30 protein-coding genes and 1 pseudogene (1 of these 31 running past the window's edge) are annotated in these 45,559 nt (G+C 38.0%); 26 read left to right on the forward strand and 5 right to left on the reverse strand.

All coding sequences use genetic code 11. The annotated features are described in order from the left end of the window. A protein-coding gene (locus XM47_RS14290; protein ID WP_048693895.1) for a tyrosine-protein phosphatase crosses the window boundary here: on the forward strand, nucleotides 1-694 show its 3' portion. It extends 74 nt beyond the left edge of the window; only the last 694 of its 768 coding nucleotides appear in the window; the start codon falls outside the window, past its left edge; the stop codon is at nucleotides 692-694. A 389-nt stretch (nucleotides 695-1,083) separates the two neighbouring features. Here XM47_RS14290 and XM47_RS14295 read toward each other — a convergent pair whose 3' ends face one another. Continuing rightward, the gene (locus tag XM47_RS14295; RefSeq protein ID WP_048693898.1) at nucleotides 1,084-1,479 is read right to left on the reverse strand and encodes a hypothetical protein; all 396 of its coding nucleotides are present in this window, start codon (nucleotides 1,477-1,479) and stop codon (nucleotides 1,084-1,086) included. A 209-nt stretch (nucleotides 1,480-1,688) separates the two neighbouring features. Between XM47_RS14295 and XM47_RS14300 the strand changes: the two genes are divergently transcribed. The 4 genes from XM47_RS14300 to XM47_RS14315 all read left to right on the forward strand — a co-directional run bounded on the left by XM47_RS14300 (nucleotide 1,689) and on the right by XM47_RS14315 (nucleotide 5,291). Further along, a complete protein-coding gene (locus XM47_RS14300; RefSeq protein WP_048693901.1) occupies nucleotides 1,689-2,168 on the forward strand; it encodes an AAA family ATPase in 480 nt (159 codons plus the stop codon). A 183-nt stretch (nucleotides 2,169-2,351) separates the two neighbouring features. Further along, nucleotides 2,352-3,509 (forward strand): cytochrome P450, encoded by a 1,158-nt coding sequence (locus XM47_RS14305; RefSeq protein WP_048693977.1) that lies wholly within the window; start codon nucleotides 2,352-2,354, stop codon nucleotides 3,507-3,509. Between the two features lie 56 nt (nucleotides 3,510-3,565). Beyond that, nucleotides 3,566-3,874: a 2Fe-2S iron-sulfur cluster-binding protein gene (locus tag XM47_RS14310; RefSeq protein ID WP_048693904.1), complete on the forward strand. Its 309-nt coding sequence runs from the start codon at nucleotides 3,566-3,568 to the stop codon at nucleotides 3,872-3,874. Nucleotides 3,875-4,034: 160 nt separating this feature from the next. Then, nucleotides 4,035-5,291, forward strand: a complete 1,257-nt coding sequence (locus XM47_RS14315; protein ID WP_048693907.1) for an NAD(P)/FAD-dependent oxidoreductase — start codon at nucleotides 4,035-4,037, stop codon at nucleotides 5,289-5,291. Between the two features lie 36 nt (nucleotides 5,292-5,327). On the opposite strand, the gene XM47_RS14320 is transcribed toward XM47_RS14315, so the two are convergent. Beyond that, the gene (locus XM47_RS14320) at nucleotides 5,328-5,867 is read right to left on the reverse strand and encodes a DUF924 family protein (RefSeq protein ID WP_048693909.1); all 540 of its coding nucleotides are present in this window, start codon (nucleotides 5,865-5,867) and stop codon (nucleotides 5,328-5,330) included. 232 nt (nucleotides 5,868-6,099) lie between these two features. Further along, nucleotides 6,100-6,768: a putative glycoside hydrolase gene (locus XM47_RS14325; protein WP_053084576.1), complete on the reverse strand. Its 669-nt coding sequence runs from the start codon at nucleotides 6,766-6,768 to the stop codon at nucleotides 6,100-6,102. A gap of 153 nt (nucleotides 6,769-6,921) precedes the next feature. Here XM47_RS14325 and XM47_RS14330 point away from each other — a divergent pair, with 153 nt between their 5' ends. From XM47_RS14330 to XM47_RS14425, 20 genes are all read left to right on the forward strand, one after another. Next, nucleotides 6,922-7,449: a M23 family metallopeptidase gene (locus XM47_RS14330; RefSeq protein ID WP_149865521.1), complete on the forward strand. Its 528-nt coding sequence runs from the start codon at nucleotides 6,922-6,924 to the stop codon at nucleotides 7,447-7,449. 234 nt (nucleotides 7,450-7,683) lie between these two features. After that, complete coding sequence (locus tag XM47_RS14335) at nucleotides 7,684-8,391, forward strand: 3-keto-alpha-glucoside-1,2-lyase-like domain-containing protein (RefSeq protein WP_048693913.1); 708 nt, start codon at nucleotides 7,684-7,686, stop codon at nucleotides 8,389-8,391. Between the two features lie 323 nt (nucleotides 8,392-8,714). Further along, a complete protein-coding gene (locus XM47_RS14340; RefSeq protein ID WP_048693916.1) occupies nucleotides 8,715-10,247 on the forward strand; it encodes a sulfatase-like hydrolase/transferase in 1,533 nt (510 codons plus the stop codon). A 73-nt stretch (nucleotides 10,248-10,320) separates the two neighbouring features. Next, entirely contained in the window at nucleotides 10,321-11,472 is a 1,152-nt protein-coding gene (locus XM47_RS14345; RefSeq protein ID WP_048693918.1) for a mandelate racemase/muconate lactonizing enzyme family protein, read from the forward strand. Continuing rightward, a complete protein-coding gene (locus XM47_RS14350; RefSeq protein ID WP_048693921.1) occupies nucleotides 11,469-12,902 on the forward strand; it encodes an aldehyde dehydrogenase family protein in 1,434 nt (477 codons plus the stop codon). Before XM47_RS14345 ends, XM47_RS14350 begins: the two co-directional genes overlap by 4 nt. A gap of 74 nt (nucleotides 12,903-12,976) precedes the next feature. Further along, nucleotides 12,977-14,422, forward strand: a complete 1,446-nt coding sequence (locus tag XM47_RS14355) for a sulfatase-like hydrolase/transferase (protein ID WP_048693924.1) — start codon at nucleotides 12,977-12,979, stop codon at nucleotides 14,420-14,422. Between the two features lie 169 nt (nucleotides 14,423-14,591). After that, a complete protein-coding gene (locus XM47_RS14360; protein WP_048693928.1) occupies nucleotides 14,592-16,643 on the forward strand; it encodes a methyl-accepting chemotaxis protein in 2,052 nt (683 codons plus the stop codon). Between the two features lie 243 nt (nucleotides 16,644-16,886). Continuing rightward, on the forward strand, nucleotides 16,887-17,621 hold the full coding sequence (locus XM47_RS14365) for a FadR/GntR family transcriptional regulator (protein ID WP_048693930.1): 735 nt from the start codon (nucleotides 16,887-16,889) through the stop codon (nucleotides 17,619-17,621). A gap of 70 nt (nucleotides 17,622-17,691) precedes the next feature. Next, the gene (locus XM47_RS14370) at nucleotides 17,692-17,937 is read left to right on the forward strand and encodes an Imm32 family immunity protein (RefSeq protein ID WP_048693933.1); all 246 of its coding nucleotides are present in this window, start codon (nucleotides 17,692-17,694) and stop codon (nucleotides 17,935-17,937) included. A 754-nt stretch (nucleotides 17,938-18,691) separates the two neighbouring features. Further along, on the forward strand, nucleotides 18,692-22,039 hold the full coding sequence (locus XM47_RS14375) for a TonB-dependent receptor (protein ID WP_048693936.1): 3,348 nt from the start codon (nucleotides 18,692-18,694) through the stop codon (nucleotides 22,037-22,039). Between the two features lie 116 nt (nucleotides 22,040-22,155). Next, on the forward strand, nucleotides 22,156-23,667 hold the full coding sequence (locus tag XM47_RS14380) for a VCBS domain-containing protein (RefSeq protein ID WP_048693938.1): 1,512 nt from the start codon (nucleotides 22,156-22,158) through the stop codon (nucleotides 23,665-23,667). Nucleotides 23,668-23,752: 85 nt separating this feature from the next. Then, the gene (locus XM47_RS14385; protein ID WP_048693941.1) at nucleotides 23,753-25,474 is read left to right on the forward strand and encodes a VCBS domain-containing protein; all 1,722 of its coding nucleotides are present in this window, start codon (nucleotides 23,753-23,755) and stop codon (nucleotides 25,472-25,474) included. Nucleotides 25,475-25,773: 299 nt separating this feature from the next. Then, nucleotides 25,774-26,517 (forward strand): FadR/GntR family transcriptional regulator, encoded by a 744-nt coding sequence (locus tag XM47_RS14390; protein WP_048693944.1) that lies wholly within the window; start codon nucleotides 25,774-25,776, stop codon nucleotides 26,515-26,517. A 187-nt stretch (nucleotides 26,518-26,704) separates the two neighbouring features. Next, complete coding sequence (locus XM47_RS14395) at nucleotides 26,705-28,294, forward strand: MFS transporter (RefSeq protein WP_048693946.1); 1,590 nt, start codon at nucleotides 26,705-26,707, stop codon at nucleotides 28,292-28,294. A gap of 17 nt (nucleotides 28,295-28,311) precedes the next feature. Beyond that, a complete protein-coding gene (locus tag XM47_RS14400; RefSeq protein WP_048693949.1) occupies nucleotides 28,312-29,229 on the forward strand; it encodes a 2-dehydro-3-deoxygalactonokinase in 918 nt (305 codons plus the stop codon). Further along, the gene (locus tag XM47_RS14405) at nucleotides 29,219-29,857 is read left to right on the forward strand and encodes a 2-dehydro-3-deoxy-6-phosphogalactonate aldolase (RefSeq protein WP_048693952.1); all 639 of its coding nucleotides are present in this window, start codon (nucleotides 29,219-29,221) and stop codon (nucleotides 29,855-29,857) included. Before XM47_RS14400 ends, XM47_RS14405 begins: the two co-directional genes overlap by 11 nt. A gap of 59 nt (nucleotides 29,858-29,916) precedes the next feature. Further along, entirely contained in the window at nucleotides 29,917-31,911 is a 1,995-nt protein-coding gene (locus XM47_RS14410) for a glycoside hydrolase family 127 protein (RefSeq protein ID WP_048693954.1), read from the forward strand. A gap of 286 nt (nucleotides 31,912-32,197) precedes the next feature. After that, nucleotides 32,198-34,927 (forward strand): response regulator, encoded by a 2,730-nt coding sequence (locus XM47_RS14415; RefSeq protein WP_048693957.1) that lies wholly within the window; start codon nucleotides 32,198-32,200, stop codon nucleotides 34,925-34,927. Between the two features lie 10 nt (nucleotides 34,928-34,937). Beyond that, nucleotides 34,938-37,325, forward strand: a complete 2,388-nt coding sequence (locus tag XM47_RS14420) for a TonB-dependent receptor (protein ID WP_048693959.1) — start codon at nucleotides 34,938-34,940, stop codon at nucleotides 37,323-37,325. A gap of 602 nt (nucleotides 37,326-37,927) precedes the next feature. Next, nucleotides 37,928-40,921, forward strand: coding sequence for a TonB-dependent receptor (locus XM47_RS14425; protein ID WP_048693961.1), 2,994 nt, complete (start codon nucleotides 37,928-37,930; stop codon nucleotides 40,919-40,921). A 193-nt stretch (nucleotides 40,922-41,114) separates the two neighbouring features. Here XM47_RS14425 and XM47_RS14430 read toward each other — a convergent pair whose 3' ends face one another. Continuing rightward, nucleotides 41,115-41,831 (reverse strand): FadR/GntR family transcriptional regulator, encoded by a 717-nt coding sequence (locus XM47_RS14430; RefSeq protein WP_048693965.1) that lies wholly within the window; start codon nucleotides 41,829-41,831, stop codon nucleotides 41,115-41,117. Between the two features lie 369 nt (nucleotides 41,832-42,200). Between XM47_RS14430 and XM47_RS14435 the strand changes: the two genes are divergently transcribed. Beyond that, complete coding sequence (locus XM47_RS14435; RefSeq protein ID WP_048693968.1) at nucleotides 42,201-45,086, forward strand: TonB-dependent receptor; 2,886 nt, start codon at nucleotides 42,201-42,203, stop codon at nucleotides 45,084-45,086. 322 nt (nucleotides 45,087-45,408) lie between these two features. Here XM47_RS14435 and XM47_RS18890 read toward each other — a convergent pair. Beyond that, nucleotides 45,409-45,559: pseudogene (locus tag XM47_RS18890) on the reverse strand (NADP-dependent phosphogluconate dehydrogenase); the annotation flags it as partial.

Raw genomic sequence — 45,559 nt, forward strand, 5'->3', positions numbered from 1 at the left:
GCTACGCTGTGCTGCATCGCAGGGCGTCAGCCATGTGTTAGCGACACCGCATATCCACCCTGGAATATATGATAACAATATCAATACTATACAGACTGCCTTTGTTGAGCTGTGTAACAAAATAGCAGATTCAGATATCAATATTACGCTTGGTTATGCAGCAGAGGTGAGAATTTGTCCTGAAATTCTCTTTTGGGTGAAAACAGGGGCACTACCTTTTATTGGCCGAGACGGACAATATAACTTACTGCTATTAGAGTTTCCTCACAGCCATATTCCGTCAGGCAGCTTGAAACTCATTGATTACCTGTTAGAACATAAGATTAAGCCCATTATTGCGCACCCTGAAAGAAATAGAGAGATAAGAAAAACGCCAAGGCTGCTACAGACTTTTGTTGATAAAGGTTGTTATTTTCAAATCACCTCAGCTTCTTTATTGGGTGATTTTGGGGAATCTTCAAAACAATTAGCTTGGCAATTGCTGCACGACAAATTAACCGTATACGTTGCGTCTGACATGCATAATCTAACGGGTAGGAGTTGTAAAATGGCTGAGGCTTATTTTGCGGTATCACAAAAATTAGGTTTAGCCTTTGCTAAAAAAGTGTTTTACACCACGGCTTTAAATTTAATCACAGAAAACCTAAGTTTTGCTCTGCAACAAAGAAAAACAGAGGTTAGTTGCTTACCTTAGAAGCTTTGATTTCAGATATTATTAAACATATGAGTCTGGTGATAAACCAAGCCAAAAACATACCTGCAGTGCCAGTTAAGAAATCCTCAATCTCGAATGCTCGAGAGGGGATAAAGTAGTGGCTAATTTCTTCAATCGCAATCATTAGAGTGAGTACGCTAAATAGGGCCAAACCATAGCCGACTTGTGTTATTTTTCGTGGTAACAGTAGATAAAAGCTGAGGAATAGTAAGGAGGCTAAGATGAAGTGGACATTTCTATTGTCGCCTAAAATCGATTCCACAAAAGTATACGCAGAGGGAAATATAGAGATGTCTTTAGACAAGGAAAGAAACACCAAAAAAACGATGTAACACGCCGCTAAACATTGACTAAGCCTTTGCATTAAACTAGCTCCAGAGTCCAAGTGAATAGTCTTCAAATATATTAATCCCAAGCGCGGATTTGATTACGTAAAGGAAACATAATCCGAGCATAAGAGATAAGCTGATAGTTGCTAATAAAATGAGGGCTTTAATTGCGCGAGACATCTGCGCCTCCGCTCTGCTCAGTTCTCTTATGTTTTTACCACATAGTAGGACATAGTAATAATGAGTCGAGCTAAAAGGTAAGCCAAATGTGCCTCTTAAATCTAATTTATGTCGACTCCATTTCCGTGCGCCAAGTGCAATTTTTAGGTGGAGTAGCTGCTCATCGGTAAAAGATTCTGCAACCTCATTTGGCATACGTTGCAAAATCTGCTGCATGGCTGCTTCTTGTCTAACCGTGCTGGTTTGTTGTTTCATTTTGGCCTCCAGCCTAAATCAATTTCTCAATTGATTTACACACTTTAACTGCACATAATGAATACAAATATCATGTGTAAGCTTTTTAATCAAGTGTCTGAGCTAACGAGAATTTTTATGTAATTAAAGTGTTTTTTATATGCTTAAATAGTGTAGAAATTTTAAAGACAATTGGTTGTTTATCAAGCAATAATTCAAAGGGATATCTAATGATTAAAACAATTATATTTGGCAACTCTGGCTCTGGTAAATCTACTCTAGCGGGTAAGTTAAGCACTAAGCACAAAGCTGCACATCTTGATTTAGATACCCTAGCTTGGCAAGCTGTTAATCCGCCGCAGCGAATGCAGATTGATGAATCAGCTAACCTGATTCAAGATTTTTTAGCGCAAAATGACAACTGGGTTATAGAGGGGTGTTACTCGGACTTACTAACTCTGATCGCCCCTTTTGCTACTCAGGCTATTTTTATGAACCTGCCTGTAGCTGCTTGCGTTGAGAATGCTAAAATGCGCCCTTGGGAGCCACACAAATATAAAAGTAAAGCAGATCAAGATGCCAATCTAGACATGCTTATCGCTTGGATTTCGCAATACACTGAACGTACTGACACTTTTTCTCAAATTGCTCACCAAAAATTATTTGATGAATTTAACGGCGATAAACTTATGTACACTAAGAATACCTAATAAAACTTACCAGATTTTCGTATTTTTTAGGAATTGAGGCTAAATAAAAGCGATTTAGCACAAGATTCTGCTATTTTATCACAGGCATCTTTGTATTTTTTATTACCCCTGCTACATATAATGTTGTTAACAATGTGTTGTAGATTACCACTTGGTAATAACAAATTTAGTGAGATGAATCTGATGAAAAAGAGTAAATTAGCCGATCCTTTTGAACAAGCAAGACTTGAATCAGGCATAGGTAAAATGGATGACCAAAATGATCCAGTGACTATGCTGTTAAGGTTAAAAGACGTACGTAAAACAGCGCATAATTGGAAAGTTTTTCAGTCAGGCGCTAAGCCTGGTCGTATCGTTGTGCCTTCTGAGGTTAATATACGAGATACTCGTCAGATCCCATTTGAAGTTGATCCGCCTGAACACGGTGACTATCGAAAACTGGTTGAACCTTGGTTTAAGCGACCGCTAGAAGCAGATTATCAAGCCGCATTGACTAAGCAGATTAATGAAATTGTTGACGAAGCTTTATCTTTAGACGATATCGAAGTCGTTAGTGATTTTTCATTACGTTTACAGTCACGAGCATTGACCTTATTACTCAATACGCCATACAGCGAAGCCGACACTTGGATTGGTTGGGGTACGCATGTATTCAGAAGTGAAGGCGATTCGTTAGATGGTGATAAAGCCAATATTCTATATGACTATATAGATGAACAAATCGAACGAGCAAGTGAAAACCCAAGCGACGACTTATATTCAGTTTTATTAAATTCTGAGCTAAATGGCAGAAAACTGACCAAAGAAGAAGTTAAAGGCGTGATGATTTTAACTTTTGCAGGTGGTAGAGACACAGTTATCAATGCAGTGACGAATTCAATTGCTTATTTTGCTGAGCATCCAGAGTCGCTCGCTCGTTTAAATGACGAACCTGAAATAACAGGCAAAGCGGTTGAAGAGTTAATTCGCTATTTTTCGCCATTAACGCATATGGGTCGTGTTGTTACTGAAGATACGCAAGTTTGTGAACATGCAGCAAAAGCAGATTCTAGAGTTTCACTTTGCTGGGCTTCAGCTAACCGTGATGCATCTGTATTTGAAAATCCAAATGAAGTCGTATTGGACAGAAAATTAAATCCACATGTTGGTTTTGGTTTTAGTCATCACAACTGTTTGGGTGCAACGCATGCACGTCAAATTATGCAGATATTACTGACTAGCTTAGCGCAGAAAGTTAAATCAATTGATATTTTAGATTATGAAGAAAATATTGAAGATTTAGACCAATTTAAGCGCAAAGTTGGTTATGAAAAAATCAAAGTTAAATTTAATCCAAAATAAAGCCATAGTTTTGGCGTTATACATTCAGTTATTTACAAAGTTTTAAGAGGTTTACTATGGCTAAAATTACATTTATTACAACCGATGAATCATCAATCACACTAGAAGCGACTTCAGGGTCAGTTATGGAGTTAGCAGTACAAAACAATGTTGCTGGCATTGATGGAGATTGTGGCGGGGTTTGTTCTTGCGCGACTTGTCACGTACATGTAGATCCTGCTCACTTAGATAAAACGGGTGATGCGAGCGAAATTGAAAAAGACATGCTTGAGCTTGACGATAATGCAAACGAATACAGCAGACTATGTTGTCAGTTAGAAGTATCAGATCAATTAGACGGTGTCATTTTGAGAGTTGCTCAATAACCTAAGTAACCTGAATTCAGAATAAAGTTTTAAGTCTTTGTTAATGATTTCAATTTCTTAGCTAACTTCTTATCCGAGTTCAGGTTAAATTTCTTCTTTATTGCTTCTAGGTAACTAGGGGCAGTCTTCTTATTCGTGCTTCATTTGTTCAGGTTTTGTTATGTCAGATAAATCATCGTTAGATCAAACATGTATCATCATTGGTGCAAGCCATGCTGGGGTTAATTTAGCTTTCTCTTTAAGAAAGGAAGGTTGGCAAGGTGAAATTAAGCTCTTTGATGCGGATCCAATTTTACCTTATCACAGACCACCTTTATCAAAAGCGTATTTAACCAGTGATGACGAGATTGATAAAAATGCACTGAAATCAGCTGAAAGTTATGACAAAGAAAATATCAACCTAAACCTAGGCGTTTCAGTAACTAAAATTGACGCTGAATCTGAACAGATTACCTTATCTGATAACACAGTACATGGTTACGATAAGCTTGTGATAGCGACAGGTGCAAGACCATTAATTCCACCTATCACTGGAATTGAAACTGCCACTCATTTATACCCATTACGTACGGCACTAGATGTGAGTAATATTCGTAAAGCTTTTAACCAAAGCAAGCAAAAAAGAGTGGTTATTATAGGTGGTGGATATATAGGATTAGAAACCGCAGCATCACTTAAAAAATTAGGTGCCAAAGTCACAGTATTAGAGCGCGAAGATAGAATACTGGCGCGTGTTACAGCACCGGAAATGTCAGCGTTTTTCGCTAAGCTACATGCCGATAATGACGTTGACGTTTTTACGGGTAAAAATGTAACCCAAATACAAAATTGTCAAAATGAGAACACAATTATTTGTGCTGATGGCAGTTCATACCAAGCTGATATCATTATTGTGGGCGTCGGCATTCGGGTCAATACAGAGTTAGCTGCTGATGCAGGTATTGAATTAGAAAACGGCATTAAAGTGGATGAAACAACCGCAACTTCGGCTGCTAACATATACGCCATTGGTGACTGTAGTTACCACTACAACCCTCATTACGATCGATTTATTCGTTTAGAGTCGGTGCAAAATGCTGTTGACCAAGCCAAAACCGCAGCTGCTGCGATTAATGGTAAACAAGTCAAGTATGATACTTTACCTTGGTTTTGGTCAGATCAGCATGATGTAAAATTACAAATGGTGGGTTTGTCACAAGGCTATAATCAAATAGTGGTGCGACAGGAGCTAGACGCTGAAAATAAATTCTCTGTTTGGTATTTTGATAACGATACCTTGCTATCTGTAGATGCCGTCAATAATGCTAAGGCTTATGTTTTGGGCACTAAATTTATTAAATCATCGAGCAAACTAGATAAAGCAAAATTAGCTGATGCTAATGTCGAACTTAAACCAGCTAATTTGATTCAAGATTAATCCCCAGCTAGCAAATTTACCCTAGGCTTAAATTTGCTAGAAAGATGAACCGGGCTGTTGTAAAAAGGCTAACTCTTCGGCCGTTGACTCACGACCTAAAATATTATTTCTGTGTGGGTAGCGGCCAAACTTATCGATAATCTCTTTATGCTTTAACTCAAACTCATAATTTGAAGCTAAATTATTATCTTTAAATAATTTAACCGCAACTTGATGGATAGTTGCAGATTCGCTATGCATGAAAGGCATATACAGAAAAGATTTTTGCTCCGGATTGAGTGACTGGTCTAAACCTAATGATATTGCTTCTTGGGATAAAACTAGCGCTATGCTGTCAGCTGAAAACGAATCCGGCTGGCCTCTATATATATTTCTAGAGAATTGATCTAACACTATAATTTCGGCTAATCTGCCTTGAATTGAAGTTCGCCAATGGTAGAGTTCGCCTCTTTTAGCTTGGTTTAAAGTCGCTAAAAATTGTGATTTTATTAACGAATCTAGCGCTTCATCTTTCACCCACCATTGTTTTGGCTCTAATTGAGTAAACCAAAAATTGATTACGTCATCTGCTCGCATGATTATCTCTTGTCTTTGATGTGTCTACTTTCTCGCTAACGTTATTAAGAAAATTAGCTAGGATGTGTATATTGACTTCGCTTGAATAATAGCAGTGCGGGGATAAATTGTTAGAGGAAATGATGAATTTTGAGATTAGGTTCGAATGATGAAGTGCCACGATAAAACTGGCACTTCAATATTCGATGCTATGCTTGTGACGCTAATGGCGTTTTCGCTTAGTCTGTTAAACTTATTTTTTACAACCTTTATTGCCTGCAGGTAAAGAAACTAGGTTAACGTTAGCTATCTCTAATTCCATTTTCCCCTGAGTTGAAATGGCAAAAATATCGGTTAAATTAGCAAAATCAAATTTACCATTTTGGTTAAAACAATTAAGAGGTAAAACAAGAGCTGTCCACTCTGAAGTTGGTAATTGATCAAGTAATGGATTTAACGGCATATCGTTTTCACATTTATTTGACCAATTACACCTCATTGCAATTTTAGCAATGGAAGTTGGCTTACGATGGATTTTAAGCTCAATATTCAAAGCAGCTTTATCTTCAATGCTAGAAAGATCGATTTTACGACCATTTAAAGTCACATTTGAGAACCAAGCTGATTTCGAATTACGGCCACGCCATTTAAAGATTAAAGTATCGTTATCCGCATAGCGTTTTGACGGACTAACCGTTAAATTACCGCGCTGGGTTTTACCTTTTTGTTCTGTGACTGGTTCACCCCAGGCAAAAGCGTTGCCTACTGTTAATTTCCATGGTGATAAAGGCTTCCCTGACTCTATATAGTTTGTTAACGAATTATCTGCATGACTATTAAATGTAATAAAATTTAAAGCTACTACAAGAAATAGTAAAGCAGATTTAGTCATAGTGAGTTTTGTCAGTTGATATGAAAACATTTACAGCTCCAAAATTTTTAATCTTTATTAGTATGTTTTCTATATGAGTAAAAGTAAAGTCAATTGTTAACAATTTATCGTTTTTTTGATATGAACTTTTAAACATAAGTGATCTCATATACTTTTATCTTTTACAATAATTTAAAAACAAATATGAAATTCTTTATCACGCTGCGACGTACCTTATTAGCGTCTGGCGCCAGCCTATTTCTGCTTGGATTTTTAATACCTGAAGCTAAATTGATACCGGTAGATGCCGCAACCCCCAATGACTGGAATAAAGATTCCTTTTGGTATGAGCCGTGGGGGACTTCTGGTGTTCATAAAGGAATTGATATTTTCGCTAACAAAGGAACGAGTGTCATTGCACCTGTTGATATGCTTGTTTTGTATACTGGGGAAAGTAGCAAAGGAGGAAAAATTATTGTGGGATTAGGGCCAAAATGGCGGATCCATTATTTTGCCCATTTAGATCAAATTTCAGCTAACTTGGCATTTGCTATGTTATCGGGTTCAAAATTGGGGACTGTCGGTGATACAGGGAATGCAACAGGCAAGCAAGCGCATCTTCATTATTCTATTTTGAGTTTAGTCCCATTACCTTGGCGCATTGATAATTCAACTCAAGGATATAAAAAAGCTATTTACATAAATCCGATAGAGTATTTTGAAGCGCAATAATCTGATAAAAAAGGGCGGAATTACGGCATGACGCATAATCCGCCCAACAGACCTAACTCTTGGTTTAATTTGAAATCGAATTTAAATTGTATTCTATCCGTGTAAGCAAATTTGCCAATATATACATATTATGTTTACATATTAACTATCAATTTTTGGCAAGTTGAATTTGATGAATCGTCCAGAGCGGTTTTATCTATCCTAAATTTTCATGTCCATTTCAAAGGTATCTAAATGCAGTTGACCATTGTTTTTCGAGTATTAGTTATATTTACTGGCATACTTTTTTGTCAATCTATTTTCGCTCAAGTGGAACCAACTAAATTTTTTGAAGATAAATTTGAACGCAACGAATCTCAGGAACTGACAGAAGAAATTGGCCAAGGTTGGTTTAGTAATAGTGCTAATAGAGCTGGGGGCTATAAGCAGGTAGATCTAAACAAAGGTGTTCTGCATATACAAAAAAAGCCAAAAGGAAAGTATGCCGTTAACTTGAAACATGCGCTCAATGTGAAAGACGCTCGAATTCAGTTTAACTTTGAATTTGCGAGTAAAAAGGGAGCTCGTTTTAATTTTTATGACACACAAGCTAAAGATAAAGCGATTTCAGGGCATGTATGCCAAGTGCGACTAGATAAAAACAAAATTATCTTACTCGATCAAATGGGTGGTAAATTCAATGTCGGTTTTAATAATTTAGATAAACAGGCCCAAAAGAAGTTATTAGCTGAAACGACAGCTTCAGTGCCTTACCAATTTGTCATTGGCCAGTGGTATGAAATGATCATTGAAATCCAAGATAGTCAATTAACTGCTTTTATTAATGGCGAAAAAATCGCAACGCTTGAATCTATAGGGATCAATCACACTAACAAGACTGAATTTGGTTTCTCAGTTGTTGATGAACTTAAGATTAAAGATATTAGTTTTTGGCAGTTATAAGCCAATTTAGCAGGCAAAGAAAATAGCTAGGGTCTTATGTAAAACCTTTGTAAATCCTTCCATAAATTTATATTTTTAAATCAATTCATATTGACTAATCAAACATCACATGTTTATATTGTAATTATGATGTGTTAATTTGTTGTAAACAATAAGCCTAGTGTTTCAAATAAACTGAATGTTTTTTTAACCTGTCGGTTTTATCTATGTAGTACAAGGTGAACTAGATATACATCATCATTTTTGGGTCAGGCTTGGGTTATCAGTCTGCTTATACAACAACCCACAAAACATAACGTGGAACGAATTTATAAGAGTTTTTTATGTTTAGTAAATTAACGAGTTCAATAGTGGTGGCGCTGAGTGTACTTACTGCTGGCTGTGCGTTACAGCCAGAGTCAGACACTTTAGCCCAAGAAACCAATGGCGCTAAAAAGCCAAATGTACTGATTATCTTTTTTGATGATATGCGATTTGATACCTTTTCTTATCGTGGCGGTCCAGTTAATACACCTAACATAGATGCTTTAGCAAGTGAAGGTACAAGATTTGACTATGCAATGACAACCACAGGTCTTTGTTCACCCTCTCGTGCTGCCTTATTCACTGGGCGTTGGGGCCACAAAAATGGTTTAGATGATAATGTTGAATTATACCATTCACGCCTAGCAGAGCTGGATCCAAAAGAAGGTGGTTTACTTAGAAGAGCTTCAGAAGCTGGTTACTTAGTCGGACATGTTGGTAAGTGGCACTTAGGGGCTAGAGGTACAGAGTTACGTGGTGCTGAAATTGACTTGGCGCATGGCCATGAACCTCGCGAACGCTTTACTCGCCAATGGACGCCATATGTAAAAGTGCCTCAAGTAAAAGGTTATTACGAAGGTAAATTAGATGCAAATAATGAAAAGCATGAGTACTGGATGACTTTACCTGGTACTTATGAAGATACAGCGGCCTACAAGAAACTTGTCCATGGTCAAAACATGATTAGACAAGCAGCTAAAGATGATCGTCCTTTCTTTGGTGTCATAAGCTTTAATCAGCCTCATCCTGCATATCGAGTACCTGAGCCATATGCAAGCATGTTTGATCCTGCAACTTTAGAGTTGCCAGAAAATCATTTAGCTGAAAGAAAAAATAAACCGCTTGCGCAAGATGGTATTTGGTGGCCTTGGCACGATGTTGGCCATATGAGCGATATGGATTGGCGCAAATCTAGAGCTTATTACTATGGCGCTATCGCTATGGTTGACCGAATTATCGGTGACATTATTAAAACGGCTAAAGAAGAAGGCATGTATGAAGATCTGCATATCGTTTTATTGGGTGACCAAGGCAGTATGTTAGGTGAACATGGCTTATATGATAAAGGCCCTTACGCTTATGACGAATTAATGCGTATGCCACTTATTATTAAAAAACCAACAGCAGAGCCTAAGATCATTAACCGCCAAGTTTCCATGCTAGACATAACGCCAACATTAGCAGAATGGATGGGCTTAGAAAATGACGGCGATGTTGACGGCGAATCTTTAAACCCATTAATTGAGAAAGGTGATGCAGCTAAGCAAGGTGAACCGGATACGGCTTTATATGCTTATGAGTGGTACAACGGCTCTTGGTTTGGCATACGCGCCATTAGAACGCCTGAAATGAAATTTGTCTGGAATCCAGGCGATACACGAGATGAATTGTATGATCTGAAAAATGATCCTATTGAAGTTAACAACCTGATTAAAGACAAAAAGTATCAGAGTCAATTAGCTGAGATGGCCAAAATGTTGGAGCAAGAATTAACCCGTATTGAAGATCCATCGGTGAAAATGTTTCGTCACCATTACAAAAAGTATCTTTGATAACTAATCGATTTGTCTGAGATAAAAGCTAGCAAGAAAAGCTTTTGTCTCATTTTTAAGAAGTGAATAAACCATGAAAATTAAATGTATCCGAACCCATCATTTACGTTGCCATCTAGATAATCCTTTTGGTTTTTCTCAATGGTCTTACGCACAGCGAAACGTATTAGTTATTGAAGTTATAACAGATACAGGCGTGTCAGGTTGGGGCGAATGTTATGGTCCTGCGGATGTCATTCAAGGTGCGGTCGAAAAATTCTATGCACCAAGAGTGATTGGTATGGATGCTATATCAACAGATAAAATTTGGTCACATATGTGGCGTTCATCATTAGATTTTGCCCGTGGTGGTGTCATGATGGCCGCTATGTCTGGTATTGACATGGCGCTTTGGGACTTAAAAGGTAAGGCGCTAGGTCTAAGCGTTAGCGAACTAATGGGCGGCAGAAATCGTGATATCGTTCCTTGTTATGCAACGGGCATGTATTACCTAGACTTACCAGAAGAAGAGCTTTTACCTAAGTTAGTTGAAGAAGGTGTTGGTTACGCTAAAGAAGGTTTCCAAGCGATGAAAATCAAAGTCGGTAAAAATATCGATTTTGATTCAAAATTCATTGTTGCATTGAGAGAAGCCTTACCAAATACGCAATTAATGGCAGACTCTAATCATGCTTTTGACCTACCTGAAGCGATCAAAATCGGTCGACTACTTGATGAAAATGATTACGGCTGGTTTGAAGAGCCGTTATCGCCAGAGCATTACAAGCAATTTAGACAATTACAAGACAAGCTAGATTTACCAATCGCAACTGGTGAATGCGAGCAAACGCGTTTTGGCTTCCAAAAATTAATCGAAACTGGTGGCGTTCAAATAGTGCAAGCTGACTTAGCTTACTGCGGTGGGCCAAGTGAAGCACTGAAGATTAGAACTTTAGCGTCAGCAAATGGTTTGAATATGTTGCCACATGTTTGGGGAACTCAACTAAACTTAGCTGCTGCAACTCACTTTTTAGCGACGGCATATCATGAACCAGGTAGAGCCGAAGAAAAACAATTACTACTTGAATATGATAGAACTGAAAACCCATTAAGAGATGATATCTACGAGGTTTCCGTTCAAGTAGAAAGGGGTAACGCAATTGTGCCGACAGCACCTGGTTTAGGTGTAACAATTAATAAATCAGCAATGAAAGAATTTGAAGTTAATGGGACAGAAACACTATGAAGACGAATGAATACAGAATGCTAATTAATGGTGAGTTAGTCTCTTCACCTAAAACATTTTCAGTTGTTAATCCAGCAACAGGCGAAGTCATTGCTGAAGTTCCTGATGCTCGCCCAGAACATATTACACAAGCATTAGAAAGCTCAAAAGAAGGCTTTAAAATATGGTCTGCTATGCCATTAAGCCAAAGAGAGCCAATTATCCTAGCTTATGCTGATTTACTTGAGCAGCACAAAGATGAAATCATTGATATCTTAATCGCTGAAACAGGTAAGCCTGCGGATAACGCAGAATACGATTTTGGTATGCTGACAACTTGTTTACGTTTCTTTGTTGAAGAAATGAAACGTATTGACCAGCCTGTTATTCCAGATCCAGATGGACGCATCTTAAACTACATTCGTCGTCAACCTTTAGGCGTTGTGGTTGGTTATCTTGCTTGGAATTTCCCACTACTAAATGTTGGTTATAAAATTGGCCCATCTTTAGCGGCTGGTTGCGCAGCAATCATCAAACCGTCACAAGCGACGCCTTTAGCGTCATTAAAATGTGCTGAGTTAGCGATTGAAGCGGGTATCCCTGCTGGTGTGGTTAATATGATCACAAGTGATGATTATGATATTACTGACCCGTTATTAACGAGTGATGATGTTTCATTATTTACCATGATAGGTTCCACTCGTGCGGGTGTTGGCGCGATGAAGACAGCTTGTACCAGTGTTAAGCACTTCTCTGTTGAGTTAGGCGGTAATGCACCAGTGATCGTTTATGACGATGCAGATGTTAAAAAAGCAGCGCAAAGCATAGTGGATCTTAAATTCGCTAATTCAGGTCAAGTTTGTGTGTCGCCAAATCGTTGTATGGTGCACGAATCTATCTACGATGAATTTGTTGCTGAAGCAACTGCACATGCGCAAGGGATTTCACTTGCTGCAGGCCGAGTTGAAGGTCGCATTATGGGACCTTTAATCAATGAGAAAGAACGTACTCGAATTGTTGGTTTAGTTAAAAATGCGGTTGAAAATGGCGCTGAAGTTGTACTAGGCGGCAACATACCTGAAGGTAACCCAGGTTATTACTTAGAACCGACTATATTAAAAAATGTCGATTTATCAATGTCATTAGTGAAAGACGAAATATTTGGCCCTGTATTACCTATCATTAAGTATACAGACGCTGATGATGTCATCGCCCTAGCTAACGACAATGAATATGGCTTATCGGCTTATGTTTACACAACTAATTTACAACGTGGTTTACAAGCTGCAGATCAAATCAAAGCCGGCAGCGTTTGTGTAAATGAAGTTCACTATGGTGTTCACTTACCTCATGGTGGCTTAAAACAAAGTGGTGTAGGTAAAGATTGTTCACAATATAGCTTAACTGAATACTTAACGCTTAAACGTGTTTCAGTTCAAATTAGCGAATAATCAGATTCTTTAATATATTTATGGTTATCGAATGATTCGGTAGCCATAAAATCTCAACATATTGGACGCTTACAATGCAATTGCTAAATAAAAAACATCTAATATTCGTTTTACTCACTCTAGTCCTTGGTTGTGAATCAGTAGCAACGCCGGTTGATGACTCTAGGCCGAACATTTTATTTATTTTAACTGATGATATGGGCTACGCTGATGTCAGTTTTAATGGTTCAAAAGACATACAAACTCCGTCATTAGATGAATTAGCTGAAGGTGGCATTACTTTTAGTGCTGCGTATATGGCTCACCCTTTCTGCGGCCCAAGCCGAACAGCGTTAATGACAGGTCGTTACCCACATAAAATTGGTTCACAATTTAATTTGCCAAATACTATGCCTAATTTAGGTGTACCTAAAGATGAAACTTTCATTAGCACAGTGTTGCAAAAATCAGGCTATTTTACGGGTGTAGTTGGCAAGTGGCATATAGGTGAAGGTAAGGAATTCCATCCTAATCAACGTGGTTTCGATGAATTTTATGGTTTTACTGGGGGCGGTCATGACTATTTCCCTGAGCGCTTTAATAAAGCTTATAACAATTTAAAAGCGAGAAATGCTAAGTTCATTCCAGAGTATTTAAGACCATTAGAGCACAATGGTGTTGAAGTTGAAGAGCAAGAATATATTACCGATGCTTTATCTAGAGAAGCGGTTAACTTTATTAATAAAGCGGCTAAAAAAGATGATCCTTTCTTTTTATACTTAGCTTATAACGCACCACATACACCGATGCAAGCCTTGCAAAAAGATATGGATATGTTCCCACATATCACAGATCAAAAACGTAAAGTTTATGCAGGTATGGTTTATGCGGTTGATCGCGGTGTTGCTCGAATTGTTGAAGCATTAAAGCAAAATAAGCAGTTTGAAAATACACTAATCGTATTTGCAAGCGACAATGGTGGTAAGCCAAACACTGGTGCGAATAACTACCCATTAAAAGGTCGTAAAGGCGATGTCCATGAAGGTGGCTATCGTACGCCTATGTTTTTCCATTGGCCGAAGCAAATTAAGCCTAATCAAAAGAATGATTTTAGATTGTTATCACTTGATTTATACCCGACGTTTGCTGCTTTAGGCGAAGCCAAAATTCCTGAGGGTAAAAAACTGGATGGTAAAAATGTTTTTCCTCACTTAATGAATGGCACAGATCCTCACGCAGGTGAAGCTAGCTACACTCTACGTCATAGAGGTTATTCAAGTGATGCATCAGCGAGAAGAGATAACTGGAAAGCGGTTAAAACCGGAGATAATAATTGGGTCCTTTACGATATTGAGAAAGATATTGCGGAAACAACCGATGTCAGTGCGCAGCACCCAGACATTTTACGTGACCTAGTATTAGAAATGGAAGGTTGGAGCTGGTCTAACCAAGAACCACTTTGGTTCCATAATACTGAAGAAGGGTATTTATGGCGTAAAGAAGGTATGCCTAAATTCCATGAGACTTTTAAGCTTAAGTAATAAGTTTGTGTGAGATAAAGCTCAGTTGACTCCTTTGGGCTTTATCTTTTTTATATAAATCAAGTATTTCAATGAACAAATATGGATTTTTTCGCCAAAATGAAAGATTGATACTAAGCTAATATCATTGTAAATAGTGATATTAGCCACAATTTCACGGGAACAGTAAATGGGAATATTAAGTCATTTAAATATTCGCAGCCGTATTATTATACTCGCTGTGTTACCTATGCTTATTATAGGTTTATTTTCGTTAAATCAGTATCGAACGGCTAAAAAAGAGCAGCTCATATTTGAAAATTTAAAGTTTGTTATGGCTTTATCCTACGAAGCCGGTAAGTTGATGGATCAAGTTCAAAATGAACGAGATTTATCCAACGGTTTTTTAGCGAAAGAAAATAACTTTGTTGGCCCCCTAGGTGAGTATTTTGGTAGTCAGGGGAATGAATTCGAAAGCTCTCTCAAACAAAGCCGCCAGGCAGTTGATACCCAGCTCGGACTATTTAACCAATATATTCAAAATCATCAAACTGAAATTGCTTTGGTGCCTGAAGTTGCTGAAGAGCTAACGTCACTAAAAAATAGCATAGAGGCTATGTTGGAAGCGAGATCGTTAGTTGACCAATATATTATTAAAGACGGTAATAAGTGGGTTTTGGTAACCTATGATGCGACCTCACAAAGATTTTATAAATTATTTGAAGCGATTGTTCGTATTGCGTCGAACAACCGAGAATTATCTCTGCTAAGCAATGCATATAATGCTTTAGTTAATTTAGGTGAAAGATACTCTGTTGAGCGAGGTGTTGTGCTCAGAGCTATCTATATGAAAAATCTAGATTATAATTTATATGCCAGAGAAAAAACCACACGACAAGAATTGTCAAACGCAGTAGAGCGTTTTAACGCATTTGCTTCAAGAGCGTTAAGAATCGAATTTAGGCAACAACATTTAGAGTCTGAGTTATACAAAAAAGTTAATTCATCTTGGATTAAATTTAGAGGTTCTGCGGGCAAAAAATTAGATCTAGATGCTAACCAATGGTACAGAGATTCGAGCCAAAATATAGATAGCCTTAATGATTTCAAAAGAGACTTAGCAAAAAGAATCGAAACTAAAGCCGATGAATTATACGACCAAGCTGTATCACGCGTTTGGGTGAGTTTAGCTATCATAATTGGTGGTGTGCTATTTATGGCGGTCTTCTCGTTCGTTATTATCCGTTCCATCGTCAAACCGCTTAAAAATATGGTTAAAGAATTGAGCTATGTTGCTAAAAATAAAGATTTAGTTTATCCAGTCACAGTAACAGGCACAGATGAGCTTTCTGAAGTAGCAAGCGCATTCCAGTTATTATTAAGTAGCTTTAATAAAACTTTAGCTGGAGTTAGAGACGTCGAAGCTAAAATGATTAAGTTAACTGAGAATGTTTCTAACTCAATGACGATAATTCAGACAAGGGCTAACAATCAAAATAAAAACACAGATGGCGTTTCAGTTGCAATGAATGAAATGACGGCCTCGGTTAAAGAAGTTTCTAACAGTGCTATTTACACTTCTGATGCTGTTTTGAGGTTGTTCGAAATGTCAGATAAAAGCGCTAAAGGTGCAACAACTAGTAAAGAAATTATGGAAACCTTAACTGGTGAGTTAGATACCGCGACCTTACTGGTTGAACAACTAAATACCGAAAGCAATGCGATTGGCGATGTTATCAATGTGATTCAAGGTATTGCTGAACAAACAAATTTACTGGCACTCAATGCAGCAATTGAAGCGGCAAGGGCAGGTGAGCAGGGTAGAGGTTTTGCTGTGGTTGCAGATGAGGTTAGAAGCTTAGCAAGTAGAACTCAAGAATCGACAGGGCATATTAAGCATCAAATTGAAGCGCTGCAAAAGGGAACTCATACCGTCACTTCTAATATGGAGCAGTTGAAGGCTCAAGGTATTAAAGCTGTTGATGTTGTAGTGGAAAGCTTAGGGGCGTTTAGCGTATTACATCAAGAGCTTGATGATATCGCTAAAATGTCGACCCAAATTGCCACGGCTGCCGAAGAGCAAACGGTTGTATCTGATGATATCAATAAGCAAATTCACGAAATTAAAGAAGATTCTGAAGAGATGTCGCATCATGTACAGCAAACGCAGATGGCGAGCCAAGAATTGAATGAAACTTCTGAAGTTTTAGATTCTTACATAGATGAGTTTAAATGCGGCTAATACAAATAATTAGCACGTAACCTTACATATACTTTTCAAGTCACAAAGCTGGGGTTTAGGTCCCAGCTTTTTAAGTTAAACCCTGTAGCTATTCTGACAACTCCATCCTCATTCCACTTAATTAATCTAAACAAGTTATAAAAATTGATTTTATATTTGACTAGATTAGATTAAAGTTGAAACTTAAAGGTAAAATGTTTATATTAAAGTCAAGTTTAAAAGTATGATAATTGTGAAAGTATTATGAGTGAATTTGTATATTACGATTTAAAAAGTGCAGCTAAGATGACCCCTAGCTTGCCAATTCAAGTAGCTCGAGAGTTAGGTAGACGTATTGTTGCTGGTACTTTTGAACCAGGTTCATTAATTGATGACGAAAATAAATTAGCTGATCGATATCAAGTTAGTCGAGTGGTTATTCGTGATGCGGTTAAAATTCTTGTCGGCAAAGGCTTACTTGATGTTCGTCGTGGCATTGGTACTAAAGTAAGGCCAAGAGATCAATGGGTTTTATGGGATGACGATGTTTTAGCTTGGCATATATCAGCTCCGCCTTGTCCTGCATTTTTAAAACAATTGATGGATATTCGCTTAGCGTTTGAGCCCAAAGCAGCGAGATGGGCAGCAGAAAGAGCATCCGATCAAGATATCTCAGCAATAGAAGCGGCCATTTTATCTATGGAAGCCAACAAAAACTCTATTGATAAGTTTATTGTTGCCGATGCACATTTTCATAAAGCAGTATTAAGAGCGGCTCATAACGAATTTTTAAGTTCAATGGAAGGCGTTATCTACTCTGCGTTATTGGTTAGTGTTCAAATTACGAACCAAGATGCTGCTCAAAATGAAGCGTCAATTCCGTTTCATCGTGAAGTTTATCAGGCTATTTTAGATAAAGACGCTGCACTGGCGGAATCTTTAACTGAAAAACTACTGGGTGATGCATCTACTCGATTAAGAAAAGAATTTAACGTTTAGTTTGTTAATATTTAATTATTTTTAACAATGCCGCTCTTTAGCGGCATTGTTATAAGTCAAAAGGAAATTCATGCTAACAGTTGAGAAAGACAAGGATGCTGAACAGGTTTATATCCATGGTTCTCCAGAACAGTTGCGCTGGCTATCACGCAGATTAGACGCTATTGCTATGCAAGCTGAAAAGTCCGGTCATGCTCATGATCATTTTATGACAGAAGACTGGGGGGGAAATGAACTAACCAATGAACTTATTGGCAACCCAAAATCTCACGCAATAGTGAACCACTTGATTGTGTATGGTCATGCTTCAAAGTAAATTGTCTTATAACAAACCACTTAAGGCTCTCGCTCCGCTCCTAATTTTAGCCTACGTGTTACTGCCCCTTAGTGGGGTGTTGTTTAGACCTACCCAAAGCCTTGTTAATTTAGTGTCAAAACCCCCCATAAAATTTAATATAGATTATTGATATTGTTTTAAACTTAAATTTTGTAATGTTTAGTTTACAAATATTAAGTTTATCCTATATGCTATAAAATTTTTATCTATATTTATCAGTATGTTAAATATAGATAAATTCTTCTTACCTTAGGTTTTCTAGCCTTTATTCTTGTTTAAGTATCTGTTTTTATGAGGTTTTTATCTATTCTCATGTCATGCTTCTTCAATTTCATATTGGTTTTTTATACTACTTATTCTTGTTGTTGGTAGGGGAGATCAAGACTAAACCTCAATCTTCCCATCTCTCATCTGAAACGTTTTCATTTTCTTTAAACCTGTCCTATATATCTAAAAGTTTAATTTAAGCGCCTATTAAGCCGCATATAGACACCATATAGAATGAAATCAGGTACTTTACACAGGCTTGTTAATAATCTTGATATATATTGATTATTAATGATTCTTGTTGGAAATATGTGAAATTTGATTGATTGTGAGTGAAATTAGTTGGAATCATGTGAGCGGTCTTGACTAATTGTGAATTTTCTGGTGTTATACTTGTGTTGGGAATGTTAGCGCTAAGTTAACACTACAAAATACAAGAATAGATCCAAATATAGGCGAGATGCTCATGGGTAATACCAAAGAAAATTCAAGAAACGAAAGTTTACAAAGGTCGCTACTACTTGGTGGCTCTGCAAGCATATTGATGACATTATTTTCCCCATCAGTATTAGCTGCTGAAGTAAAATCTGCAATTGATGGCCAGAAGGCACAAGAAGAAGTTGAAACAATAGAAGTTACAGGTGTACGTAGCTCATTAGAATCAGCGTTATTAACTAAACGAGATGCGCCTTCTATTGTTGACGCTATCTCAGCAAAAGATATGGATTCACTTCCAGCTCTAGACTTAGGTGAAGCGTTACAAGCTATTCCGGGTATTCAGTTAAATACTGACGATGGTTCACGTAACTCAGAAATTAACTTACGTGGTCTAGCTGGTGGTTATGTTAAAACAACTGCGGAAGGTCAATCATTTGCAACCCCTAGCCGAAGTATGGGGGATGTTGGTGATGCAAATCCGTTCGGTTCATTTGAAGCAAGTGTATTTGACGGTGTTACAGTTATTAAAGCGCCAACTGCCGATATACAAGAAGGTGGTATTGCTGGTGTGGTTGATAAAAAACTACAGCGTGCACTTGGTACTAAAGATGGCAAGTATTCAATCAATATTGGTGGTCGTTACGAAGAGTTGTCTGAAGCTTGGGATAAGCAAATCAGAATTTCTGCTTCTAAGCATTTAATTAAAGATAAGTTAGGCGTTGCATTCAAAATTGCGGCCTCTGATCAAAACTTCCGTCGTGATACCGCAAATTTCACCCAATACACAGCACTTAACAATGTTGTAAATCATTCTATCGAATACACTCCTTTTATTAGTCCTGCAGATTTAAATGCTTATAAGGCTGAGCACGGTATAACTGAACCTTTAGCGATTATGAAGGTAATAGGTAAAGCGGGTCAGGTAACAGAAAACTCTCGTGGTAAGCGTTTTTCTGCAACGGGTAATATTGAATACCGTCCAATAGACTCATTAAAAATTGGTGCTAATTTCCTCTACACTAAGCGTGATTTAAGCGACAGTAATATGGAAGATGTTCAGTTTTCAATCGGTCGTGATGATGATAAAGGCAGATTAGATACGCAAAAAGTGACTCTGCTTGGTGACCCAATTCGTTTGAGTAACAATGCTAATGATGAATATAATCCAGATATTCACCACCCAGATCTTGCAACTATCCCTGTATATGCCGTGACACATGCAGCTATGACCAATGTCAGTTGGACACCTTCAAATCGTTTATCTTCTCAAATAGAAGAAGCTAAAGGTGTGTTCTTATATGCGGATTACACTATTGGTGATTGGGCGATAGACGGTACTGTGAGTAAGTCTAAATCAATCAACGAATTTCACATGTCTGGTTTAGATTTACGTCATACTAATAAAACCAATAAAACCTATAGTGATTTGGATGATGGCGAAAAATACTATTATGCCCCAACAGGCATAGATGGTGTTATCAATACGGGAAATGGCGATCTTTCTAAAGCATTTGCAAGCATAGATGGCTACAACGATTGGAATTATTCTGATGTAAATGGTGTCCTGCTTCAGCGTGATCCTGAAAATCCTGATGAGCTTCTATATGACTTAGGTGATAATTCTTGGAAGCGAGATCAAAATGGTTGGAAAACCGTTCCTTTAACCAGTTTTGGAAGTACGCTCGATCCAAAAATTAATCCTCTATCATTGAGTGACTTCCCTGAGGGGTATTTTGAAGAAGGTCATGTTAATAAAGGTACATATGCATTAGATGATTTTGGTGGTAAGTCACTAGATTATTATGTTAATGGCCGCGTTCAACGCCCAGAGCGTGAATTTGAATCTGGCGAGTTAAACTTTGAGCGCTATACAGATTTAGGCAATGATACTTTCCGAGTCACCAGTGTTAAATTTGGTGGTCGTCACTCGCGTGAAATTCTTGAAACCTACGACCAACGTGTTGGTGGTGGTGCGATGAATTTATCTCAAATTAATGGCGATGTTTTATACAAAGATAGCTTGTCATCAGATAATCAAACTCCATACTTTAATGGTGAATATCCAGGCCATTATGGCTCTGATGCGGGCTGGAAAGTATTGGATTCTAGATATTTAGCAGACCTAGTTCAGCAAGATATGGTTGCTTATGACACTGATACAGGTGAAATCATTGAAGATTGGGCGAAGGCTGATCCAACAGGTTTTGCGGTTAAACTACAAGGAAGCCAAACTTCTGATGAGTATGGCTTGAATGAATTCTATCGTTTTAACTTTACTGCAGACCAAGCGATTAATGCTGTTTACCTTATGAGTAACTATGAAGGTGAATTAGGTGATATGACTTTCACCGGTAACTTTGGTGTGCGTTATGTTGAAACGACCAATGATGTAATCGGCCAAGGTTTTGATGATGAAGGTAAGGGCATAGCTGTATTAACTGAAACAGATTATGACAACACCTTACCGTCATTTAATATCGCGCTTGATTTAACAGACGATGTTGTATTACGTGGCGCTTATTCAGAAGCGCTAGTGCGTCCAAACTTAATGGCGCAAAACCCAAGTCCAGTTAATACAAATACTAGAACTAAAGTTAAATTAGAAAATTCTAAAGCAGAAGTTTTACCTTATACCTCAACTAACTATGATCTGTCTTTAGCTTGGTACAACCGAGAAGGTTCAGCTATGTCGGTGGGTGTTTTTGTCAAAGATATTGAAGGCAAGATCGTCACAGAAACGCTTTGTCCTATCGGCAATCATGAAGAATATGATGTGGGTGAACTCGAGTTAGTACCGAGTGCTGGTACTCTGCCTAAATGTCAAGAAATTGGTGAATATGATCCGGGCAATGGCGAGGATATTGTTAGTAATCGTGAAGTCGTGATTAAAGAAACCTTTAATAGTGATATTCCAATTCGTGTGACTGGCTATGAATTAGCAATCCAACAAAAATTAGATTTCTTACCTTATCCATTTAACGGTTTCGGTGGTGTATTTAACTTTACTAAAATCGATTTAGATGAAGGTGGCGGTCAACCTATGACTCGAATCGCGCCATATTCTTATAATTTAATCGGTTATTACGAAAATGATGGCGCAAGTATACGTTTAGCTTACAACTGGCAAGATGAGAAATTATTAAGCGCTGGTGGTAATACTTCTTTCTTAGGTAGTGATGCTCGTACTCAAACTGCTGGTGGTCGTTTAGATTTATCTACATCTTATCGATTCGCGAAAGGTATGAAAGTTAACTTTATGGCGATTAACTTAAATAATCGTCAAGAATATGAATACATTGGCGGTAATGACCAAGCAATTAACCGTATCAGGTTTGCTGGGCGCACATACTCTGTCAGCTTTAGTTATAACTTTTAATTTTACGCATTGAGCATAATTGAGATGTAGTTATTGCGTGATTTCGACTTGAGTTTTTATTGAAGTGGTTATTACGCAATACGAATAGAATAAATAGTATTTACAGGAACAACCAAATGAAAAAACAAATTCTGGCTTTGTCTATGATTGCAGCCCTATCAGGGTGTGACTTAGACAACAGCGAAGCGAAAAAAGTACCTGCTAATTTTAATAACGAATTTAAAACAGAAGTTGGGTTCTTCGGAACTTTCGGTGAGGGTATGACTGTTGATTTAACGACAGGTCATGGTAGTGCGTCTGGTACTATTGGTGTTACCGATGTTAACTATGGTGAAGCTGATCCGGATTATACTAAAATCCCGGAAGCTATGTACGGTACCTTCACTATGACGGAAGCGGGTGATGGTGCATGGACTTATGATTTAGATGAAACCAACCCAGATGTTGCCGCCATTTTAGATAATCCAAATGCTAGCTTAACTGATACGCTTGTACTGACCTCACTTGATGGTACAACAGCTGAACTAAATTTTGTTATCCAAGGTTTAGACCCAGATTTACCAGCAGAGCTTCAAGGCTCTTGGGTTGCTAACGTTGCTATGAACCAAACTGATGCGATTGGTCAAGCACGTGTATACGATCCAAATTTTGATGAATCTTCATTTATGGTTATCACAGAAGCGGATACGCCTAAATCTAAATATGGTTCATTCACTATTACAGCTGACGGTGTTTGGGAATACAAAGTAGATAACACATTGCCTGAACTACAAATATTAGTTGAGCCTGAAGACTTTGTTGAAGAAACATTCACACTTATGTCTAAAGATGGCACATCTAGAGATTTCTCAGTTCGTATTACAGGTGCGCCATTAAACTTTGCTGCTAAGTTACCAAGCTCAAAAGATGAAACTACGCTTTTAGCTGTGACTTTAAAAGACAAGGGCGGCATTACAACAGCTATGCGTGAGCAAGGTAAATTGACTTTTAGAGCTAAAGTTACCCCAGATGCGCCATCTAAAGCTGGTTTTGGTGTGATAGGTTCGCGTTTTAACTCAGAGAAAAGAAGGGTTGCGCATGTTCGTGCAGCATCTGATGGCACGATAGATATGTACTCGCCAAAAATTATTGATGGTGGTACATACCTTGGTAAAGACTACGATAGAGATCCAGTCTCAAATAATATTCTTGATGATTATGCTGTTTTCGATCAAATGCATACCCCTGGTCAGTGGTTTGATATTGAAATTACTTGGCAGAAAAACTCTGGTTTACCAGCTAAGTTAACTATGTCAATTAACGGTACACCAGTTAGTTCGTCACATGCTGCGATTCCGGCTGATCCGACCATGCCTTTCCTTGCTCAAACTTTAGCAAGTTATAGCTTGACTGATAATGTTTCTGAAATTCAATTCACTATGCCTAAAAATGAAGACAACGGTGGCGTAGGTGCATTATTTATTGATGACATCAAAGTATATTCAGATCCAGCAGCAACTATTTTAGATACACCAATATTTGCAGATGATTTTCAAGATACAGCAGCAGGTGACTTAGTTACGGCCAGAGGTAGTGAATTCCTTGAGCTGAAAACAACTGACAGCGTAGTTTCTGCTATCGAGATGTAATTTAACTTAGTCCACTGATAAATATTAGCTCTATTGGTTGTGAGCAATAGAGCTATTAAAAAAGAACAAGTAACAAGGAAAAATGATGAAAAAACAATTCCTAACTTTATCAATTATTGCTGCTTTATCTGCATGTAGTAGTGATAACGACAACACAATGGTTGAAGCTACGCCTGCTGAAATCACAGGTGATTTTACTGGTACTGCGACTAAATATACTGAGCTGACTGGCACAGTAAAAGTGAATGATGTTAACCCTAATGAATCGTTAATTTATTCAGATACTATAACAGGGACCTACGGTAGCTTTTTTATTAATGCTGCGGGTGAATGGAAATATACGCTAGATAAAGCGAACGAAGATGTAAAAGCTCTAGTTAGCTCGGATATGGCTTCACTGGTTGAAGCGCCGTTTTCGTTTAAAACAGCTGATGGCTCAACTGCGAGCGTTACCGTAACTGTTGCCGGTATGGATGTACCTGCTACATTTGCTGGTGCGTTAACTTATTCAGTTGTATATGACGATGGCACTGCTAGTGCCACAGTGACAGTGAAAGATGATAACCCTGCAGAAGCTGAATTTGCTGCTGCACAAACGCCTACTGCTATGTATGGTGCTGTGACGTTTGATTCAGCGAAAGGTGAATGGACATACGACTTAGATGAAACTAATGCGGATGTTAAAGCGTTAAATTACACAGAAGAAACAGACACACCGCCAAGTTTAGAAGATAGCTTTATTATTACATCTTTAGACGGAACAGAAGCGACAGTGACTATTACGGTTAAAGGCTCGTTAGCCGTTCCAGCTGTAATCGAAGGACTTCCTGTAGATGATACTGGTGCCTCGACCGTTATGGTTAATGTTAATAGTACAGATTCGAGCGGTTCATTAACCATAACAGATCCAAACTTTGATGAAGCTAAATTTCAAGTTCAAGATGCTGTCAGTACTAATTATGGTACATTCTCAATTGATGAATCTGGCGCTTGGACATATAAACTAGATAATTCAAATGCTGAAGTTATTGCGTTAAAAGGTGATGGCACAGCGCCAACGCCATTAACTGAAACGATCAAAGTAATGGCTCTTGATGGTACTGCTGCGGATATTCCTGTTACTATTAATGGTCTGGTCGGCGGTAATTTATCCGCTAAAGTTGATGGTGGTGCTGCTAACGGTATTTTCCGAATAAAAATGCCGGATGACCTTACACTAGAACAAGGTAAAATGAACTTTAAAGTGAACTATGAAGCGACGGGCACCAAAGATGCTAAAATCATCTTCTTTGGGCGTAGCTTTAACTCTGATGATAAGCGCACCATGGGGGCAATTACTTTAAAGAGTAATGGCCAGATTAGATTGATGGATGGTAAAGCTACAAAGACAACCTTTGCCCTTGATCAAACTCATACACCTGGTGAGTGGGTAGATGTTGCTTTTACATGGGATGCTAGTGCAGCCGCTGAAGCAACTACGCCTAGTGGGTTACCTGTCATTTCATTATCTATTGATGGCGTACCGGTCACATCTGCTGGTGGCGAGATTTCAGGTGAATTCTTCGAAAATTTCAGTATCGCGAAATTCATCGTAGATATTGGTGTTAAGATGATGCAATTCTCAACCGTTGGCGGTTCTGGTGGTGGTGTTAATGTTGATGATATGAAAATATACTCAGATGTTGCAGGAACCACTGAGATATATAGCGAAAACTTCGATAATTTAGCTGAAGGCGCCGCTATTTCGTTAGATATTCTTGAATCGGCAACAACAGGCACTATTGTTGGTCCATTAGCAAACCCTTAATCTAATCACTCTGTTTACATTTAATAAGGCGTTACTTAGTAAAATAAGTAGCGCTATTTTTTTGTCTTTTTTTTGTGTCATTTAATTTTCATAAAAATTACATTTGAGCAACCTTTCTATTATTCTTAACCAGCTGTTTTTAAATACATTTCTTTCATAACATTCAATTTCCCCCAAATGTTTAGTTAAATAAAACTTAAATATATTATTAATGTTTTAATAAAATCTATGTGTTTTTATTTGATTATTTAAACGTATTATGTTTATATTAAGTCAATGTTTAATTGAGGTGTTGTTTAATGAATGAACTGGTTTATTACGACTTAAAAAGGACGACTATTATGGCGCCTAGTTTACCTGTCCAAGTGGCACGTGAATTAGGGAGAAGGATTGTTGCTGGCACATATGAACCAGGCACCTTGATTGAAGATGAAACTAGATTAGTTGAGCGTTTTCAAGTGAGCCGAGTGGTCGTTCGAGATGCAATCAAAATATTAGTTTCTAAAGGTTTATTAGAAGTTCGTCGCGGGATTGGTACTAAGGTTAAATCGAGAAATCATTGGACTTTGTGGGATGATGATGTTTTGGCTTGGCATATTTCTGCGCCGCCTAATTATTCGTTTTTACAACAAATGATGGATATCCGAATTGCGTTTGAGCCTAAAGCGGCTTATTGGGCATCTAAAAGAGCAACTAAAGAAGATTTAGCTGTTATTAAAGATGCTTGTCGAAAAATGGAAGAAGAGGCAGAGCAGGGGTCAGTCGAAAAGTTTGTAATCGCCGATGCGTTATTTCACAAAGCCGTGCTAAGAGCCGCACATAATGAATTTTTAACCTCAATGGAAGGGGTGATTTATAGTGCTTTGTTAGTCAGTGTTCAAATTACAAATAAAGATCCTAGACAAAATGGTACCTCGATTCCTTTTCATATTGAGGTATATGAAGCTATTTTTAATAGAGATGCTGAATTGGCTGAGCGTTTAACGGAAAAACTCTTGAGTGATGCAATTATGCGATTAGAAACTCAGTTCGGTAAATACTAGCTGAGTTAGATTAATCAGGATGATTTAACAATTAGTCTTTTGTCAGTTTATAAAGACTAATTTGAAAAGTTTCCAATTAGCTTGTTGAATTACAGAGATGTGTTTTAACGAGTTGTTGGAGTTGTTAATAACAGTTTCGGCAGGTAAGCAAGTGCTTCTCTGTTACGAAATATCATAGGTTTTAATTATGAGTAGTCAAAATTATCATAAAAATGTGACTGTATACTCGCTAATCGCAGCATTTGGCGGTTTTGTATTTGGCTTAGACGCTGCAAATATTTCAGGCGCTATACGTTACGTTAGTTCGCAATTTGAACTTGATAGTATGCAAGTTGGTATCGTGGTTAGTTGCGCCCTGCTAGGTGTTATTCTGGCGTTATTAATTACTGGTACCTTATGTGAAAAATTTGGCCGAAAGAAAGTACTACTCGGTATTGCATTTACCTACTCACTTTCTTCTATTGTATCCGCCAGCGCATTAAGTTACGAAATGCTAGTGATTGGCCGTTTTATTGGTGGTGTCGCATTTGCTTCCATCACAGTTTCGGCTATGTATATAGGGGAAATAGCCCCCGCGGACCTCAGAGGTAAATTTGTATCTATTAATCAATTTATGATCGCGATAGGTTTGTTACTCGCTTTTATTATCAACTACGTGCTGGTTTTGGTGATAGATGATATCTCTTGGTTAAATAATGAAAATGTTTGGCGTTACATGTTAGGCGCAGAATTAATTGCGAACGCATTTTGGATTTTAATGTTGCTTAAAATTCCGGAATCACCACGTTGGTTAGTAATGAAAAGCCAGGTTTCGGCAGCTAAAGACGTTTTCTCTAAAATTGTTGCTAAAGATAAAGTCGAAGAAGTTACTAAAGAAGTTATTGATAGTTTAAATCAGGAAGTAAAAACTGACACTCTAACTCAGTTAAAATGTTTGTTTAGCCGAAAAATGAGCTTTGTTTTATGGCTAGCGATTGTATATGCGATAGTTCAAGGTGCGACTGGGATGAATGCTGTGCTCTTCTTTGCACCTATGGTATTTGAGCAAATAGGCATGAGCGTTGAAGATACTTTTATGCAAACTATTACCATAGGCTTAGTCGGCGTGGTTTCAACTATTATCGCAATTACATTTGTTGAAAAACTAGGTCGTCGGTTATTAACTTTAGGTGGATTGTTATTAGTGGTTGTCGCGCATACTTCGGTTTGGTTTGGATTTAACCAAGCGCACTACGAGATTGACCACGCTGCAGTGACTGAAATAAAAGCTCAAATGGAAAAAGAAAATATACCGCTAGATAAGTTAGATGCTTTAGTTGGTAAAAACTATGCAACAGATGTTGAGCTTAAAAAAGATTTAGCGCAAATGTTTGATAAAAGAGAGCTGCCTCTTGTGAGTGGCGCAATCATTAATGCATCTATTCAAAATGTAAATGTTGGTATGGTTCTGTTTGGTATTTTTGCCTTCTTAGCTGCCTTTAATATGTCAATTGGACCAATTATGTGGGTAATTTTCTCTGAAATATTCCCAAATCAGGTACGTAGTGTCGCCTTACCATTTGCTGCTTTGGTTCAAACCGTTTCAAGCTGGGCGATTCAACAATTCTTCCCGTGGCAATTAGAGAATTTAGGCGCAGCAAATACGTTTTTGAACTACGGCATTATCGCGCTAATCGGTTTTGTCATCATGATATTTATCCTACCTGAAACTAAGGGTAAATCGATTGAGATGATAGAAAAAGATTTAGTCAGAAAACCATCAGCTGTACTTAATTAAGTGAAAGTGAATTAATAATGAGCAATACAGATATACAGCCTAGTTATTTGATAATCGACTGGGGAACCACCAACTTCAGAGCATTCGCAATGAGCGAAGCTGGTGATTTATTAGCTAAGAAAGAACTAGGAATGGGGCTGCTTCAAGTTGAAGCAGGCCAATTCGCCAAGGCATTAGAAACAGTTTTAGCTGAATGGTTGAGTGATTATAAAAGCTTACCTATTTATATGGCTGGTATGGTTGGTTCTTTACAAGGTTGGGTCAATGTTCCTTATGCTGCTGCGCCTTTAAGTAATGGCCAGCTTATTGACCAAGCTCATCAATTTGATCTGCCTTGGGGCGCTAGTGCGACTATTATTCCGGGTGTTAGCTACCAAGTTAGTGATTCTGTTTATGATGTAATGCGTGGCGAAGAAGTTCAGCTTTTTGGCTTAGCTAAGCTAGTAGAACAAACTGATTTTATTGCAGTCATGCCAGGCACTCATAGTAAGCATGTGAAATTTGAGCAAGCCAAACTGACTGAGTTCTCAACCTATATGACAGGTGAGTTATTTTCTGTGATTTCTAAGCAGACTATTTTGGGTAAAGGTCTACCTGAACAGTCTAAATCTGCTCCGGCAGATGCCTTTTATCAAGGCGTTACAGAAAGCCAGCTAGATAATTTTACTAATGTGCTATTCCATGCCCGTACTCATAGAGTATTTGGCACGATAGCAGAAACTGAAATTTATGACTTCTTGTCTGGTCTATTGATCGGATATGAATTAAAAAATTTAAAGAACCAAACTATCTATTTAGTTGGCGGTGAAAGCCTATGTCAGCGCTATGTATTGGTTTGTGAGCAATTCGGCATACAAGCAAAAATTGTAAACGGAGACGATTGTTTTCTTGCAGGCATGTCAGGGTTAATTAAGGAATTGAACAATGTTAACTAAAGAATTTGATTTAAATCAGCACTTTCCATTAATCGCTATCATTCGCGGCGTTTTGCCTGATGATGTGATTCGCATCGCTGATATTTTGGTACAAGAAGGCTTCACAATGCTTGAAGTCCCGCTAAATAGCCCAGATGCGCTGGATAGTATTTCTCGACTAGTAAAGCATTTTGGCGATAAATACTTAATCGGTGCGGGTACAGTGACTACACCAGAACAAGCTAAAGCAGTCATAGAAACAGGTGCAAACCTAGTGGTTACGCCCAATATGAATGCACAAGTAATTAAAATGGCAGTTGAAGCTGGCTGCGCTACTTTCCCTGGTGTGGTTACGCCAACGGAAGCATTTGATGCATTAGCTGCAGGCGCAACTGGACTTAAATTATTTCCGGTTACAGCCTTAGGGTTAGACGGCTTTAAAGCATTGAAGTCTGTTGCACCTAAAGAAACTTTATTCTTCCCTGTTGGCGGTATAAACCCAACAGAAGAAAGTATGAAACCATATGTTGATGCTGGCGCACATGGTTTTGGCCTTGGGTCAGCGTTATACAAGCCAAGCATGACAGATGATGAGGTGCGTAACGCAGCTCAGCAGTTCGTTAAAGCATTTAACAACTGCGCCCAATAAACAAATGTGCCCAAAGTTTTGGGTAAGATACTAGATATAGAAATTAAGAGGGTAGGCAAATGATTGAAGTTGCACACAAAAATGCGATTACGGCTAACTCAGAAAGCCCATTTGTAAAACTTAAAGCGATTAACTTTGGCGATTGTTCTTGGAAAGGTGACGGTTTTTGGGGTGAAAAAACTCAAAAAGCGGTAGACGTCATGTTACCTTACATGGGCGATGTTTTATGCGGCGATGTTGGTCATGCATTAAACAACTTTAAGATTGCTGCTGGCATGAAAGAAGGCAAGCACCAAGGTATGTACTGGCACGATGGTGACTTCTATAAATTTATGGAAGGTAAAATCTATGCTTATGGTTTAACTAAAGATCCAGCTTTATTAACAGAGCTAGATGAATACATAGATATTATTGCTAAAGCGCAAGAACCTGACGGTTACTTACAAACGCAAATTCAATTAAAAGTAGATCCTGCAGCTGAACGTTATTCAAATCGTAAATATCACGAAATGTATAATACAGGTCACTATTTAATTACAGCTTGTGCCCACCATAGAATCACGGGTCAATCTAACTTACTTGACCTTGCTATCAAGCATGCTGATTTGTTGTATACCTATTTCTTCCCTGATACTAAACACTACCAACGTTTTGGTTTTAACCAAACTCAAATTATGGGTTTAGTTGAGTTATATCGCACAGTTGGTGATAAGAAATATTTAGAACTTGCAAAAAAATTCATTGATCGTCGTGGTACTTATGCAATTGAACATGATTCAACCACAGTTGGTTATCCAATTGGTGACATGGTTCAAGAGCGTACACCTTTACGTGAAGAAGTTGAGCCAGTAGGTCACGCAGTACTTGCATTGTATTACTATGCGGGTGCAGCTGACGTATACGCAGAAACAGGTGAACAAGCACTTAAAGATGCATTAGAGCGTTTATGGGAACGTGTTACACAGAAGAAAATGTATGTAACAGGTGCTGTTGGGCAAACTCACTACGGTGCGTCTGCTAACCGTGACATGATTGAAGAAGGTTTCATCGACGACTACATGATGCCTAACTTAACGGCATACAACGAAACTTGTGCAAACCTTTGTAATGCTATGTTTAGTTTCCGTATGTTAGGTTTAAATGGTCAAGCAAAATATGCTGATATTATTGAGCTAGTTATGCACAACTCTGGCTTATCTGGTATCAGTTTAGAAGGTAAAGACTACTTCTATGCTAATCCATTACGTATGCTTCACGGTACAAGAGACTATGATGCGCACGCAGATGTAACTGAAACACCAAACCGTGAATCTTACTTAGATTGTTTCTGTTGTCCGCCAAATCTAGTACGTACAATCTCTAATTTATCTGGTTGGGCTTATAGTCTTGCGGATAATGGTGTTTACGTTAATTTATACGGTAGCAACAACCTAGAAACAACTATGTTGGATGGTGCAAAAATTAAACTTTCACAAGATACTGAGTATCCTTGGAAAGGTTTAGTGAAGTTAACAGTTGAAGAGTGTAAAACTCAAGCATTTGATATTGCTCTACGTGTACCAGGTTGGGCTACCGGCGCGACTATTACAATTAATGGTGAAGATGCTGGTATAGCAGCAACGCCAAGTAGCTATGCGATCTTAAATCGTGAATGGAAAGCGGGTGACGTGATTGTTATCGATATTCCAATGGAAGCGACTTTTGTTGAAGGTCATCCTCGTATTGAAGAAGTACGTAACCAAGTTGCGGTTAAACGTGGTCCAGTTGTTTACTGTATTGAATCACCAGATTTACCACAAGACACGAGTGTTTTAGATGTGTATGTAAAAGGTAACACTGAGCTAGAAGTTGACTTCCGTTCTGATTTCTTAGGTGGGACTACTGTAATTAGTGCAGATGGTTTCTTACGTTCATCAAGTAAAGAAACTATGTATAGTGCAGTTAAGCGACCAGAAATGACGCCATTTAAAGCTAATTTCGTTCCTTACTATGCATGGAGCAACCGTGGTCTAGCTGAAATGTCAGTATTTGTACCAGTTGTTTGGGGTGCTTAAACTATAGCCCCAGTTTGAAATTTAAGCCCTAACCTAGACTCAGGTTAGGGCGTATGATTTCCTTTTTCGCCCCTCAATTTTTTAGCGTTTAATTGCAGGGGCGTTTTTCTTGCCTATCTGATTTTTATCTTCTAATTGATTGAATTTTAACCCAGCTCAGACTAGCTTTAAGTAAGTTTATTTTTCTTATTTTAGCAATTTAGCTTGAGGTTATTGTATGGGGCATACGCGTCATCTTGATTTAAATTTTATGAGCGACTACTTCCTCTATGGCGGTTGTTAATTTATGCTCAAATATTCACGGCTATTTCTTCTACTGCTAGCTGCTTTACTGAATATTAGCCCTGCTCAAGCAAATAAATCATCTGTGAATGTCTTACTCGTTAATTCGCTTAACCGAGATATTCCATGGCAAAGAAGCGTTGAAATTGGCTTACGTAAAGTTTTAGATGCTGAAGAAACTCAGTTTAATTTGTATATTGAAAATTTGGATGTAGGGCGTTTTAACGAAACACAACAAATAGACCTCAACATAGATTATCTTAAGCGTAAATATCATGCTAAAGAATTGGATATTATTATCAGCCAAGATACGACTGCTGCCGTTTTACTCCAAAATGAATTAACTGCATTTGATCATATCCCTAAAGTATACGTAGAACCCGGTGAGGATTTTACGCTTAAAGATAATGAAAAGGGTCTGATATTAAATACCTCAACCGACTTTTATACCGGTGTAGTCTCAGCTATTCAGCTGATTAAGCCAAGTTCTATTATCATAATTGCAGATACAGATAACTCCTTGTCATTAGCGAATTCAAATACTCTGTCAGATATTATTAATCGTGAATTTAGTCATATTAATCTGGATAAATGGTTAGATTTACCTCTAGCTCAGTTAATCAAAAAAATAAATACGGAGCAGTCTAATAGTTTAATTTTTTACACTCCGATCTTTAGACAACAGCAAGGTAATCCCATAACCCCTTATCAAGTCGCAGAGCTGCTATCCGAGAAAGCTAAAGTACCTATTTTTAGTTTTTGGGAGTCGCTTGTTGGATCCGGTATTTTAGGAGGCTATTTACTATCGGGTGAAAGAGTGGGACGAGAGTGTGCGTATGCCATTATTGATCTCGTGAAAGGAGAGGGGTTTAAACCGGTTCAACAGCAAAGTTTAAGTGGTTATGAATATGACTGGCGTCAACTTAAACGTTACAAAATTTCGACTAATCGACTACCTGAAAATGCCGAACTTAGGTTTTTTCAACCTAGTTTTTATCAGGAACATAAAGAGATTATTTTAATCGTTATTGCAATCATTTTGACTTTATCTTCATTACTCATTTTTGTCATTTTACTCAATAACCGCCGTTTGCATTTAGTGGAAGAACTGAGTAAAGAACGTAAAAACTTAGAAGCGAAAGTGCAGCAACGGACTAAATCATTTGAACGAGCCAAAATTCAAGCTGAAAAATCAGCCCAAGCTAAATCCGAATTCTTAGCGAATATGAGTCATGAAATCAGAACACCGATGAATGGCGTTATAGGTTTGACTGATTTATTAAAGCAAACCGATTTAACACCACAGCAAAGACAATATTTGGATAAAGTCGGTTACTCAGCGAGCCAATTGCTAGTTGTTATTAATGACATATTAGATTTGTCGAAAATAGAATCGGGTAATATAGAGCTAGAAAATAGACCTTTCTCTATTAATTCTGTCATCGATTATTTAAATGCGACATTCGTCGATACAGCTAAAGAAAAAGGCATTGAATTTACTATCCAAGTCGATCCTCAGATACACCCTGATTTGATTGGCGATATTGTTAGAGTGAATCAAGTCTTGATTAACTTATGTTCCAATGCCATTAAATTCACTCATGCTGGGTCTGTTAATGTTTTATTGAAGCCTAATTCAGTGAATAAAATTACGGAATCGTACCCTATTTTATTTGAAGTGCAGGACACAGGAATTGGAATTTCAGAGGATAGTATTGAGGTTTTATTTGATTCTTTTACTCAGGCAGATAGCTCAACTACCAGAAAATATGGCGGCACAGGACTTGGTTTAAGTATTAGCAAGCGTTTATGTCAGCTAATGGGCGGTGATATCCAAGTAACTAGTGAATTAAATCAAGGCTCAGTCTTTACAGCTAGTATGATCTTACACTTAAATGATCAAGTTGTGACGACAGATACCTGCGGCATGCGATTTGAAAAACAGCTTAAAGCGTTAATTTTAGATGATAACCCAATCGCTTTAGCTGCTGTACAAGCCCAATTGACCGAATTTAATTTAGCCGTTTTTACGGCTGATTCGGCTCGGCAGGGTTTAGATATTTTATCCAAACAAAATTTAATACCAGACTTTATTGTATTAGATTGGACTATGCCTGAAGTCGATGGTCGAGGTTTTTTAACACAAGTAAAACAAGATTTTCCGACGCTAAAACCAAATATTATTGTCTTGTCTGCCTATGATACAGAGGTTATTAATCGCTTTAGCAAAGCGCTAGCAATTTCAGCTGTATTGCAAAAGCCAGTGTTATCGAGCGTGTTGTTTCATTCACTTGAAAATGCAATTAACCGACCGATTGCATTCGCACCAGCTAAGCCACAACAAGCTTTTGACAGCATAAAATTTTTAGTTGCTGAAGATAATGAAATTAATCAAATTGTGATTAATGAATTATTAACTCAACAAGGCGCACAGGTTGTGTTAACTGAAAATGGACAAGTTTGCGTTGAAGCCCTGCAGCAGGGCGAATTCGATGTAGTACTAATGGATATCCACATGCCAGTTATGGATGGAATTGAAGCGACAAAATTTATACGCAATGAGCTCAAATCCGAGATCCCAATAATTGCATTAACCGCAAATGTCATGGTTGACGATATAGAATATTATTTAGCTAATGGCATTAATCATCACGCAGCTAAGCCAATTAATTTGGAAGAATTAAAGCAAATAGTGCTCAGTACATTAGAAAAATCGAGTCAGACCCATGTCTAGAGGATACACAATGAAACAGAATAGTTTAATTTTGACTTTGTCAATTTTCAGTGTGCTAAATAGTCATACAGCCTTAGCTGATTCTGAATTAGAAGTGATTAAAGTATCAGCGCAAAAGCGCTATCAGGATAATCAAGAAGTTGGGATCTCTATTTCTACTTTATCAGCAACTAAACTTGAACGCTTATCGATAAATGATACGGTTGAAATTACTCAACAAGTACCTAATTTACAGCTTAACGCATGGTCTCCAAATTTAACTATTTTTAATCTGCGAGGCATTTCTCAGAATAATTTCACCGACAATTTAGAATCCCCTGTAGCTGTCTACACCAATGACGCTTATATTGGGAGTTTAAATGCGGTGTCTGGGCTTGTATTTGATCTTAAGCAAGTAGAAGTATTACGCGGCCCTCAAGCGACTTTATTTGGCCGAAATGCAACAGGTGGCGTGATTCATTTTGTAACCAATGATGCGACTCAAGGCGAATTTAATGGCTATGTGAAATCAGGGGCGGCTAAGTATAATCGCCATTTTATTGAAGCTGCTGCGGGTGGCAGCATCAGCGATAGTTTCAGAGTTAGATTAGCATTACGCAAGGAAAAAGCAGATGGTTATATCGAGTCGAATAATCCTGAAATTAGAGCAATAGGCGGCACCAATAGTCAAGCGATTCGACTGAGTTTGCAGGCGAATCTTGGCGATAGTTTACTTATCGATTTTAGTCATCAACACAGTCAAGATAATGATATCCCAACTGGCGGCTATTCGTTTTTACCTTGGACACAGCAAGATATAGACGATGGCTATTTACCACCTGAGCTGGTTAATTTTACTCAAAATGTGATTTTAGAAGGGGCGGAACCGCCAAATGACCTCAGTTTGAATGCATTTACTCAAGTGGTGTTTTTTAACCCAGATGACGGTTTTACGCCTATTGATGAAGCCGGTTTAACCTTATATCGAGGTGATCATCCCCAACCACATAAACATTTTTCAAATGTGAACGGCTATCTGAATCGTGATTTAGATAACTCAGTGCTTAAACTTTCATATGAGTTAAGCGACTCATTAGAGTTAGTTTCCATTTCTAATTTCCAACAACTAGAGAAATCTTATTTAGAAGATGGTGATGGCATACCTGCGCCTATTATTGCGTTCCAAACGGATATGGATTATCAGCAATTAAGTCAAGAAATTAGATTGTCAGGGATGAATAAAACCAGTCGCTGGCAACTGGGTAGTTATTATTTAGATATGAGCCAAAATGGCTTAATCACCACTGTAGGTAACCCTGTTTTGAGGCTTGCTAACTCGTTAAAAGTGGCGGGGTTAATACCTAATAGTTATGATCCTAGTCAGGGAAGCCCACAAGCGATTCAAGATTATCAATTAGAATCTAAGAATTGGTCTTTATTTGGCCAATATGAGGTGCAAGTTAAAGATAATTTAACCTTGATAGCCGGAGCTCGTTGGTCACATGATGATAAAAGCCTTGAATACACAAGAGGCTTCAAAGATGATACAGCCAAAATTGATTATATTGAACAAACTAATATTAATGACGCGCCAGCTGCCGCAGCTGATATTGATGCAGGGGACTATGGCCTTAGGTTACAGCTGAATTGGCAGTATGACGAAAATATCATGTATTTCACTTCTTACAATCGAGGCATAAAAGGCGGAAATTGGGCTTTTTCCGCCAATGTACCTGTTGAAGATATGCAGCACGAAGCCGAAACCTTACATGCCTATGAAGTTGGAATTAAGAGTATATTCGCGAATCAGTTAAAGTTTAATTCTACCCTGTTTTATTATGATTATCGTGATTACCAAGCCTTTTCGATGGCGTCATTATCGCCTCAAATTGATAATACAGATGCATGGGCAAAAGGTGCTGAAATAGAAATTACTTGGGCTGCTAGCGAACAATTTAACCTAAATCTCGGGGCGACTTACATGGACTCTGAGGTTGATGAAATATCCGCTGTAGGCGAATGGCTTTCTCCAGTTGGTAATACTTTGATTGATTTTCCACAAGATTCGATTCGAAATACAAAGCTTCCTAACACGCCAAAGTATTCGATTAATTATTTATTGGATTACACTTGGCAGTTGAGTTCATCCAGCTTAATCGCGCAATTAGATGGCGTATATTATGATGAACAATTTCTCGAAGTGACCAATGGTGGAGGGTCTTACCAAGCAGCATATGGGGTCACTAATGCGAGTTTATCTATGATGAGTTTAGATAAAAGTCTACTACTTAGCTTATGGATAAAAAACCTCAATAACACAGTGTACAAACAATATAATTTAGACCTTGGTATGCTGGGATCTACAGCTTATTACGCGCCCCCTAAAACTTATGGTATTTCAGTGAGGTTTTCGTGGTAATAAAAATTCGCAGGGCGTTTTTCTCTTGGCAAATAACTTGAGTTATTTGCTCAAAAATAATATCTGTATTAGCGTGCTTTAGTACCCTTTATCTTATTCGAATTGTTAACGCTTGCTGCAATTTTGCTAGCTGAATTTCGATAGGTATCAGCCTTACATTTGCCTCTGTTATTAAATTTGGTCATGCCAATTTAACTTTTTTATAAAAAAATATATGAATTAATGCCTTTAATTACAAAATCTTATGCTTATATTGATTTATTGGTAAGGCCACTTGTTGTCTAGGTGTATTTACACCTTGTTGTTTTTGGTGTTAAATAAATGTGTATTAAACGTTATTTCCCTTCTCGGAAGGTTAATTGTGTTTAAACAAATTAATAACCTGAACACTGGATAATAACTTGGTTTCTAAGGGCTATTTTTCCTTATTATTGCGTTGAATTCGCTAGTAATAGCCAGCTATTACATACGCAAATTCGCCATATTCTAAGAAAAAATATCACCCTAGAATAAAGTTTTAAGTCTTTGTTAATAATTACAACGCCTTAGATAACTTTTTATCCCGAGTTCAGGTCGATAACTACAAAAATAGGGCACATAATATGTCTACGACAGCACACAACAATTCACACAAAAAATTTAAAAAGAACTTACTCCATACTTGCATCGCAATGCATTTAGTCTCGGGTGTCGCTTACGCAAATGAAAAGTCAGCGACAGAAGAAGAGATGATGGAAGTGATTCAAGTAAAATCACAATTTAAGCGAAACTTAGAGACAGCATTGTTTGACAAGCGATTTTCTGCGGTCGTCAGTGACGGTATTTCAGCCGATGATATTGGATCTTTACCTGCGCTTGATATGGGGGAGGCGTTGCAAGCAGTACCCGGAATTCAGTTAAACCGAGAAGGTGAAAGAAGAGAGTCGAGTGTTAATTTACGTGGCTTACCATCTGGGTTTGTATTAACAACTGCAAACGGTCAGTCTATTGCAAATCCAACTCGAAGTACGGCTGCGTTTGGGGCACCGAATCCATTTGGCGCATACGATCCAGCCGTTTTCAACGGCATTAATGTTGTAAAATCTCAAACCGCTGAAATGCAAGAAGGTGGTATAGCGGGTTCAATTGATCAAAAACTATATAAGGCGCTAAGTCGGCCAAAAAACAGTTTAATGATTCAACTAGGTGCTCGAAATGAAAAACTCGCTGATTCAATTGACGGTGAATTTGTTATTTCAGCCTCAAAACATTTAATTGATGATGAGCTAGCGGTAACTGCAACAGCTGCATATTCACAGCAGACGTTTCGTCGAGATACTATCAAAATAAACCGATATGATGCATTAAATTCAACTCAATTCGCTGCACAAACAGGTACGCAAACTTTTGATGAGTGGAAAGATTCAAATAACTTGCCAGCCAATGCTGTGGTTAAAATGCCGGGCGAACTTCGGCAGGGCAGTGAGATTAATGAAGGGAGTCGTTTATCTTTCTCGGGCGGTATTGAGTATAAGCCGACTGAAAATTTAAAGTTAGGCGCTAATGTTATTTTTACCGAACGTGATATGGGAGATAACCGTTACGAGCAAATAGAGTTAAGAACTCGATACAATGAAGTGAGCATTACCCCTTTAACCGCACCGCAAGATACTGGCAAAGTAGATGGTTCTGGAAACCCAGTTTACAGCGTACCTGATATTGGTTTTGAGAATGTACGATATGCTTATGATAATCGTGGATTCGCAATTTACGAGCAATCTCAAGCGATTTTACTCGACGCAGAGTGGACAACAGATAACTGGAAGTTTGATTCTTTGGTTTCAATCTCTAAATCGGAAAACGAATGGGATGAAATATTAATTTCTCCAAGGTTTGATAAATCGGATACAGGTACAGGTGTAACTGGCCGTTTATACACAGGTGAAGGAGAGATCGGCGATTTTGTTGCAAATGTCGACAATTTTGAACAAGCGCTTAATTTAGATGAGCTAACCTGGGTACCCAGAACGAATGTGACATCGTCAGGTATTATCCCAACCACCACAGGTCGGTATTTGTTGATGACGGGCACTTGGGAAAATATTCAAAGAGATTCAAATGCGTTCGAATTTAACGCTGAACGTGGTTTTAGCGAAGGTATTTTTAGCAGTGTTAAATTTGGTTACCGCTTCTCAACCCAAGAGCAAGATTCTAAACGTTTAAGAAATTCAGGTGTAGGTATTGATCCGACTGGAATCTTAACCAATTCGGTTAGGCAGGCACCTAACTACGTCAGTGAAGGAGCATTTTTTGGTGGGGAAGCACCTGGATTTGCATCTTACGAAAACGATGGTTGGTATTCGTTTGATTTTCAGAAAGTGAACCAAGGATTAGTTGGCACTATAGATGTTACTAAAGTTGGTAATGAACCTTCAACTGGCGAGTCACCTGTTGTTGTGCCAACGACGGGTTACATAGCTCGCGGTGGTCAGCAGGGGGCAGGCCTAGTTTACGATACTAAATTAGATACTTCTGCTGCTTATGCTATGGCTAATTTTGACTTTGATGCTGGTAGCTTTCCGATTAAAGGTAATATGGGCCTGCGTTATGTTTCTTCTGATTTAGAAGCGGGAGCTCCGTTTTTTGAATTTGGTGTTAGCGATATTAATAATCCAGAACGTCGTGCTGTGAAACATGATTATGATTATGTTCTTCCGAGTTTGAATACTTCAATTTCATTAACGGATGATAATGATTTAATTGCCCGTTTTGCTTACAACCAATCTATTGTCCGACCTAACTTAAGAGCGGTGACGCCGGCTTCTTCACTTAGCCTTAGCGAAACTAAAGTGACGGTGAGTTTACCGAGTGCTCAAATCGACCCTTTTAAGGCCGACTCCTTCGATTTTTCAATTGAATGGTATAACAGAGAAGGTAGTGCGATCACTTTAGCTTTATTTAAAAAAGACATCGAAAATTACTTCCAGAAACAAAGTGTGTGTGACAACCAAGTTTTGGAAGAGGCAGGCTACGACATAGGTACAGTCAGTTTAGTTAATGATCAGTGTGTTACTGATGGTAATGATGGTTACTCAGATCCTGATTTAATAACCGCAGGTGATGATGTTGCAATTACCCAGATTCGTAATATAGAAAATACAGTGAGTGTTTCTGGTTTAGAGTTATCAATTCAACAAAACCTAGACTTTCTTCCATACCCTTGGAATGGGTTAGGTGGTGTGTTTAATTACTCAAAAACGTCTCAGGATAAAGCTAACACAGTTCAAATTCCGGGAATTTCAGATGAAACCTACAATGTTATTGGTTACTACGAGCAAGATAACTATGGTTTAAGGTTTTCTTATAACTTTAGAACCGAGTATGAGTTAGAAAGTGTAGGTACCTTTAATGGTGTCGGCAACAAAAATGTTAAAGCCGCTGGGCGATTAGATATGTCCGCTTATTATAAAGCGACTGAAGATTTAACCCTGAGTTTTAAAGCCTATAACTTAACAAATACGCTATACGAAGAATATGAAGATGTTGAATGGCAGCCTCGTGCAACTCACTACGACGGTCAAACATTTGGTTTATATGCGAAGTATAAATTTTATTAACAGACATTAGCGTAATAAATCAACAAGCCTATGTTTTCATAGGCTTTTTCGTTTTTATGTGGTGAAAAATAAGGTCAAAACGAATCGAAAATAGCCTCTAGAAAGCTAGTGTAAAATTTTAGAAGGTAGATGAATCATTGGATAGATAATGCTCTAAGTAAAACTAAGAGCATTATAAAGGATAGGTTTTTAATTATTTGCCGAAATGAGTTGCGGCATTGGCGGTCGCATTTTCAATATGTACCTGCATTGCATTTCTGGCTTTTTCAGGGTTTCTTTGAGCCAAAGCAGAGACAATACGCTCATGATCTTCGATGCTTGGATGTATCCCTTCTTTACGAATCGATTTAAGAAATGCACTACTAATCGCTGATTTTAACCTTAGTTCCCATAGCCAATTAATGGTTTCGTAAATCGCACTATTTTGACAAGCTTCAGCAATAATTAAATGAAATTTTTGATCCGCTCTTTCAGAAGCATCTGGCTGAGTTTCTTCTTCTCTCATCTCGTTGATTGCCATTTTTAAAGCTTCTATTTGCGCATCCGTAATACGAGCAGCCGCTAAAGCACACATTTCAGCTTCAAGTATGTAACGCATTTCTAAAATTTCGAAAGGGCCTATCCCTTCATCGGTTAAAACGATTTCTGTCTTATTCGCTTTTTGAGAGACATAAACCCCTGAACCGATACGAATTTCAATAACACCTGATAACTCAAGCGCTATCATAGCTTCGCGTATAGTTGGCCTACTCACACCTAACTTTTCAGCTAGTTCTCTTTCTGAAGGTAATCTGTCACCAGGTTTAAAAACCTCTGAGTCAATTAATGATCTTATTTGGTCTGCAACTTTTATGTACAAACGGTCAGATTTGATGACTTTAAATTGATTTAAATCTTTAGCCGGACTCATGCTATCCCCTTGCTCTACTGCAACTGGTTATTATAACTACTTATATGACCAATTTACCATAATTTCCGATATTTGAATATATTACAGTTAAGCTAAACATCTGCTTATTTTTAACTGACACAATAAATATTAACGAATAATAGCTTATCTTATTGATTTTCCGGTGATTGATTTTGTTTATTAAATGACGGCAGCTTTTAGTTTAGTTGGGGTTTGGTCTTTTGTCCTGACCAAATTCAACCTTTTGTGTTAACTTTTTGTGTTTTTTTGTCTATATTTAGTTTAATTAACTTGAATTTAATGTTTTCTTAAGTAAACTGGTAAGGCCACTTGAGAGGTGGTGCTTTTTATTCTTAAACAGGTGTGAACATGAACGATTATCTAAAAGATTCAAAAAATAAATCTGAGCGATTGTTAAATATAAAAAGAACAGCAATTGCTTTGCTTGTTAACAGTATCCTGCTGCCAAGTGCGTATGCAGCTGAAACCGAAAATAAAGATGAAGAAATTGAAACTATTGTTGTTAGTGGGATCGCACAGTCATACCGAAATGCTATTAATGATAAAAGAGCCGCACCAACGATAGTGGATAGCTTATCGTCATCAGATATTGGCGCCTTGCCAGATTTGTCTGTGGCAGAAACACTCGAAAGAATTACGGGTGTAACAGGCGATAGATTTAAAGGCAACGCCAGTGAAATCTCAATTCGTGGCTTGGGTCCATTTTTAGGTATGTCGACAGTAAATGGCCGTGCGATTTCTTCCGGTAGTGGTAACCGTTCAGTTGCTTTCAGCCAATTCCCTTCTGAATTAGTCAATGGTGTAACTGTTTACAAAGCCCAAACAGCTGATTTATTAGAAGGCGGTGTATCCGGCTTAATCGATTTAAAAACAATTCGTCCAGCAGACTATGGCAAAGAACGTCTGCAAGCTGAAATTAAATTAAACTACAATCCGTACCAAGCTAAATTAAACGACGATGATGGCGTTGGTCACAAAACTTCATTTTCTTATACCAATACCTTAGACACTGACTTAGGTGAATTAGGTTTTGCTTTTGGTTATGCAGGTGGTAAGACCTCTTCTCCTGAAGAAAGCTATAATACCAGTTCGACTTTAAGAGATTGTAATTCAGACTACTTGAGTGATGGCGGCAGTAACTGTTCATTTAAAGATGACAATACAGCGGCTAAAGATGGCAAAGCACTCAATGGCGATTACTATTACATTTCTAATCTGTTCTATTACCGTCAAATGGAATCAATCGAAGACCGTGATGCTGCGATTGTTGCTTTACAATGGAAGCCAAATGATTCAATCGATATTAATATTGATGGTCAGTGGTCAAACCGTAATTATTTTGAAGATCGCCATGATTTATATTTCGATGATGGCCGTAGACGAATTCACGATTGGACGACTAATGAAGAGCATGCGCTAACAAGTTATAGCGGTGAATCTAGAATTAGTAGTTATGGGGAATACAGAGTTCGAGATGAAGAATACAAAGGGGTTGGTTTTAATCTAGAGTGGCAAGTCAATGATAGCTTGAAAGTAACTGCGGATGCCGCTTATTCAGGCACTGAAAGATACCAAGACACGACTTATGCTCGATTCAGAAGCAATAGATTATTTTATCAATGGGAAGCGGGTGACAACCAAAGCTTCGCTAACATAAAAAATGTTTATACAGATAAGAATGATCCTGCTGGCTCAAGTGTTGATTGGTTAACAGAAATCCAAGATTTAAGCTTTTTTAGTGGGGATAGTGAAGCAAGAACATATAGATTTGATATTAAAGACACGATTAATAGCTACAAATTAGACGCTGTTTATACTTTAGAAGACGGCTTTTTTAGCACAATTAATCTAGGAATGGCTTCTTCTTCGCATAAGCACTTAAACTATCAAGAAGAGCGTTTAAGTCAAGGTACACCGTCTGCTGATCGCCCAGCTAAAATTGCTGCTCTAGAAGAGCAATGCCAAATTGACTGGCCACAGAAAGATTATGGTGAAGACGCTAATAGTCCTGTAACCCAGTGGGCAACATTTGATACTAAATGTGGTCACTCATTATTATTAGGCGATACTGTTTTAGCGCCTGATCCAAAAGCGCCAACGGCTGGTGATATTGACCTAGTTGAAGATGTAACATCTATTTATGCCTTAACTAACTTTGTTACTACGATAGGCGATAAATACTTAACAGGTAATTTTGGTGTACGTTATGTGACAACCGATGTTACGTCTAAATCGATTAGAACAGCTTATGATGTGGAAACAGATCAAGACGGTTTTGTGTCAATTACGCCAAATAACGAAATTGAATACAATGTCTATAAAAACTCATATAGCAACATACTCCCTAGCTTAAACTTATCACTTGAGTTAGATGATGACTTAATATTACGTGGCGCTGTTTTTGCCGGTATCTCGCGCCCTGATATGTGGTACATGGGCGCTGGTCGAAACATGAATATCAACACAAATGACGAGCAATACACTACAGTTGAAGAAGCACTTGTCGGCAATGTATCAGCTTTAGGTAACCCATTTGTTGAAGCGATTGAATCGAAAAACTATGACATCAACCTAAGTTGGTATTATGAAACCGATACTATGTTATCAGCAGCACTTTATTATAAAACCTTTAACGCTAAATTTAGCTCTGAAACTAAAGCTGAAGGTGTGACAATAGACGGTCAAGAATATACAGCTCAGGTTACAGGCATACCAACTGTGAAAGATGATGAGTCTTCTATTAAAGGCCTTGAGTTAACTTTGATGCATAAATTTAATTCTTTACCTGCTCCACTTGATGGTTTAGGTATCTCAACGACTTATAACTATGCTGATTCTGACTTTGAAACGCCTGAAGCTGGATCGTCTTTCTCTTCGCAAGAGGTTAGAGATATGATAGAACCAGCCAATTTAGCCGGTTTATCTAAGCATAATTTTACGAACCAATTATATTGGGAAGGCGATGCTTTATCGATTCGTTTATCTTATAAGTACCGTTCAGAATATCTTAAACCATTCGGTTCAAATTTATCGCAAACAAACCGAATCGTGGATGACACACAATCAGTTGATTTGAGCACTGCCTATAAGATTAATAAAAACTTTAAACTTAAATTTCAAGTGCTTAACTTAACTAATGAAGCCTATGCGGAACAAAGAGTTACACATGGAGCATTTAACCGTATTGAGTACTCAGGTACTAAATATTTCTTAGGTTTACAATATCGCATGTAAGCACATATAAGCTTAAATTGATTGCCAAAGCCCCAACTCTGTTTGGGGCTTTTTTATTGGTTTAGCTCTATTCGTTTGGGCTAAAACCAGCATAATTATCCCCCTAACACAGCTTGTTTATCGCTAGCTGATAAAAAGGAATTGATGAAGTCTCAGGACATATGCTGGATAAAATCAGTGACTTTTTTGGTTTAGCGGCTAAATAGAGTAAGTATAGGGGCGTGAAGGTAGACGAGGACAAATAGGCAAAGCAAACAAAAAAGCCGAGAAGAATTCTCGGCTTTCAATTTTAAACTAATACAAGTTAACGCTTAATTAAAGCTTAAACGTTATAAGTACTAGATGCTGTGTCACCACCGCGGCCAGTCCAATTAGTGTGGAAGAACTCACCTCTTGGCTTATCTGTACGCTCATAAGTGTGCGCACCAAAGTAATCACGTTGTGCTTGTAATAAGTTCGCTGGTAAGCGCTCT

It is taken from the genome of Catenovulum maritimum, assembly GCF_001050375.1.
GTDB lineage: Bacteria > Pseudomonadota > Gammaproteobacteria > Enterobacterales > Alteromonadaceae > Catenovulum > Catenovulum maritimum.

Bases quoted from the DNA above. Each gene is read 5' to 3' on its own strand.
- XM47_RS14295 (WP_048693898.1), bottom strand. From the start codon at position 1,479: ATGAAACAACAAACCAGCACGGTTAGACAAGAAGCAGCCATGCAGCAG.
- XM47_RS14300 (WP_048693901.1), top strand. From the start codon at position 1,689: ATGATTAAAACAATTATATTTGGCAACTCTGGCTCTGGTAAATCTACT.
- XM47_RS14305 (WP_048693977.1), top strand. From the start codon at position 2,352: ATGAAAAAGAGTAAATTAGCCGATCCTTTTGAACAAGCAAGACTTGAA.
- XM47_RS14310 (WP_048693904.1), top strand. From the start codon at position 3,566: ATGGCTAAAATTACATTTATTACAACCGATGAATCATCAATCACACTA.
- XM47_RS14315 (WP_048693907.1), top strand. From the start codon at position 4,035: ATGTCAGATAAATCATCGTTAGATCAAACATGTATCATCATTGGTGCA.
- XM47_RS14320 (WP_048693909.1), bottom strand. From the start codon at position 5,867: ATGCGAGCAGATGACGTAATCAATTTTTGGTTTACTCAATTAGAGCCA.
- XM47_RS14325 (WP_053084576.1), bottom strand. From the start codon at position 6,768: ATGTTTTCATATCAACTGACAAAACTCACTATGACTAAATCTGCTTTA.
- XM47_RS14330 (WP_149865521.1), top strand. From the start codon at position 6,922: ATGAAATTCTTTATCACGCTGCGACGTACCTTATTAGCGTCTGGCGCC.
- XM47_RS14335 (WP_048693913.1), top strand. From the start codon at position 7,684: ATGCAGTTGACCATTGTTTTTCGAGTATTAGTTATATTTACTGGCATA.
- XM47_RS14340 (WP_048693916.1), top strand. From the start codon at position 8,715: ATGTTTAGTAAATTAACGAGTTCAATAGTGGTGGCGCTGAGTGTACTT.
- XM47_RS14345 (WP_048693918.1), top strand. From the start codon at position 10,321: ATGAAAATTAAATGTATCCGAACCCATCATTTACGTTGCCATCTAGAT.
- XM47_RS14350 (WP_048693921.1), top strand. From the start codon at position 11,469: ATGAAGACGAATGAATACAGAATGCTAATTAATGGTGAGTTAGTCTCT.
- XM47_RS14355 (WP_048693924.1), top strand. From the start codon at position 12,977: ATGCAATTGCTAAATAAAAAACATCTAATATTCGTTTTACTCACTCTA.
- XM47_RS14360 (WP_048693928.1), top strand. From the start codon at position 14,592: ATGGGAATATTAAGTCATTTAAATATTCGCAGCCGTATTATTATACTC.
- XM47_RS14365 (WP_048693930.1), top strand. From the start codon at position 16,887: ATGAGTGAATTTGTATATTACGATTTAAAAAGTGCAGCTAAGATGACC.
- XM47_RS14370 (WP_048693933.1), top strand. From the start codon at position 17,692: ATGCTAACAGTTGAGAAAGACAAGGATGCTGAACAGGTTTATATCCAT.
- XM47_RS14375 (WP_048693936.1), top strand. From the start codon at position 18,692: ATGGGTAATACCAAAGAAAATTCAAGAAACGAAAGTTTACAAAGGTCG.
- XM47_RS14380 (WP_048693938.1), top strand. From the start codon at position 22,156: ATGAAAAAACAAATTCTGGCTTTGTCTATGATTGCAGCCCTATCAGGG.
- XM47_RS14385 (WP_048693941.1), top strand. From the start codon at position 23,753: ATGAAAAAACAATTCCTAACTTTATCAATTATTGCTGCTTTATCTGCA.
- XM47_RS14390 (WP_048693944.1), top strand. From the start codon at position 25,774: ATGAATGAACTGGTTTATTACGACTTAAAAAGGACGACTATTATGGCG.
- XM47_RS14395 (WP_048693946.1), top strand. From the start codon at position 26,705: ATGAGTAGTCAAAATTATCATAAAAATGTGACTGTATACTCGCTAATC.
- XM47_RS14400 (WP_048693949.1), top strand. From the start codon at position 28,312: ATGAGCAATACAGATATACAGCCTAGTTATTTGATAATCGACTGGGGA.
- XM47_RS14405 (WP_048693952.1), top strand. From the start codon at position 29,219: ATGTTAACTAAAGAATTTGATTTAAATCAGCACTTTCCATTAATCGCT.
- XM47_RS14410 (WP_048693954.1), top strand. From the start codon at position 29,917: ATGATTGAAGTTGCACACAAAAATGCGATTACGGCTAACTCAGAAAGC.
- XM47_RS14415 (WP_048693957.1), top strand. From the start codon at position 32,198: ATGCTCAAATATTCACGGCTATTTCTTCTACTGCTAGCTGCTTTACTG.
- XM47_RS14420 (WP_048693959.1), top strand. From the start codon at position 34,938: ATGAAACAGAATAGTTTAATTTTGACTTTGTCAATTTTCAGTGTGCTA.
- XM47_RS14425 (WP_048693961.1), top strand. From the start codon at position 37,928: ATGTCTACGACAGCACACAACAATTCACACAAAAAATTTAAAAAGAAC.
- XM47_RS14430 (WP_048693965.1), bottom strand. From the start codon at position 41,831: ATGAGTCCGGCTAAAGATTTAAATCAATTTAAAGTCATCAAATCTGAC.
- XM47_RS14435 (WP_048693968.1), top strand. From the start codon at position 42,201: ATGAACGATTATCTAAAAGATTCAAAAAATAAATCTGAGCGATTGTTA.